Annotated in this window: 51 protein-coding genes (1 of these 51 only partly in view); 33 read left to right on the plus strand and 18 right to left on the minus strand. The window is 71.7% G+C overall.

The genetic code is table 11. The features are described from left to right. Window positions 1-40: 40 nt before the first annotated feature. Both ACFXHB_RS25595 and ACFXHB_RS25600 read right to left on the minus strand, forming a co-directional pair. The gene (locus ACFXHB_RS25595) at window positions 41-694 is read right to left on the minus strand and encodes an MBL fold metallo-hydrolase (RefSeq protein ID WP_380576961.1); all 654 of its coding nucleotides are present in this window, start codon (window positions 692-694) and stop codon (window positions 41-43) included. Window positions 695-826: 132 nt separating this feature from the next. After that, window positions 827-1,606: a maleylpyruvate isomerase family mycothiol-dependent enzyme gene (locus ACFXHB_RS25600; protein ID WP_380576962.1), complete on the minus strand. Its 780-nt coding sequence runs from the start codon at window positions 1,604-1,606 to the stop codon at window positions 827-829. A 295-nt stretch (window positions 1,607-1,901) separates the two neighbouring features. On the opposite strand from ACFXHB_RS25600, the gene uvrA reads away from it, so the two are divergent. From uvrA to ACFXHB_RS25655, 11 genes are all read left to right on the plus strand, one after another. Next, entirely contained in the window at window positions 1,902-4,805 is a 2,904-nt protein-coding gene (gene uvrA / locus ACFXHB_RS25605; protein ID WP_380576963.1) for an excinuclease ABC subunit UvrA, read from the plus strand. A gap of 128 nt (window positions 4,806-4,933) precedes the next feature. Further along, window positions 4,934-5,383, plus strand: a complete 450-nt coding sequence (locus ACFXHB_RS25610) for a Rieske (2Fe-2S) protein (protein WP_380576964.1) — start codon at window positions 4,934-4,936, stop codon at window positions 5,381-5,383. Window positions 5,384-5,449: 66 nt separating this feature from the next. Further along, on the plus strand, window positions 5,450-7,564 hold the full coding sequence (gene uvrC / locus ACFXHB_RS25615; protein WP_380576965.1) for an excinuclease ABC subunit UvrC: 2,115 nt from the start codon (window positions 5,450-5,452) through the stop codon (window positions 7,562-7,564). Between the two features lie 124 nt (window positions 7,565-7,688). After that, on the plus strand, window positions 7,689-8,594 hold the full coding sequence (gene rapZ, locus ACFXHB_RS25620) for an RNase adapter RapZ (RefSeq protein WP_380576966.1): 906 nt from the start codon (window positions 7,689-7,691) through the stop codon (window positions 8,592-8,594). A gap of 76 nt (window positions 8,595-8,670) precedes the next feature. Then, window positions 8,671-9,789 (plus strand): uridine diphosphate-N-acetylglucosamine-binding protein YvcK, encoded by a 1,119-nt coding sequence (gene yvcK, locus ACFXHB_RS25625; protein ID WP_380577012.1) that lies wholly within the window; start codon window positions 8,671-8,673, stop codon window positions 9,787-9,789. Further along, window positions 9,780-10,760 (plus strand): DNA-binding protein WhiA, encoded by a 981-nt coding sequence (gene whiA, locus ACFXHB_RS25630; RefSeq protein ID WP_329490008.1) that lies wholly within the window; start codon window positions 9,780-9,782, stop codon window positions 10,758-10,760. Before yvcK ends, whiA begins: the two co-directional genes overlap by 10 nt. A 298-nt stretch (window positions 10,761-11,058) precedes the next feature. Beyond that, a complete protein-coding gene (gap, locus tag ACFXHB_RS25635; protein WP_380576967.1) occupies window positions 11,059-12,063 on the plus strand; it encodes a type I glyceraldehyde-3-phosphate dehydrogenase in 1,005 nt (334 codons plus the stop codon). 155 nt (window positions 12,064-12,218) lie between these two features. Then, window positions 12,219-13,424 (plus strand): phosphoglycerate kinase, encoded by a 1,206-nt coding sequence (locus ACFXHB_RS25640; RefSeq protein WP_380576968.1) that lies wholly within the window; start codon window positions 12,219-12,221, stop codon window positions 13,422-13,424. A gap of 4 nt (window positions 13,425-13,428) precedes the next feature. Beyond that, window positions 13,429-14,214, plus strand: a complete 786-nt coding sequence (tpiA, locus tag ACFXHB_RS25645; RefSeq protein WP_380576969.1) for a triose-phosphate isomerase — start codon at window positions 13,429-13,431, stop codon at window positions 14,212-14,214. Between the two features lie 88 nt (window positions 14,215-14,302). Beyond that, window positions 14,303-14,539 carry a preprotein translocase subunit SecG gene (secG, locus tag ACFXHB_RS25650; RefSeq protein WP_380576970.1) on the plus strand — a complete coding sequence of 79 codons (237 nt, stop codon included), beginning with the start codon at window positions 14,303-14,305 and terminating at the stop codon, window positions 14,537-14,539. A gap of 205 nt (window positions 14,540-14,744) precedes the next feature. Then, window positions 14,745-15,032: an RNA polymerase-binding protein RbpA gene (locus tag ACFXHB_RS25655; RefSeq protein WP_063349510.1), complete on the plus strand. Its 288-nt coding sequence runs from the start codon at window positions 14,745-14,747 to the stop codon at window positions 15,030-15,032. 60 nt (window positions 15,033-15,092) lie between these two features. Here ACFXHB_RS25655 and pgl read toward each other — a convergent pair whose 3' ends face one another. From pgl to tkt, 5 genes are all read right to left on the minus strand, one after another. Continuing rightward, window positions 15,093-15,881, minus strand: a complete 789-nt coding sequence (pgl, locus tag ACFXHB_RS25660) for a 6-phosphogluconolactonase (RefSeq protein ID WP_380576971.1) — start codon at window positions 15,879-15,881, stop codon at window positions 15,093-15,095. Continuing rightward, complete coding sequence (opcA, locus tag ACFXHB_RS25665; protein ID WP_380576972.1) at window positions 15,878-16,981, minus strand: glucose-6-phosphate dehydrogenase assembly protein OpcA; 1,104 nt, start codon at window positions 16,979-16,981, stop codon at window positions 15,878-15,880. The genes pgl and opcA overlap by 4 nt, the downstream gene beginning before the upstream one ends. After that, the gene (gene zwf, locus ACFXHB_RS25670) at window positions 16,978-18,567 is read right to left on the minus strand and encodes a glucose-6-phosphate dehydrogenase (RefSeq protein ID WP_380577013.1); all 1,590 of its coding nucleotides are present in this window, start codon (window positions 18,565-18,567) and stop codon (window positions 16,978-16,980) included. Before zwf ends, opcA begins: the two co-directional genes overlap by 4 nt. A gap of 61 nt (window positions 18,568-18,628) precedes the next feature. Then, a complete protein-coding gene (gene tal, locus ACFXHB_RS25675) occupies window positions 18,629-19,768 on the minus strand; it encodes a transaldolase (protein ID WP_380576973.1) in 1,140 nt (379 codons plus the stop codon). Between the two features lie 97 nt (window positions 19,769-19,865). Then, complete coding sequence (tkt, locus tag ACFXHB_RS25680; RefSeq protein ID WP_380576974.1) at window positions 19,866-21,965, minus strand: transketolase; 2,100 nt, start codon at window positions 21,963-21,965, stop codon at window positions 19,866-19,868. 467 nt (window positions 21,966-22,432) lie between these two features. Between tkt and ACFXHB_RS25685 the strand changes: the two genes are divergently transcribed. Next, on the plus strand, window positions 22,433-23,374 hold the full coding sequence (locus ACFXHB_RS25685) for a heme o synthase (RefSeq protein ID WP_380576975.1): 942 nt from the start codon (window positions 22,433-22,435) through the stop codon (window positions 23,372-23,374). 71 nt (window positions 23,375-23,445) lie between these two features. Here ACFXHB_RS25685 and ACFXHB_RS25690 read toward each other — a convergent pair whose 3' ends face one another. Further along, a complete protein-coding gene (locus tag ACFXHB_RS25690) occupies window positions 23,446-24,087 on the minus strand; it encodes a DUF2461 domain-containing protein (RefSeq protein ID WP_380576976.1) in 642 nt (213 codons plus the stop codon). A 72-nt stretch (window positions 24,088-24,159) separates the two neighbouring features. Here ACFXHB_RS25690 and ACFXHB_RS25695 point away from each other — a divergent pair, with 72 nt between their 5' ends. Beyond that, complete coding sequence (locus tag ACFXHB_RS25695; protein WP_380576977.1) at window positions 24,160-24,498, plus strand: hypothetical protein; 339 nt, start codon at window positions 24,160-24,162, stop codon at window positions 24,496-24,498. A 100-nt stretch (window positions 24,499-24,598) separates the two neighbouring features. On the opposite strand, the gene ACFXHB_RS25700 is transcribed toward ACFXHB_RS25695, so the two are convergent. Then, window positions 24,599-25,600 carry a heme A synthase gene (locus ACFXHB_RS25700; protein ID WP_380576978.1) on the minus strand — a complete coding sequence of 334 codons (1,002 nt, stop codon included), beginning with the start codon at window positions 25,598-25,600 and terminating at the stop codon, window positions 24,599-24,601. A gap of 298 nt (window positions 25,601-25,898) precedes the next feature. Between ACFXHB_RS25700 and ACFXHB_RS25705 the strand changes: the two genes are divergently transcribed. Continuing rightward, window positions 25,899-27,248: a choice-of-anchor A family protein gene (locus ACFXHB_RS25705; RefSeq protein WP_380576979.1), complete on the plus strand. Its 1,350-nt coding sequence runs from the start codon at window positions 25,899-25,901 to the stop codon at window positions 27,246-27,248. A 301-nt stretch (window positions 27,249-27,549) separates the two neighbouring features. Next, window positions 27,550-28,272 carry an LAETG motif-containing sortase-dependent surface protein gene (locus ACFXHB_RS25710; RefSeq protein WP_380576980.1) on the plus strand — a complete coding sequence of 241 codons (723 nt, stop codon included), beginning with the start codon at window positions 27,550-27,552 and terminating at the stop codon, window positions 28,270-28,272. Window positions 28,273-28,756: 484 nt separating this feature from the next. Here the strand turns inward: ACFXHB_RS25710 and ACFXHB_RS25715 are convergent, their stop codons facing one another. Beyond that, complete coding sequence (locus ACFXHB_RS25715; protein WP_380577014.1) at window positions 28,757-29,374, minus strand: RICIN domain-containing protein; 618 nt, start codon at window positions 29,372-29,374, stop codon at window positions 28,757-28,759. 167 nt (window positions 29,375-29,541) lie between these two features. Between ACFXHB_RS25715 and ACFXHB_RS25720 the strand changes: the two genes are divergently transcribed. The 3 genes from ACFXHB_RS25720 (at window position 29,542) to ACFXHB_RS25730 (ending at window position 31,895) form a co-directional block, all read left to right on the plus strand. Further along, window positions 29,542-30,024 (plus strand): DinB family protein, encoded by a 483-nt coding sequence (locus tag ACFXHB_RS25720; RefSeq protein ID WP_380577015.1) that lies wholly within the window; start codon window positions 29,542-29,544, stop codon window positions 30,022-30,024. 154 nt (window positions 30,025-30,178) lie between these two features. Then, window positions 30,179-30,664: a DUF4231 domain-containing protein gene (locus ACFXHB_RS25725; RefSeq protein WP_380576981.1), complete on the plus strand. Its 486-nt coding sequence runs from the start codon at window positions 30,179-30,181 to the stop codon at window positions 30,662-30,664. Between the two features lie 346 nt (window positions 30,665-31,010). Next, window positions 31,011-31,895 carry a YhjD/YihY/BrkB family envelope integrity protein gene (locus tag ACFXHB_RS25730; RefSeq protein WP_380576982.1) on the plus strand — a complete coding sequence of 295 codons (885 nt, stop codon included), beginning with the start codon at window positions 31,011-31,013 and terminating at the stop codon, window positions 31,893-31,895. Between the two features lie 597 nt (window positions 31,896-32,492). Here the strand turns inward: ACFXHB_RS25730 and ACFXHB_RS25735 are convergent. Then, window positions 32,493-33,212, minus strand: coding sequence for an ABC transporter permease (locus ACFXHB_RS25735; RefSeq protein WP_380577016.1), 720 nt, complete (start codon window positions 33,210-33,212; stop codon window positions 32,493-32,495). Between the two features lie 47 nt (window positions 33,213-33,259). Continuing rightward, entirely contained in the window at window positions 33,260-34,186 is a 927-nt protein-coding gene (locus ACFXHB_RS25740; protein ID WP_380576983.1) for an ABC transporter ATP-binding protein, read from the minus strand. Between the two features lie 278 nt (window positions 34,187-34,464). On the opposite strand from ACFXHB_RS25740, the gene ACFXHB_RS25745 reads away from it, so the two are divergent. The 9 genes from ACFXHB_RS25745 (at window position 34,465) to ACFXHB_RS25785 (ending at window position 42,062) form a co-directional block, all read left to right on the plus strand. Next, on the plus strand, window positions 34,465-35,307 hold the full coding sequence (locus ACFXHB_RS25745) for a helix-turn-helix transcriptional regulator (protein WP_380576984.1): 843 nt from the start codon (window positions 34,465-34,467) through the stop codon (window positions 35,305-35,307). A gap of 9 nt (window positions 35,308-35,316) precedes the next feature. Beyond that, complete coding sequence (gene sufB, locus ACFXHB_RS25750) at window positions 35,317-36,732, plus strand: Fe-S cluster assembly protein SufB (RefSeq protein WP_380576985.1); 1,416 nt, start codon at window positions 35,317-35,319, stop codon at window positions 36,730-36,732. Between the two features lie 56 nt (window positions 36,733-36,788). Continuing rightward, the gene (gene sufD, locus ACFXHB_RS25755) at window positions 36,789-38,021 is read left to right on the plus strand and encodes a Fe-S cluster assembly protein SufD (RefSeq protein WP_380576986.1); all 1,233 of its coding nucleotides are present in this window, start codon (window positions 36,789-36,791) and stop codon (window positions 38,019-38,021) included. Between the two features lie 5 nt (window positions 38,022-38,026). Continuing rightward, window positions 38,027-38,344: a bifunctional 3-phenylpropionate/cinnamic acid dioxygenase ferredoxin subunit gene (locus tag ACFXHB_RS25760; protein WP_380576987.1), complete on the plus strand. Its 318-nt coding sequence runs from the start codon at window positions 38,027-38,029 to the stop codon at window positions 38,342-38,344. Window positions 38,345-38,350: 6 nt separating this feature from the next. After that, window positions 38,351-39,115, plus strand: a complete 765-nt coding sequence (sufC, locus tag ACFXHB_RS25765) for a Fe-S cluster assembly ATPase SufC (protein WP_380576988.1) — start codon at window positions 38,351-38,353, stop codon at window positions 39,113-39,115. After that, on the plus strand, window positions 39,115-40,398 hold the full coding sequence (locus ACFXHB_RS25770) for a cysteine desulfurase (RefSeq protein ID WP_380577017.1): 1,284 nt from the start codon (window positions 39,115-39,117) through the stop codon (window positions 40,396-40,398). Before sufC ends, ACFXHB_RS25770 begins: the two co-directional genes overlap by 1 nt. 16 nt (window positions 40,399-40,414) lie before the next feature. Beyond that, window positions 40,415-40,876, plus strand: coding sequence for a Fe-S cluster assembly sulfur transfer protein SufU (gene sufU, locus ACFXHB_RS25775; protein ID WP_380576989.1), 462 nt, complete (start codon window positions 40,415-40,417; stop codon window positions 40,874-40,876). Window positions 40,877-40,897: 21 nt separating this feature from the next. After that, complete coding sequence (locus ACFXHB_RS25780) at window positions 40,898-41,278, plus strand: metal-sulfur cluster assembly factor (RefSeq protein ID WP_380576990.1); 381 nt, start codon at window positions 40,898-40,900, stop codon at window positions 41,276-41,278. Window positions 41,279-41,453: 175 nt separating this feature from the next. Further along, window positions 41,454-42,062, plus strand: a complete 609-nt coding sequence (locus tag ACFXHB_RS25785) for a Uma2 family endonuclease (protein WP_380577018.1) — start codon at window positions 41,454-41,456, stop codon at window positions 42,060-42,062. A 59-nt stretch (window positions 42,063-42,121) separates the two neighbouring features. Here the strand turns inward: ACFXHB_RS25785 and ACFXHB_RS25790 are convergent, their stop codons facing one another. Then, on the minus strand, window positions 42,122-43,459 hold the full coding sequence (locus tag ACFXHB_RS25790) for an MFS transporter (protein WP_380576991.1): 1,338 nt from the start codon (window positions 43,457-43,459) through the stop codon (window positions 42,122-42,124). A 366-nt stretch (window positions 43,460-43,825) separates the two neighbouring features. On the opposite strand from ACFXHB_RS25790, the gene ACFXHB_RS25795 reads away from it, so the two are divergent. Beyond that, the gene (locus ACFXHB_RS25795; protein ID WP_380576992.1) at window positions 43,826-45,481 is read left to right on the plus strand and encodes a hypothetical protein; all 1,656 of its coding nucleotides are present in this window, start codon (window positions 43,826-43,828) and stop codon (window positions 45,479-45,481) included. Between the two features lie 31 nt (window positions 45,482-45,512). Here ACFXHB_RS25795 and ACFXHB_RS25800 read toward each other — a convergent pair whose 3' ends face one another. After that, entirely contained in the window at window positions 45,513-45,956 is a 444-nt protein-coding gene (locus ACFXHB_RS25800) for a VOC family protein (RefSeq protein WP_380576993.1), read from the minus strand. A 221-nt stretch (window positions 45,957-46,177) separates the two neighbouring features. Here ACFXHB_RS25800 and ACFXHB_RS25805 point away from each other — a divergent pair, with 221 nt between their 5' ends. Together ACFXHB_RS25805 and ACFXHB_RS25810 are read left to right on the plus strand one after the other, a co-directional pair. Beyond that, window positions 46,178-47,314: a hypothetical protein gene (locus ACFXHB_RS25805; RefSeq protein ID WP_380576994.1), complete on the plus strand. Its 1,137-nt coding sequence runs from the start codon at window positions 46,178-46,180 to the stop codon at window positions 47,312-47,314. Window positions 47,315-47,615: 301 nt separating this feature from the next. Continuing rightward, window positions 47,616-49,097, plus strand: a complete 1,482-nt coding sequence (locus ACFXHB_RS25810) for an alkaline phosphatase PhoX (protein WP_380576995.1) — start codon at window positions 47,616-47,618, stop codon at window positions 49,095-49,097. Between the two features lie 150 nt (window positions 49,098-49,247). On the opposite strand, the gene ACFXHB_RS25815 is transcribed toward ACFXHB_RS25810, so the two are convergent. Further along, window positions 49,248-50,849: a PucR family transcriptional regulator gene (locus ACFXHB_RS25815; RefSeq protein WP_380576996.1), complete on the minus strand. Its 1,602-nt coding sequence runs from the start codon at window positions 50,847-50,849 to the stop codon at window positions 49,248-49,250. A gap of 297 nt (window positions 50,850-51,146) precedes the next feature. Here ACFXHB_RS25815 and pruA point away from each other — a divergent pair, with 297 nt between their 5' ends. Beyond that, entirely contained in the window at window positions 51,147-52,775 is a 1,629-nt protein-coding gene (gene pruA / locus ACFXHB_RS25820) for an L-glutamate gamma-semialdehyde dehydrogenase (RefSeq protein WP_380576997.1), read from the plus strand. A 124-nt stretch (window positions 52,776-52,899) separates the two neighbouring features. Then, window positions 52,900-53,829 (plus strand): proline dehydrogenase family protein, encoded by a 930-nt coding sequence (locus ACFXHB_RS25825; protein ID WP_380576998.1) that lies wholly within the window; start codon window positions 52,900-52,902, stop codon window positions 53,827-53,829. Between the two features lie 68 nt (window positions 53,830-53,897). On the opposite strand, the gene ACFXHB_RS25830 is transcribed toward ACFXHB_RS25825, so the two are convergent. Beyond that, complete coding sequence (locus ACFXHB_RS25830; RefSeq protein ID WP_380576999.1) at window positions 53,898-54,491, minus strand: Uma2 family endonuclease; 594 nt, start codon at window positions 54,489-54,491, stop codon at window positions 53,898-53,900. Window positions 54,492-54,651: 160 nt separating this feature from the next. On the opposite strand from ACFXHB_RS25830, the gene ACFXHB_RS25835 reads away from it, so the two are divergent. Beyond that, entirely contained in the window at window positions 54,652-55,344 is a 693-nt protein-coding gene (locus ACFXHB_RS25835; protein WP_380577019.1) for an RraA family protein, read from the plus strand. 19 nt (window positions 55,345-55,363) lie between these two features. Here ACFXHB_RS25835 and ACFXHB_RS25840 read toward each other — a convergent pair whose 3' ends face one another. Next, window positions 55,364-55,852, minus strand: a complete 489-nt coding sequence (locus ACFXHB_RS25840; protein ID WP_380577000.1) for a GNAT family N-acetyltransferase — start codon at window positions 55,850-55,852, stop codon at window positions 55,364-55,366. A gap of 79 nt (window positions 55,853-55,931) precedes the next feature. Then, a protein-coding gene (locus ACFXHB_RS25845; protein WP_380577020.1) for a TerD family protein crosses the window boundary here: on the minus strand, window positions 55,932-56,685 show its 3' portion. It continues 437 nt past the right edge of the window; the window shows 754 of its 1,191 coding nt (coding positions 438-1,191); its start codon lies beyond the right edge, outside the window; it ends in the stop codon at window positions 55,932-55,934.

The following is a 56,685-nucleotide window of genomic DNA, read 5'->3' on the forward strand; positions in this document are numbered from 1 at the left end:
AACACTGCTCGGTCGCGGGCCCGCCGTCCGTCGCGCCGGGCTACCAGCCGCGCTCGCGCCACTCCGGCAGGTGCGGGCGCTCGGCGCCGAGCGTGGTGTCCTTGCCGTGGCCGGGGTAGACCCAGGCCTCGTCCGGGAGGACGTCGAAGACCTTCTCGTTGACGTCCCGGTAGAGGCTCGCGAACGCCGCGTCGTCGCCCCAGGTGTTGCCCACGCCGCCCGGGAAGAGGCAGTCGCCGGTGAAGACGTGCGGGTGGCCCTGCGGGTCGTCGTAGACCAGGACCACGGCGCCGGGGGTGTGGCCGACCAGGTGCCGGACGGTCAGCTCGATCTGCCCGAAGCGCAGCGTCGCGCCGTCCTCCAGCAGCAGATCGGTGGGCACGTCGATGCCCTCGGCGTCGAACCGCCCGGCGGCGGTGCGGGCGCCGGTGGCCGCGACGACCTCGGCGAGCGCGCCCCAGTGGTCGTGGTGGCGGTGCGTGGTGACCACGGTGGCCAGCCGCTCGCCGACCGTCTCCAGCAGGACCGGCGCGTCGGCGGCGGCGTCGATCAGCAGCTGCTCGTCGGTGGCCCGGCAGCGCAGCAGGTAGGCGTTGTTGTCGTACGGGCCGACGGCCGCCTTGGTGATGATCAGGTGGGCCAGCTCGCGTACGTCCGGCGGCCCGCCGACCTTGACCGCTCCGTGGTACGTCATCCGTCCGCTCCTCGTCGTGTCGGGGCTGCCGACGGCATCGCCCCGTCTGACAGCATCGTCGCGCGGCCGGGCCGCGTCTTGTGGATCTTCTCGCGACCGGGCCCCGGCCGGGGCCGCGGCGCCCGGCCGCGCCTAGCCCAGTGGTGGCAGCGCGGGCAGGGCGGCGCGGCCGTCGCGGAGCTGGACGCCGCCGCGGTGGACCTGCAGGCCGTCGCCGTCGGAGCGGCCGGAGAGCCAGGCGGTGAGCGCCCGCACCGGGCCCTCGGCGGTCAGCCCGGGCGCGCCGTCGGCCGTGCCGATCACGGCGCGGTCCTCGGTGTCGTCGGCCACCAGCTCCACCGCCGGCAGGCCCTCGGCGTCGGCCAGCCGGGCGGACAGGCGGCGGAACTCGGCCACCGCGAAGACCTCCGGCCAGTGCGCGGGGGAGTAGCCGGCGTCCAGGTCGACGTGGTGGTACTCGACCTCCATCAGTCGCTTCCACGGGATGTCGAAGGCCGGGAAGACATAGCCGCTGCGGTGGCGCACCTCGGCCGTCCAGGCCTCCTCGGGCAGCAGCGCGGCGGCCGCGGCGAAGCCCCGGTCGGTGGTCACCAGGTCGTCGAGCTGGACGCCCGGCGCGCGGTCGGCGCCGTCCTCGATGCCCTGGTCGCGGGCCTCGTCGCTGGCGTACTGGGGGATGTCGGTCCCGGTCCGGGCGCCGTTCAACAGGTTGACCAGGGAGTCGGCGTTGCGGGCGAGGTGCGCGAGGACGTGGCCCCTGGTCCAGCCCGGGAGGGCGGAGGGCGCGGCGACGGCCTTCTCGTCGAGCGTCCCCGCGGTGTGCAGCAGGTGCCCGGTGGAGACGGCGACCAGGCGCAGCCGCTCGTCCGCGAGCGTGCCGGGGGTGGCGGCGGGGTTCTGCGGGTCGGTCATCGGATGCGGCCTCCGTCGGAGTGGTCGGCAGCGTTGCCCGGGTGGGCCCTCGCTCGTTGACGAGGGTGACGCTATCTCCGATGTCACGGCTGAGCAGGCCTTTTCTCGAACAGTTCGGGCCGGCTCGGCGGGAGCTCTTCACTCGTTCGGGTGGACTCCACTGGACAAGGTCGATAATCGAACGCGTGAGCTATAGGCTGGCTGCCGCATCCTGGAAGAAGCACACGAGACTGCCGCACCGAGCAGCCTCCTCTCACCGCAAGCCATCTCGACCCGGAGAAAGGCGCCAGAAGCAGTGGCCGACCGCCTCATCGTCCGCGGTGCTCGCGAGCACAATCTCAAGAACGTCTCGCTCGACCTGCCCCGCGATTCCCTCATCGTCTTCACGGGCCTCTCCGGGTCCGGCAAGTCCTCGCTGGCCTTCGACACCATCTTCGCGGAGGGGCAGCGCCGCTACGTCGAGTCGCTGTCCTCCTACGCCCGGCAGTTCCTCGGGCAGATGGACAAGCCCGACGTCGACTTCATCGAGGGCCTCTCCCCGGCCGTCTCGATCGACCAGAAGTCCACCAACCGCAACCCGCGGTCCACGGTGGGCACCATCACCGAGGTCTACGACTACCTGCGCCTGCTGTTCGCGCGGATCGGCAAGCCGCACTGCCCGCACTGCGCCCGCCCGATTGCCAAGCAGTCCCCGCAGGCCATCGTGGACAAGGTGCTGGAGCTCACCGAGGGCACCCGGTTCCAGGTGCTCAGCCCGGTGGTGCGCGAGCGCAAGGGCGAGTTCGTCGACCTCTTCGCTGACCTCCAGTCCAAGGGCTACGCCCGGGCCCGGGTGGACGGCGAGACGGTCCAGCTCGCCGAGCCGCCCAAGCTCAAGAAGCAGGAGAAGCACACCGTCGAGGTGGTCATCGACCGCCTGACCGTGAAGAGCAGCGCCAAGCGCCGGCTGACCGACTCGGTGGAGACGGCCCTGCGGCTGGGCGGCGGCATGGTCGTGCTCGACTTCGTCGACCTCCCGGAGGACGACCCGGAGCGCGAGCGGATGTACTCCGAGCACCTCTACTGCCCGTACGACGACGTGTCGTTCGAGGAGTTGGAGCCGCGCTCGTTCTCCTTCAACTCGCCGTTCGGCGCCTGCCCGGACTGCTCCGGTCTGGGCAACCGGATGGAGGTCGACCCGGAGCTGGTCGTCCCCGACGAGGAGAAGTCGCTGGACGAGGGGGCGATCCACCCCTGGTCCGGCGGCCACACCAAGGAGTACTTCCAGCGTCTGATCGACGCGCTCGCCGGCGAGCTGGGCTTCCGGACGGACCTCCCCTGGGCCGGGCTGCCGGCCCGCGCCAAGAAGGCGCTGCTGTACGGCCACAAGCACCAGGTCGAGGTGCGCTACCGCAACCGCTACGGGCGGGACCGCTCGTACACCACGGGCTTCGAGGGCGCGGTGCCGTTCATCCAGCGCCGCCACACCGAGGCCGAGAGCGACAGCAGCCGCGAGCGCTTCGAGGGCTACATGCGGGAGGTGCCCTGCCCGACCTGCCGGGGCACCCGGCTCAAGCCCGTGGTGCTGGCGGTCACCGTCGAGGGCCGGTCCATCGCCGACGTCTCGGCGATGTCGATCAGCGACTGCTCGGACTTCCTCGGCGCGATGAAGCTCAACGCCCGGGACAAGCAGATCGCCGAGCGGGTGCTGAAGGAGGTCAACGAGCGGCTGCGGTTCCTGGTCGACGTCGGCCTGGACTACCTCTCGCTCAACCGCGCGGCCGGCACCCTCTCCGGCGGTGAGGCCCAGCGGATCCGGCTCGCCACCCAGATCGGTTCCGGGCTGGTCGGCGTGCTCTACGTGCTGGACGAGCCCTCGATCGGCCTGCACCAGCGCGACAACCACCGGCTGATCGAGACCCTGGTCCGGCTGCGGGACATCGGCAACACCCTGATCGTCGTCGAGCACGACGAGGACACCATCAAGATGGCCGACTGGGTGGTCGACATCGGCCCGGGCGCCGGCGAGCACGGTGGCAAGGTCGTGCACTCCGGTTCGCTGAAGGAGCTGCTCGCCAACAAGGAGTCGCTGACCGGCCAGTACCTCTCCGGCAAGCGCTCCATCCCGATCCCGGCCACCCGCCGCGAGCGGGACAAGAAGCGCCAGCTGACCGTGCACGGCGCCCGCGAGCACAACCTCAAGGACGTCACGGTCGGCTTCCCGCTCGGCACCTTCACCGCGATCACCGGTGTCTCCGGCTCCGGCAAGTCGACGCTGGTCAACGACATCCTCTACACCCACCTCGCCCGGGAGCTGAACGGCGCCCGCAGCGTGCCGGGCCGGCACACCCGGATCACCGGCACCGACCAGGTGGACAAGGTCGTGCACGTCGACCAGTCGCCGATCGGCCGGACGCCGCGCTCCAACCCCGCCACCTACACCGGGGTGTTCGACCACGTCCGGCGGCTCTTCGCCGAGACGCAGGAGGCCAAGGTCCGCGGCTACCTGCCCGGCCGGTTCTCGTTCAACGTCAAGGGCGGTCGCTGCGAGAACTGCTCCGGCGACGGCACCATCAAGATCGAGATGAACTTCCTGCCGGACGTCTACGTGCCGTGCGAGGTCTGCCACGGCGCCCGGTACAACCGGGAGACGCTGGAGGTCCACTTCAAGGGCAAGTCCATCGCCGAGGTGCTGGACATGCCGATCGAGGAGGCCCTGCACTTCTTCGAGGCCGTTCCGGCGATCGCCCGGCACCTGCGGACGCTCAACGACGTCGGCCTCGGCTACGTCCGGCTCGGACAGTCCGCGCCGACCCTCTCCGGTGGTGAGGCGCAGCGCGTCAAGCTCGCCTCCGAGCTGCAGAAGCGCTCCACCGGGCGGACGGTCTACGTGCTGGACGAGCCCACCACCGGTCTGCACTTCGAGGACATCAGCAAGCTGATCACGGTGCTCTCCGGGCTGGTGGAGAAGGGCAACACGGTCATCGTCATCGAGCACAACCTCGATGTGATCAAGACCGCCGACTGGATCGTCGACATGGGCCCCGAAGGCGGGTCCGGCGGCGGCATGGTGGTGGCCGAGGGCACTCCGGAGCAGATCGCGGCCGTCTCCGAGAGCCACACCGGCAAGTTCCTGCGGGACATCCTGCCGGGCGAGTTCAACGACGCCCCGGCGCCGGTGAAGGCCCCGCGCAAGCGGGCCGTCGCCAAGAAGAAGTAACGCCGCGCCACACCGGTCCGGCCGCCCCCGTACGCGGGGGCGGCCGGATAAGGGACGCATAGACTCTCCGCCGACCCGCACGGCAGCGAAGCCCGCGGCGAACCGCAGCGAGACCAGGAGCGAATCACATGTCCGAGGCCCCCGAGAGCACCTTGGGCGAGAGCCCCGCCACCTCCCGCCGCACCCTGCTCTGCGGTGCCGCGGCCGTTCTCGCGGCCGGTGGCGGCGCCCTGGCGGTCTCCGGCTGCTCCTCCTCCTCGTCCACCTCCTCCGCGGCCAAGGGCCCGGTGGACGTCGGTCCGGCGGCCGGTGTGCCGGTCGGCGGCGGCACCGTCTACCGCGACCAGAAGATCGTGGTGACCCAGCCGACCGCCGGCGAGTACAAGGCGTTCAGTGCCAAGTGCACCCACGCCGGCTGCATCGTCGACCAGGTCAAGAACCAGAAGATCCAATGCCCCTGTCACGGCAGCATGTTCGCGATCACCGACGGCGCGGTCCTGGACGGCCCGGCCCCGACGCCGCTCCCCGCCTACTCCGTGGCGGTCGAGGGCGGCAACCTCAAGGTGACCCCGAGCTGAACCGCTTGATCACCGCCCAGTCGATCTCCCCGCCGCGGCCCCGGCCCGAGTCGGTACGGTGGACCCATGGCTGACCCGTCCACCTACCGCCCCGCGCCGGGAGCGATCCCGACCTCGCCGGGCGTCTACAAGTTCCGCGACGCCCACGGGCGGGTCATCTACGTCGGCAAGGCCAAGAGCCTGCGGCCCCGGCTGTCGTCCTACTTCCAGGACCTCGCCGGGTTGCACCCGCGTACCGCGACGATGGTCACCACGGCCGCCTCGGTGGAGTGGACGGTGGTCGCCACCGAGGTCGAGGCGCTCCAGCTGGAGTACTCCTGGATCAAGGAGTTCGACCCCCGCTTCAACGTCAAGTACCGCGACGACAAGAGCTATCCGGAGCTGGCGGTCACCCTCAACGAGGAGTACCCGCGGGTTCAGGTGATGCGCGGGGCGCACAAGAAGGGCGTGCGCTACTTCGGCCCCTACGGGCACGCCTGGGCGATCCGGGAGACGGTCGACCTGCTGCTGCGCGTGTTCCCGGTCCGCACCTGCTCCAACGGCGTCTTCAAGCGGGCCCGCCAGATCGGCCGGCCCTGCCTGCTCGGCTACATCGGCAAGTGCGCCGCGCCCTGCGTCGGGAAGGTCTCGGCCGACGAACACCGCGCACTGGCCGAGGACTTCTGCGACTTCATGGCCGGCCGCACCGGCAACTACCTGCGCCGGCTGGAAGAGCAGATGCAGGAGGCCGCCGTCGACATGGAGTACGAGAAGGCGGCCCGGCTCCGGGACGACATCGGGGCGCTCAAGCGCGCGATGGAGAAGAACGCCATCGTCCTCGCCGACGCCACCGACGCCGACCTGCTCGCCCTCGCGGAGGACGAGTTGGAGGCCTCCGTGCAGATCTTCCACGTCCGCGGCGGCCGGGTCCGCGGCCAGCGCGGTTGGGTCACCGACAAGGTCGAGGACGTCGACACCGCGGCCCTGGTCGAGCACGCCCTGCAGCAGCTCTACGGCGGCGGCGACGGCACCGTGCCGCGCGAGGTGCTGGTGCCCGCGCTGCCTGAGCCCGCCGGTCCGGTCCGGGAGTGGCTGGCCGGTCTGCGCGGCAGCCAGGTGGACCTGCGGATCCCGCAGCGCGGCGACAAGAAGGACCTGATGGCCACCGTGCAGCGCAACGCCCAGCAGGCGCTGGCGCTGCACAAGACCAAGCGCGCCTCCGACCTCACCACCCGCAGCCGGGCCCTCCAGGAGATCGCCGACGCGCTGGAGCTGGACTCCGTCCCGCTGCGGATCGAGTGCTTCGACATCTCCCACCTCCAGGGCGAGGACGTGGTCGCCTCGATGGTGGTCTTCGAGGACGGCCTGGCCCGCAAGAGCGAGTACCGCCGGTTCCAGATCAAGGGCTTCGAGGGCCAGGACGACGTCCGCTCGATGCACGAGGTGATCGGCCGCCGGTTCCGCCGCTACCTCCAGGAGCGCGAGCAGACCGGGGAGTGGGCCGTTCCCGAGGCCGACGACCCCGGCGCGTCCGACCACACCGGTACACCCGACCACACCGGTACACCCGACGCCGCTGACCCGCAGGTTCCGGCCGGCCCGGTGGACCCCGAGACGGGCCGGCCGCGCCGCTTCGCCTACCCGCCCCAGCTGTTGGTGGTCGACGGCGGCCAGCCGCAGGTCGCCGCCGCCAAGCGCGCCCTGGACGAGCTCGGCATCGACGACGTCGCCCTCTGCGGCCTGGCCAAGCGGCTGGAGGAGGTCTGGTTGCCCGGCGAGGACGACCCGGTGGTCCTGCCGCGCAGCAGCGAGGGCCTCTACCTGCTCCAGCGGGTCCGCGACGAGGCGCACCGGTTCGCGATCACCTACCAGCGCAGCAAGCGTTCCAAGCGACTCACCGCCGGGGAGCTGGACTCCGTCCCCGGCCTCGGCGAGACTCGCCGCCAGGCACTGCTCAAGCACTTCGGCTCGCTGAAGAGGCTCCGCGCGGCCACCGTCGACGAACTCTGTGCCGTACCCGGCATCGGACGGCGGACGGCGGAAACTGTTGCGGCAGCGTTGTCGTCCCGTCCATCCGCGACGCTCGCCGTGAACACCGCCACCGGCGAGATCATCGATGACGGCGCCGACGCCGCCGGCCCGGTGCCCGACACCGCGGCCGACGCAGCGCCCCAGACCGCACCATTCCAGGAGACGCCATGACGGCCGATGCCGCCCGTCAGCCGGCGCACCCCGCGCTCACTCGCCCGAGTGAGCCGGGGAAGCGTACCCGCGCCGCGCGCGTTCTCCACAGCAGAACCACCGAGAGCGGGGAACCGAAGTGACGATGTCCGACGATGGCGGCACCGCCCGGCCGCCGGCCGGGGGAGAGAACACCCCGGAGCTGGTGATCATCTCCGGCATGTCCGGAGCCGGCCGCTCGACGGCGGCCAAATGCCTGGAGGACCTGGGCTGGTTCGTGGTCGACAACCTGCCGCCGGCCCTGATCCCGACCATGGTCGACCTCGGCGCCCGCTCCCAGGGGAACGTGGCCCGGATCGGCGCCGTGGTCGACGTCCGCGGCCGCCAGTTCTTCGACGACCTGCTCACCTCGCTGGACGAGCTGGAGAAGCGCGGTGTCCGGCTGAGCGTGGTCTTCCTGGACTCCTCCGACGACGCCCTGGTCCGTCGCTTCGAGAGCGTGCGCCGTCCGCACCCGCTCCAGGCCGACGGCCGGATCGTGGACGGCATCGCCCAGGAGCGCGACCTGCTGCGCGAGCTGCGCGGCGAGGCCGATCTGGTGATCGACACCTCCAACCTCAACGTGCACCAGCTGCGCGCCAAGCTCGACGCCCAGTTCGCCGACCACGACGAGCCCGAGCTGCGCGCCACCGTGATGTCCTTCGGCTTCAAGTACGGCCTGCCGGTCGACGCGGACCTCGTGGTGGACTGCCGCTTCCTGCCGAACCCGCACTGGGTCCCCGAGCTGCGCGCCCGCACCGGCACCGACGCCGACGTCGCCGACTACGTGTTCCAGCAGCCCGGTGCCAACGAGTTCCTCAACGGCTACGCCGAGCTGCTGCGCATCATCACCGAGGGGTACCGCCGCGAGGGGAAGCGTTATATGACGCTTGCCGTAGGCTGCACCGGTGGCAAGCACCGCAGTGTCGCGATGTCCGAGCGGCTGACGAAGCGTCTCATCGCGGACGGCGTCGAAACGGTGCTCGTCCACCGTGACATGGGACGGGAGTAGTCGCCTCACCCCTGCCGGACCGCCGGTGGAGGCCGGCGGCGGGCAAGAGGAACGCGAGGTAGGTGTGACGGGATACGTGCCCGGGCGGCAGCTTCAGAACAAGACCGCCGACCGGACGGGGGTCCCGCCGCGCGGCGCGACCTCCGGCCGGCCGCGGACCGGCCAGGTCCGCACCAGCCCGGCCCGTACCAACCAGATACCCCGCGGTAATCAGGTGCCCCGGATCGCCGCCCTCGGCGGCGGTCAGGGGCTCTCCGCCTCGCTCTCCGCGCTGCGCCGGCTCACCACCGACCTCACGGCCGTGGTCACCGTCGCCGACGACGGCGGCTCCAGCGGCCGGCTGCGCGAGGAGCTCGGGGTGCTGCCCCCGGGCGACCTCCGCAAGGCGCTGGCCGCGCTCTGCGGTGACGACGACTGGGGCCGCACCTGGTCCGAGGTGATCCAGCAGCGCTTCACCGGCAGTGGTGAGCTGGGCGGCCACGCCGTCGGCAATCTGCTGATCGTCGCCCTCTGGGAGAAGCTGGGTGACCCGGTCGCGGCGCTCGACTGGGTGGGCCGGCTGCTGAACGTCCAGGGCCGGGTGCTGCCGATGTCGGCGGTGCCGCTGGACATCGAGGCCGTCGTGCGCGGCCACGACCCGGCCAGCCCGGGCGAGCTGTCCGCGGTCCGGGGCCAGGCCAGCGTGGCGGTGACGCCCGGCACCGTGCAGTCCATCCGGCTGCTGCCGGACGGGCCGCCGGCCGTCCCGGAGGCCGTCGCGGCCGTCCGGGAGGCGGACTGGGTGGTGCTCGGCCCCGGCTCCTGGTTCACCAGCGTGCTGCCGCACCTGCTGGTCCCCGAGCTCGCCGCGGCGCTCACCGAGACCCGCGCCCGCCGCCTGCTCACCCTGAACCTGGCGCCCCAGCCCGGCGAGACGGAGGGGTTCACCCCGCAGCGTCACCTGGAGGTCATCGCCGACCACGCACCTTCGCTCGCGGTGGATGCGATCCTGGTGGACGAGCGCGCCGTCACCGGCGGCGCCTTCGGCCAGGCGGACCTGGCCGGCCTGGAGAAGGCCGCGGAGCGGATGGGCGCCGCCCTGGTGCTCGGCCTGGTCGCCCGTACCGACGGCACGCCGCGACACGACCCGGAGCTCTTGGCAGCCGCGTACGACCGGATTTTCCGGACACATGGAAGGATCGGGCCATGGCGATGACTCCAGCGGTGAAGGACGAAATCAGCCGGCTCCCGGTCACCCGGGCCTGCTGCCGCAAGGCGGAGGTCTCGGCGATCCTGCGATTCGCGGGCGGGCTGCACATCGTGAGCGGCCGCATCGTGATCGAGGCGGAGCTGGACACCGGGGCGGCGGCGCGGCGTCTGCGCAAGGACCTCCTGGAGATCTTCGGACACTCCTCGGACCTGGTGGTGATGGCGCCCGGCGGTCTGCGGCGCGGCAGCCGCTACGTGGTGCGGGTGGTCAAGGACGGCGAGCTGCTGGCGCGGCAGACCGGCCTGGTGGACGGCCGGGGCCGGCCGATCCGCGGCCTGCCGCCGGCCGTCGTCTCCGGGGCGACCTGCGACGCCGAGGCGGCCTGGCGCGGCGCCTTCCTGGCGCACGGCTCGCTCACCGAGCCCGGCCGCTCGTCCTCGCTGGAGATCACCTGCCCCGGCTCCGAGGCGGCCCTCGCCCTGGTCGGCGCGGCCCGCCGGCTCGGCATCCCCGCCAAGGCGCGCGAGGTGCGCGGCGTCGACCGGGTGGTGATCCGTGACGGTGACGCCATCGGCGCGCTGCTGACCCGCCTGGGCGCCCACGAGTCGGTGCTGGCCTGGGAGGAGCGCCGGATGCGGCGCGAGGTGCGGGCCACCGCCAACCGTCTGGCCAACTTCGACGACGCCAACCTGCGCCGCTCGGCCCGGGCCGCCGTCGCCGCCGGCGCGCGGGTGCAGCGCGCGCTGGAGATCCTCGGCGAGGAGGTGCCCGACCACCTGGCCGCGGCCGGTCAGTTGCGGATGCAGCACAAGCAGGCCTCGCTGGAGGAACTGGGCGCGCTGGCCGACCCGCCGCTCACCAAGGACGCGGTGGCCGGCCGGATCCGCCGCCTGCTGGCGATGGCCGACAAGCGCGCCTCCGAGCTGGGACTGCCCAGCACCGAGGCCAACCTGACCGACGAGATGGCGCTCAACTAGCCATCACACGCAGTGACGGGTGAGACAGCCGGTGTCCGGATTCCGGGCACCGGCTGTCCCGTGTCCGGACACCGGCGCGGGCCGGCTCCGACCCCCCTTCCGCGGGCCGCGACCAACTGCCGCCGACGGCAAGGACGGAAGGCCTGTTCGTGAGCTCTTGACACGCCACGCCAAGGCGTCCGACCCGGCCTGATGTGCCCTCCCAGGCCTGGGAGAGGTAGGGTCATAGGCGGTCGGGGACCTCCCAAATTCCACCCCGTCGGCATAGTTCCGGCGTACCTAACGAGGAGATCGGTTCGTGACGATCCGGGTAGGCATCAACGGATTCGGCCGCATCGGCCGCAACTTCTTCCGTGCGGTTAAGGCCCAGGGCGCGGACATCGAGATCGTCGGTGTCAACGACCTGACCGACACCAAGACCCTGGCGCACCTGCTCAAGTACGACTCCATCCTGGGCACCTTCCCGGGCGAGGTCTCGCACACCGAGAACAGCATCACCGTCGACGGCAAGACCTTCAAGGTCATCGCCGAGCGTGACCCGGCCAGCCTGCCCTGGGGCGAGCTGGGCGTGGACATCGTGATCGAGTCCACCGGCATCTTCACCAAGGCCGAGGCGGCCAAGAAGCACGTCACCGCCGGTGCCAAGAAGGTCATCATCTCGGCGCCCGCCACCGACGAGGACGTCACCATCGTGATGGGCGTCAACGACGAGAAGTACGACGCCGCGAAGCACACCGTCATCTCCAACGCCTCCTGCACCACGAACTGCGTGGCCCCGCTGGCGAAGGTGCTGAACGAGAACTTCGGCATCGTCAAGGGTCTGATGACCACGGTGCACGCGTACACCAACGACCAGGTCACCCTGGACTTCCCGCACAAGGACCTGCGTCGCGCCCGCGCCGCGGCCCTGAACATCATCCCGACCTCCACCGGTGCCGCCAAGGCCACCGCGCTGGTCCTGCCGGAGCTGAAGGGCAAGCTGGACGGCACCTCGCTGCGCGTCCCGGTCCCCACCGGTTCGATCACCGACCTGGTCGTCACCCTTGAGCGCGACGTCACCGTCGAGGAGGTCAACGCGGCCTTCCAGAAGGCCTCCGAGGGCTCCCTCAAGGGCATCCTGCAGTACACCGAGGACCCGATCGTCTCCTCCGACATCGTGAACTCGCCGTTCTCCACGATCTTCGACTCGCTGATGACCATGGTCCAGGGCAACCAGGTCAAGGTCTTCGGCTGGTACGACAACGAGTGGGGCTACTCGAACCGCCTCGTCAACCTGACCACCCTCGTCGGCGGCCAGCTCTGACGCAGCGGGAGCTGACGTGAAGTAGGGGGGAGGGCCCGGACACTGTGCACCACCGTCCGGGCCCTCCGTCTGCGCACCCTCGAACTCAACTCCCAGGCGGCCCGCCGTTGTGCCGCTGCCAACAGCGCAACCATCTCCCCAGGAGACCGAAGACCGTGAAGACCATCGAAGACCTCGACGTCGCCGGCAAGCGCGTGTTCGTCCGCGCCGACCTGAACGTCCCGCTGTCCGACGGCACGATCACCGACGACGGCCGGATCCGTGCCGTCGCCCCGACCATCGCCAAGCTCGTCGAGCGCGGTGCGAAGGTCGTCGTCGCCTCCCACCTCGGCCGCCCGAAGGGCGAGCCCGACCCGCAGTTCTCCCTCGCGCCGGTGGCCGTCCGCCTCGGCGAGATCCTCGGCACGCCGGTCTCGTTCGCGACCGACACCGTGGGCGAGAGCGCGAAGGCCACCGTCGCCGCCCTGGCCGACGGCGAGGTCACGCTGCTCGAGAACCTGCGCTTCAACGCCGGTGAGACCAGCAAGGACGACGCCGAGCGCGGTGCCTTCGCCGACCGGCTGGCCGAGCTGGCCGAGCTGTACGTCGGCGACGGCTTCGGTGCGGTGCACCGCAAGCACGCGTCGGTGTTCGACCTGCCGGCCCGCCTGCCGCACGCCGTCGGCGACCTGATCGCCACCGAGGTGGGCGTGCTCAAGCGCCTCACCGAGGAGGTCGAGCGCCCGTACGTCGTCGTGCTCGGCGGTTCCAAGGTGTCCGACAAGGTCGGCGTGATCGACAACCTGCTCGGCAAGGCCGACCGCATCCTCATCGGCGGCGGCATGGCGTACACCTTCCTCGCGGCCCTGGGCCACGAGGTCGGCATCTCGCTGCTGCAGAAGGACCAGATCCCGGTCGTCCTGGAGTACCTGGAGCGGGCGAAGGCGACGGGCGTGGAGTTCGTGCTGCCGGTGGACATCGCGGTCTCCGGGTCGTTCCCCGACACCAAGACCCACAAGCCGGTCGAGGACTTCGCGGTCGTCGACGCCGACAAGATTCCCGCGGACAAGGAGGGCCTGGACATCGGCCCCGAGACCCGGGAGCTGTTCGCGGCGAAGCTCGCCGACGCCAAGACGGTGTTCTGGAACGGTCCGGTCGGTGTCTTCGAGCACCCGGCCTTCGCCGAGGGCACCAAGGCCGTCGCGCAGGCCCTGCTCGACAGCGACGCGTTCACCGTGGTCGGTGGCGGCGACTCCGCCGCGGCCGTCCGCATCCTGGGCTTCGACGAGACGAAGTTCGGGCACATCTCGACCGGCGGTGGCGCCAGCCTTGAGTACCTGGAGGGCAAGACGCTCCCCGGTCTCGCCGCCCTGGAAGGCTGAGGCAATGACTGAGCGTCTCCCGCTGATGGCGGGCAACTGGAAGATGAACCTCAACCACCTTGAGGCCATCCAGCACACCCAGAAGCTGGCCTTCGCGCTGGCCGACAAGGACTACGAGTCGGTCGAGGTCGCGGTCCTGGTGCCGTTCACCGACCTGCGCTCGGTGCAGACCCTGGTCGACGGCGACAAGCTGAAGATCAAGTACGGCTCGCAGGACATCTCGCGGCACGACTCCGGCGCCTACACCGGCGAGATCTCCGGCCCGATGCTGTCGAAGCTGAAGTGCGCCTACGCGGTGATCGGCCACTCGGAGCGCCGCCAGTACCACGGCGAGAACGAGGAGATCGTCAACGCCAAGGTCAAGGCCGCCTACCGCAACGGGATCACCCCGATCCTCTGCATCGGCGAGCCGCTGGAGATCCGCAAGGCCGGTACCCACGTCGAGTACACTCTGGCCCAGCTCGACGGCGGCCTCCAGGACGTCCCGGCCGACCAGGCCGAGTCCGTCGTGGTCGCCTACGAGCCGGTCTGGGCGATCGGCACCGGCGAGGTGGCGACCCCCGAGGACGCCCAGGAGGTCTGCGCCGCCATCCGCAAGCGGATCGCCGAGCTGTACGACGCCCCGCTGGCCGAGAAGGTCCGGGTGCTGTACGGCGGCTCGGTCAAGTCCTCCAGCGCGGCCGGCCTGATGGCCAAGCCCGACGTCGACGGCGGCCTGATCGGCGGTGCCTCCCTGGACGCCGACGAGTTCGTCAAGATCGTGCGGTACCGTGACCAGGCAGTAGGCTAACGCCGCCGCAGCAACGTAGGCTTTGGGGCCGGACCGCATCATGGCGGCCCGGCCCCTTCGCCGAAGATACGAGAGAGTTGGTCCCGCCGTGGTTCTCGGGTTCTCGATTGCCCTGATCATCTTCAGCCTGCTGATGATCCTCCTGGTGCTGCTGCACAAGGGGAAGGGCGGCGGTCTGTCCGACATGTTCGGTGGCGGCGCGATGTCCACCGGCGGCGGCTCGGCCGTGGCCGAGCGCAACCTGGACCGCATCACGGTCATCGTCGGTTTCGGGTGGTTCGCGTGCATCGTCGTGCTCGGCCTGGTGCTCAAGTACAAGAGCTGACGTATCTCTGACGCCCTGTCGCCCCGCGGCCTATGCTGGAACGGTCCGGGGCGGAGTCGGTGACGGTGCATCCTTAACTCCTGCTTACACTAGGACGACTTTCGCCACCGACGCGCACCGCGGCGGGTCGGCGCACCAGCACGCAGGGAGTCAGACCGTGGCAAGTGGCAACGCCATCCGTGGCAGCAGGGTCGGAGCCGGCCCGATGGGCGAGGCGGAGCGCGGCGAATCCGCCCCCCGCAACCGGATCACCTTCTGGTGTGCCAACAAGCACGAGACCCGTCCCAGCTTCGCCGCCGAGGCGGTCATCCCGGACACCTGGGACTGCCCCCGCTGCGGCTTTCCGGCCGGCCAGGACGAGCACAACCCGCCTGCCCCCTCGCGCAACGAGCCGTACAAGACCCACCTCGCCTACGTGCGCGAGCGGCGCACCGACGCCGACGGCGAGGCGATCCTCGCCGAGGCGCTGGCCAAGCTGCGCGGTGAGATCTGAACACCTGACCAACGCCGAAGGGCGCCACCGTCGACCACGGTGGCGCCCTTCGTCATGCGGTCAGGCCGAGGCCGGTGGGTACAGCTGCGGCGGGAGCTGCGCCGCGGCGGGCCGGTCCAGCAGCCACAAGGTCCGGCTCCGCCCGTACGCGCCCGAGGCGGGCGCCTGGAGCTCGCCCGGCCCGGACAGCGCCAGCGCGACGGCGCCCGCCTTGTCCTCGCCGGCCGCCAGCAGCCAGACCTCGCGGGCCGCCCGGATGGCCGGGAGGGTGAGCGAGACCCGGGTCGGCGGGGGCTTGGGCGCACCGCGCACGCCGACCACCGTCAGCCCGGTCTCCCGGACGCCCGGGTGCTCGGGGAAGAGCGAGGCGACATGGGTGTCCGGGCCGACGCCGAGCAGCAGCACGTCGAAGGCGGGCACCCCGAGTCGGTCGCCCGGCCCGGCGGCCTTCGCCAACTCCTCGGCGTAGCGGGCCGCGGCGGCCTCGACGTCCGAGCCGTCCACCCCGTCCGAGGCGGGCATCTCGTGCACCCGGGCCGGGTCGAGCGGTACGGCGTCGAGCAGCTCCGCGCGGGCCTGGACGGCGTTGCGCTCGGTGCTCCCGGCGGGGACGAAACGCTCGTCGCCCCACCAGAGGTCCAGCCGGGCCCAGTCGACGGCGTCCCGGGCGGGGGAGGCGGCGATGGCGGCCAGTAGCGCGTTGCCGTTGCGCCCGCCCGTGAGCACCACCGAGGCGGTGCCGCGGGCGGCCTGGGCGTCCACGATCCGGGTGATCAGCCGGGCCGCGGCCGCCTGGGCCATCAGCTCCTTGTCCCGGTGGACGACCAGCTGCGGGGTCGACGCCGTCACGAGCCCGCCTTCTTGGTGGCGCGCTTGGCCGGGGCCTTCTTCGCCGGGGCGGACTCCGCGGTCGTCGGAGGCTCGTCCAGGACCTTGGCGGTCACCCGGGCCGGGTTGGCCACCGCGGCCTCGGCGACCACGTCCTGCGCGGCCTTCTCGGCCGCCGCCGTCTCGGCGTTGGCCGGCTCGTGCAGCCGCTCCACGGGGGTGCGGACGGCGGTCGCGTAGATGTCGTCCGGGTCGAGGCGGCGCAGCTCCTCCGCGATCAGCTCGGAGGTCTCGCGACGCTTGAGCGCCACCTGGCGGTCCGGCGAGCCGGGCATCGAGAGCGTGCCCATCAGGCCGTCCGGACGGTCCAGGGTGATGTCCCCGTCCTTGGTGCGCAGGTGCACCGCGGTGATGCCCGGGCCACCGGTGACGACCCGCTCGACCGGGACGTGCAGCCGGTTGTGCAGCCAGAGGCCGAGCAGCTCGACGCTGGGGTTGTACGACTCGCCCTCGACCACCGCGGCGGTGACCTGGGAGGGCCGCTGGTCCAGCGCGGCGGCCAGCATCGAGCGCCAGCCGGTGATCCTGGTCCAGGCCAGGTCGGTGTCGCCCGGGGTGTAGCTCTGGGCCCGCTGGGCGAGCTGGCCCACCGGGGACTCGGCGGTGACGGCGTCGGTGATCCGGCGCTGGGCGATCGAGCCCAGCGGGTCCTGGGCCGGGTGCAGCGGCGCGTTCTCGGGCCACCAGACCACCACCGGGGCGTCCGGCAGGAGCAGCGGCAGGACGACCGACTGGGCGTGCGCGGCGAGCTCGCCGTGCATGCGCAGGACGACCGTCTCGCCGGAGCCGGCGTCGGTGCCGACCAGGATCTCGGCGTCCAGGCGGGTCTCGGCGCGGGCCCGGGGCGAACGCCCGGCGCGCTTGATGACCGCCAGGGTGCGCGAGGGGTGCTCGCGGGAGGCGTCGTTGGCGGCCTTGAGGGCGTCGTAGGCGCTGCCCTCGTCGGTCACGATCACCAGGGTGAGCACCATGCCCGCGGCGGTGGAGCCGCTGGCCCGGCGCGCCTCCATCAGCGCTGCGTTGATCTTGCTGGACGTGGTGTCCGTGAGGTCGATCTTCATGGCCGGCGCCAGCTCCTGCCGTCTCGTGCGAGCATCTCGTCGGCCTCGACCGGGCCCCAGGTCCCTGCCGGGTACTGGGCGGGCTTGCCGTGGGTGTCCCAGTACGTCTCGATCGGGTCGAGGATCTGCCAGGAGAGCTCGACCTCCTGGTGGCGCGGGAACAGGTTGGCGTCGCCGAGCAGCACGTCGAGGATGAGGCGCTCGTAGGCCTCCGGGCTGGACTCGGTGAAGGACTCGCCGTAGGCGAAGTCCATCGTGACGTCCCGGACCTCGAACGAGGTGCCCGGCACCTTGGAGCCGAACCGCACCGTCACGCCCTCGTCCGGCTGGACCCGGATGACCAGGGCGTTCTGCCCCAGCTCCTCGGTCGCGTAGGAGTCGAACGGCAGGTACGGGGCGCGCTGGAAGACCACCGCGATCTCGGTGACCCGGCGGCCGAGCCGCTTGCCGGTGCGCAGGTAGAACGGCACGCCCGCCCAGCGGCGGTTGTTGATCTCCAGCTTGATGGCCGCGTAGGTGTCCGTCTTGGAGTCCGGGTTGATGCCGTCCTCGTCGAGGTAGCCCCGGACCTCCTCGCCGCCCTGCCAGCCGGACGCGTACTGGCCGCGCACGGTGTGCTTGCCGAGGTCGGCCGGGAGCTTGACGGCGCTGAGCACCTTGAGCTTCTCGGCCACCAGCGCCTTGGGGTGGAACGACGCCGGCTCCTCGATGGCGGTGAGCGCCATCAGCTGGAGCAGGTGGTTCTGGATGACGTCCCGGGCGGAGCCGATGCCGTCGTAGTAGCCGGCGCGGCCGCCGATGCCGATGTCCTCCGCCATGGTGATCTGCACGTGGTCGACGTACGACCGGTTCCAGATCGGCTCGAACATCTGGTTGGCGAAGCGCAGGGCCAGGATGTTCTGGACGGTCTCCTTGCCCAGGTAGTGGTCGATCCGGAAGACCTCGTCACGGGGGAAGACCTCGTGGACGATCCGGTTCAACTCCTGGGCGCTCTCCAGGTTGTGCCCGAAGGGCTTCTCGATCACCGCGCGCCGCCAGGACTTCCTGACGGGCCCCTCCTGGCCGTTGGCGGGCGAGGCGGGCGGGTCGGCCAGGCCGTGCTTCTTCAGCTGCTGCACCACGGTCGGGAAGAACTTCGGCGGCACCGAGAGGTAGAACGCGAAGTTGCCGCCGGTGCCCTGAGCCTTGTCGAGCTCCTCGATGGTCTCGCGGAGCTTGTCGAAGGCGTCGTCGTCGCCGAAGTCGCCCTGGACGAAGCGCATGCCCTTGGCGAGCTGCTGCCAGACCTCCTCGCGGAACGGGGTCCGGGCGTGCTCCTTGACCGCGTCGTGGACCTCCTTGGCGAAGTCCTCGTCCTCCCACTCGCGGCGGGCGAAGCCGACGAGCGAGAAGCCCGGCGGCAGCAGGCCGCGGTTGGCCAGGTCGTAGATGGCCGGCATCAGCTTCTTGCGGGACAGGTCGCCGGTGACCCCGAAGATGACCAGGCCGGACGGCCCCGCGATACGCGGGAGCCGCCGGTCGGTGGGGTCACGAAGCGGGTTGACGGGGGCGACGGGGGAGTCGCCCGCGTCCGAGTCCGACGTCAACTCAGGGAAGTCAGTGCTCACTTGATGTGCTCCGCTTTCGTGCGCTGGCTGTGAGCGGGGGTCACTTCTCGTCGGCGAAGGAGGCGAGCGAGGCGGTGACGGTGTCGAGCAGCTCGTTCCAGGACTGCTCGAACTTCTCCACGCCCTCGTCCTCCAGCACCTGGACGACGTCGTCGTAGTCCACGCCGGCGGCGGCGATGGCGTCCATCACGGCCTTGGCGTCGGCGTAGTTGGGGACGATGGTGCCGCCGGTGATCACGCCGTGGTCGCCGGTGGCCTCCAGGGTGGCCTCGGGCATGGTGTTCACGGTGCCCGGGGCGACCAGCTCGGTGACGTACAGGGTGTCCGGCAGGGCCGGGTCCTTGACACCGGTGGAGGCCCAGAGCGGGCGCTGCGGCTTGGCACCGGCGGCCTCCAGGGCCTTCCAGCGGGCGCTGCCGGCGGTCTTGCCGTCGACGCTGCCGAAGACCTCCTCGTACGCCTGGTAGGCCAGCCGGGCGTTGGCCAGCGCGGCCTTGGAGCGCAGCTGCTTGGCGTCGCCGCCGACCTTGTCGAGGCGCTTGTCGATCTCGGTGTCCACGCGGGAGACGAAGAAGGAGGCGACCGACTCGATCTGCGAGAGGTCCAGGCCCTTGGCCTTGGCGGACTCCAGGCCGGTCAGGTAGGCGTCGATCACCGCGCGGTAGCGCTCCAGCGAGAAGATCAGCGTGACGTTGACGCTGATGCCCCTGCCGATGACCTCGGCGATCGCCGGCAGGCCGGCCTTGGTGGCGGGGATCTTGATGAAGACGTTCGGGCGGTCGACCAGCCACCACAGCTGCTTGGCCTCGGCGACGGTCGCGGCCGTCTCGTGGGCCAGGCGCGGGTCGACCTCGATGGAGACCCGGCCGTCGCGGCCGTTGGAGGCGTCGTAGACCGGGCGCAGCACGTCGGCGGCGTCCCGCACGTCCGAGGTGGTGATCATGCGAACGGCTTCGTCGGTGGTGACCTTGCGGACGGCGAGGTCGCGCAGCTGGCCGTCGTAGGAGGAGTCCCCGCCGCCGATGGCCTTCTGGAAGATGGTCGGGTTGGTGGTGACGCCCACCACGTGCTTGTTCTGCACCAGCTCGGCGAGGTTGCCGGTGTTCAGGCGCTTGCGGCTGAGGTCGTCCAGCCAGATCGCCACGCCTTCGTCGCTGAGGCGCTTCAGTGCGTCAGTCATGGTGCTCAGTCCTTCTTCTGTCTTCATCTGTCTGTCTGTGGGGTCGTCAGACGGGCCGCGTACCCGCTGTGCGGGCGGGCACGCGGCCCCGGTGGTGCTAGCGGTTGACGGCTTCGAGCGAGCGCAGCGCGTTGTGGGACTCGGCGACGACGCGCTCGGCGGTCAGGCCGAACTCCTCGAAGAGCACCTGGTAGTCGGCGGAGGCGCCGAAGTGCTCCAGCGAGACGATCCGGCCGTGGTCGCCGACCAGCTCGCGCCAGCCCTGGGCGATGCCGGCCTCGACCGAGACGCGCGCCTTGACCGACGGCGGCAGCACGCTGTCGCGGTAGGCCTGGTCCTGCTCCTGGAACCACTCGAAGGACGGCAGCGAGACCACGCGGGTCGCGACGCCCTCGGCCTCCAGGACCTCGCGGGCCTGGACGGCCAGCTGGACCTCGGAGCCGGTGCCGAGCAGGATCAGCTGCGGGTCGCCGTTGGACGCCTCGGCCAGGATGTAGCCGCCCTTCGCGGTGCCCTCGGCGGAGCCGAAGACCTCGCGGTCGAAGGTCGGGACGTTCTGGCGGGTGAGCGCCAGGCCGACCGGGCCCGGGTGGCTGGTCTGCCGCTCGACGACGGTGCGCCAGGCGACCGCCGTCTCGTTGGCGTCGGCCGGGCGGACCATGGTCAGGCCCGGGATGGCGCGCAGCGAGGCCAGGTGCTCGACCGGCTGGTGGGTCGGGCCGTCCTCGCCGAGGCCGATCGAGTCGTGCGTCCAGACGTAGGTGACCGGCAGCTTCATCAGCGCGGCCAGCCGGACGGCGGGGCGCATGTAGTCGGCGAAGACCAGGAAGGTGCCGCCGAAGACCCGGGTCCGGCCGTGCAGCGCGATGCCGTTCATGGTCGAGCCCATGGCGTGCTCGCGGATGCCGAAGTGGATCGTCCGGCCGTAGGGGCTCGCGCTCTTCAGCGGGTTGCCCTCGGGGAGGAAGGAGCTGTCCTCGTCGATGGTGGTGAGGTTGGACTCCGCGAGGTCGGCCGAGCCGCCCCACAGCTCCGGGATCACCGCGCCGAGCGCCTTGAGGGTCTCGCCGGAGGCCTTGCGGGTGGCGACGTCCTTGCCGGCGGCGAAGACCGGGACGGCCTTCTTCCAGCTCTCGGGGAGCTCGCCGGCCTGGATGCGGTCGAACTCGGCGGCGCGCTGCGGGTGGGCGGCGCGCCAGGCGCCGAGCGACTGCTGCCACTCGTCGCGGGCGGCCTTGCCGCGCTTGATGACCAGGCGGGCGTGCTCGATGACCTTGTCGCTGACCTCGAAGGTCTTCTCCGGGTCGAAGCCCAGGACCTTCTTGGTGGCGGCGATCTCGGCGGCACCGAGCGCGGAGCCGTGCGCCTTGGCGGTGTTCTGCGCGTCCGGGGCCGGCCAGGCGATGATGGTGCGCATCGCGATGATCGACGGGCGGGAGGTCTCGGCCTTGGCCGCGGCCAGCGCCTCGGCCAGGACGGCCACGTCGATGTCGCCGTTGGACTTCGGGGCGACCCGCTGCACGTGCCAGCCGTACGCCTCGTAGCGCTTGAGCACGTCCTCGGAGAAGGCCGTCTCGGTGTCGCCCTCGATCGAGATGTGGTTGTCGTCGTAGAGCGCGACCAGGTTGCCCAGCTTCTGGTGGCCGGCCAGCGACGAGGCCTCGGCGGAGATGCCCTCCTCCAGGTCGCCGTCGGAGACGATGGCCCAGATGGTGTGGTCGAACGGCGACTCGCCGGCCGGGGCGTCCGGGTCGAACAGGCCGCGCTCGAAACGGGCGGCCATCGCCATGCCCACGGCGTTGCCGATGCCCTGGCCGAGCGGGCCGGTGGTGGTCTCGACACCCGCGGTGTGACCGTGCTCGGGGTGGCCGGGGGTGCGACTGCCGGCGACCCGGAAGGCCTTGAGGTCGTCCAGCTCCAGGCCGTAGCCGGAGAAGTAGAGCTGCGTGTAGAGGGTCAGGCTGGTGTGCCCGGGAGAGAGGACGAAACGGTCGCGACCGACCCATGCCGGGTCGGTCGGGTCGTGGCGCAGGAAGCGCTGGAAGATCAGGTACGCCGCCGGGGCCAGCGACATGGCCGTCCCGGGGTGTCCGTTGCCGACCTTCTGGACCGCGTCCATGGCCAGGACGCGGGCGGTGTCGACCGTCCGCTCGTCCAGCTCGGACCACTCGAATGCATTCGTCGGCGTCGTGCTCACCCTGTCTCAGGGCTCCTTCCATTGTGAAGAGTGACCCCGTGAAGGGGACCGGGTCGGCCACGTCGCTGGGGCCGGACATTGGGTGGTGCCGGTCACGGAGGGTAGATCCCGCTTCTCGGTGCGAGCCTACCGCCCGGGTCGTGGCTCACCCTCCGTGCTGAGACAACCGGGATTTCCGTATGGCGATTCCCACGAGGGTTCGAGAGGTGCTTTTGTCCCAGGCTCTCCTGGTTTCGTGTTGTCTGCCCGTCCGATGGTCAGGACGGGGGACCCACGCCCCACCAGGTCCGCTTCGTGTGTTCGGCCAGGGGGTTCACCCGGGGGTGTGCGTTCCGCCCCGCCGGGGGACCCCGGAGCCGGTGGGGAGATATGGAGCGTCTAAGGTGGCGTGGTACGCGCAGAGCGGACGATTCGGGAACTTCGTTCCGGTGGACGCCTGCGAAGATTCATCTTCAGTTGGGGTGTTAGTGACCGCCGTCGAATCCCGTCCCGCCGGGGTCACCGGGGCGACGCCCGCGCGCCGGCCGTTCGGGGCCCGTGTCGGCGCCTTCGTCGCACTGACCAAGCCGCGGATCATCGAGCTGCTGCTGATCACCACCGTGCCGGTGATGTTCCTGGCGCAGCGTGGTGTCCCGGATCCGCTGCTGGTGCTGGAGGTGGTCGTCGGCGGCTACCTGTCGGCCGGTGGCGCCAACGCCCTCAACATGTACATCGACCGGGACATCGACGCGGTGATGTCGCGCACCGAGCGCCGGCCGCTCGTCACCGGCATGGTGTCGCCGCGCGAGGCACTGGTCTTCGGCATCGCGCTGGCGGTCGGCTCCACGCTCTGGCTCGGGTACTTCGTCAACGCGCTCTCCTCCCTGCTCGCGCTGTCGGCTCTCCTCTTCTACGTGTTCGTCTACACGCTGGGGCTGAAGCGGCGTACCGCGCAGAACATCGTCTGGGGCGGGATCGCCGGCTGCATGCCGGTCTTCGTCGGCTGGGCCGCGGTCACCAACTCGGTCTCCTGGTCGGCGCTGGTGCTCTTCCTGGTCATCTTCTTCTGGACGCCGCCGCACTACTGGCCGCTGTCGATGAAGGTGCGCGAGGACTACGAGCGGGCCGGCGTGCCGATGCTGCCGGTGGTCAAGGGCAACCTGGCGGTCGCCAAGCAGATCGTCATCTACTCCTGGGTGATGGTCGCCGTCTCGCTGGCGCTCTGGCCGCTGGCCGAGACCAGCTGGCTGTACCCCGTCTCGGCGGTGCTGCTGGGCGCGGCCTGGCTGAAGGAGGCGCACGGGCTGTACGCCCGGGCCAAGGCCGGGACGGTCGGCGCGAAGCTCAAGGAGATGCGCCTGTTCCACTGGTCCATCACCTATCTGACGCTGCTGTTCGTGGTCATCGCGGTGGACCCGTTCGTGAAGTGAGCCGTCGAACGGCGAAGGTGAGCCGTTGAACGTCGAAGGGCCCCGGTCTGCGGACCGGGGCCCTTCGCGTTTCAGCGCGGCGGCAGCTCGGAGGGCCCGACCCGGTCCTCCAGCCAGTCCCGCAGGGGCTGCGAGGCCCGCAGGAAGCCGGTGATCCGGTCGTAGGCGGTCCGGGTGCCGAGCCACGCCGCGGGCGGCCACTCCTGCCAGGCGATCAGCCCCTTGTGGCGCAGCAACCCGATCCGCGGGTGGTCCCGGGGGTAGCCGCGCGGGGCGGACTTCAGGCTGTCCCGGCCGACCACCTCCGGGCCGGCCCCGCCGACCCGGGCGATCACCCGCTCCAGCTCGGCGCCGCTCACCTCCTCGGCGACGGCCGCCCGGTAGCGCGCCAGCTGGTCCGGGGCGAGCTGGTAGAGCCCGTTGCCGCAGGCCAGGCCGTCGGCGGAGAGCTGGATGTAGCCGCCGGCCGCCAGGTGGGCGCCGATGTGCGTCTTGTACGGGGACTTGTCGGCGCTGAACCGGACGTCCCGGTTGGGCCGGAAGATCTTGCCCGGGCCGAACTCGGGCTCCAGCTCGGCGAGCAGGTGTTCCATCGGCTCCCGCACGGCGTGCTCGTACCGGTCCTTGTGGGTCTGCCAGAAGGGCCTGGAGTTGTCGGTCTCCAGGTGCTCGTAGAACTCAAGGGCCTCGGCCGGCCAGCCTTGGAAGGTCACCGGACCAGTATGTGGTCCGGTGCACAGTCAGGTCCCGTCGCCAGCTCCGCTACCGATGGGTAGCATGCGGGCATGAGCAGCGCAGAGACCGCCACCCCCGCCGCGCCGGACGCCCGCGTCGAACGCCGCGCCAAGCGCATCGCCAAGCACCTGACCGCCTTCGCCCGGCAGCACGGCGGCAGCGCCGACGGCGTCGTCGAGTACGTCGGCACCGTCGCCACCCGGATCGTGGTGGTCGGCGCGGACGGCGCGTGGGGCGACCAGGTCGCCCCGAGCTACGCCGTCGGCCGCCGGGCCGCCGAACTGGCCGGGGTGACCCTGCACGACAGCTTCGAGGGCGAGCTGGGCCTGAAGGTGAAGACGGGTCCGTACGAGTGGAAGCGGATGGCCGGCATCCAGATCGGCGGCTGACGCCGGTCCCGGACACGCGAAGGGGCCCCGGGTGATCCCGGGGCCCCTTCGGGTGGGCGCGCCTTTCGCGTGCGTGCGGCCGGTGTCCGCGCGTCGGGTGTCAGACGGCGGCGGTCTGCGCCGCCCGGGCGGGCAGCGGGACGACGGGCGCGTCCTCGTCCGCCCGGACCCGCAGCGCCGGCGGGATGCGCAGGGCGGCGATCCAGGTGAGCGTGGCGCCCAGCATGTGCACACCGACCAGGAGCTCCGGGACGTCCGTGAAGTACTGGACGAAGCCGAGCACCCCCTGGACCAACAGCACCACGAGCAGCTCGCGGGCCCGCGCGCGGGCGGCCGGCGGAGCCTTCACGGCGGCGAGCACGAAGATCACCGCGATCGCCAGGCCGACCGAGACGAACGCCAGGTCGGCGTGCACCTGGGCGAGCCGGTCGTAGTCGAGGGGAATCCGCGGCACCAGCTTGTTGTCCTTGGGCGTCCCCGGGTGGTGCCCGGCGCCGGTCACCAGCGTCCCGGCCGCCACCAGCAGGCCGATCACGGTGACCAGGACGTAGGACAGTCGGATGATCGGGCGGGCCACCGCGGGCTGCGGCGGGCCGTCACCCTCGCGCGAGCGCTCCCACATCAGCAGCGCGACCCAGACCAGGGCCATCGCGGCGATCAGGTGGGCGGCCACGGTGTACGGGTTGAGGCCGGTCAGCACGGTGATCCCACCGAGCACGGCGTTGCTCATCACCAGCCAGAACTGGGCCCAGCCCAGCCTGGTTAGGCTGCGTCGCCAGGGCCGCGCGGACCCCTCGGCCGACGGCCGGCGGTGGCAGCGGGCGGCCAGGATCGCCCAGCCGATGGCCGCGCTCAGCACATAGGTGAGCATCCGGTTGGCGAACTCGATGATCCCGTGGAGGCCCATTTCGGGCGTCGGCGTGATGCTCTCGCCGGTGCAGCGGGGCCAGGTGGTGCAGCCGAGGCCGGACGCGGTGAGCCGGACGGCTCCGCCGGTGACGACGATCACCACGCTCATCACCAGCGCGGCGAACGCGGCGCGCCGGACCATGGCGGCGGACGGCCGCCAGCGGTCGGCGAGCAGGGAGAAGGGGGTAGGCACGGGGTCAATCGTAGGCGGCCTTACAGCCGATCTTGGGGCGGGGCGGGGTCGCGGTCCGGTCGCGGCGGGCGGGTGGCGGGCCCGCGGGGTGTGCGTGCCGCCGGGGCGGTCGGTGCGACAGGCCCTGCGAAGTGTCCTGCGGCGTGTCGTCCGGCGTGTCGTCCGACCGGAACAGGACTGTTCGGACAAAGCGGATATTGGTCTTGACCAATCGATCGGATGGCCGAAAGAGTGCGGTTTGGTCCATACCTTTTTCCGGACCTCTCCCACCCCCCGCACGTAAGCGGAGATCCTGCACATGCGCATACCCACTCCCGCCGCCGCGCTCGCGCTCGGCGGATCCCTTGCCCTGGCCGGTCTCGTCGCCCCGGCCGCGTACGCGGCCGAGCCCGGTCAGCAGTGCCAGAACCTTGGTGTCGCCAACCTCTACGGTGAGTTCATCGAGGGCGACGACACCCACACGCCGGACGCCGAAGGCGCGGTGGCGGTCGGCGGCAACGCGGACTTCACCGGCGGCTTCTCGGTCGGCCAGGAGCTGACGCCGGAGCAGGTGGCGGCGCTGCCCGGCGGCAACGCGCTGGTCGTGGCCGGCAAGATCACCGGACACAACACCCAGGTGATGAAGGGCAACGGTGTCTACGGCTCGAAGGCCGCCGGCGCCGTCGTCGACGCCCACCAGGGCAAGATCAGCCAGGGCGCGTCCCCGATCGACTTCAAGGCCGAGTTCGCCAAGCTGCGCGCCGCCGCCACCGCGCTCGCCGCCGCGCCGCAGACCGCCGGCGCCACGGTCGAGGCGAAGGGCGCGGGCCTCTACCTGAGTGCCGCCGACGCCAAGCTCAACAGCTTCACCGTCAGCGCCGCGACCCTCCAGGGCGCCACCGACGTCTTCGTGAAGGTGCCGGTCGGCTCGGTCACCGTGATCACCGTGACCGGTGACGCCTACGACATGGCCGCCGCCAGGACCACCGGCTTCCACCTGTGGGACGAGGGCAAGAAGGCCTACGTCCTGGACGACAAGCTGCAGAGCGCGGCGGGCGGGGCGGTCAGGGCCAAGCTGCTCTGGAACTTCCCGACCGCCACCAAGGTGGTCAAGAACAGCGCGGCCGCCTGGGCCGGCACCGTGCTGGCGCCGAACGCCGCCTTCGACCTCGGCAGCGGCGGACCGGTCAACGGCTCGGTGATCGCCAAGTCGCTGACCGGCAAGGGCGGCGCGGAGACGCACCACTACCCGTTCACCGGCTGCCTGCCCACCGAGGTGCCGCCGACCACCGTGCCGACCGTGCCCCCGGTGGTGCCGACCGGTTCGCCGTCGGCGAGCACCACCCCGAGCGCCTCGGGCACGCCGAGCACGCCGGGCACGCCGGGTGCCTCGGTGACCCCGAGCGCCTCGGGCAGCCCGTCCACCCCGGCCGGCAAGCCGAGCCCGAGCGCCTCGGGCAGCCCCTCGGCCGCCGCCTCCCCGTCCTCGTCGGCGGCGGGGGTGCCGAGTGCCTCGGCCAGCCCGTCGGCCGAGGCCAGCACCGGGGGCGGTCTCGCCCACACCGGCTCCGGCCCGGTCGTCCCGCTGGCGATCGGCGGCGCGGTCGTCATCGCCGCGGGTGGCGCGATCGTGGTGGCCACGCGTCGTCGGGCGGCCGGGAAGGCCTGACGGCCCCTCGGCTGACCGTTGTGCTGCCCCCGGTGGTCGGATTCGACCGCCGGGGGCAGCACTCTTTTGGCCACTGTGACGGAATACGTTCAAGTTGGCCGAACCGGTGTTGTGCGAGGTGGCGGGTGTGATGGGCTGCCTCCTGCACAACCGGGGCCGGACGGACAGTCGAAATCCGGTCGTACGGCGGGGTGTGGGGAGGTACGGGGGTGCCGGTAGAGTCCCCCGGACAGTCGTGGCGGGCCACCGCGCAACCACTCAACAAGCCTGCTGCACAAGACCGTTCGGAGGGGACAACGAAATGGCGCGACAGCGGCGGCAGATCGGTATCAGGAGCGCGGCACTGGCGGGGACGGCGGCGGTCGCCGTCCTGCTGCCCGTGGCGCTGGCGACCAGCGCCTCGGCACATGTGCCGAAGTGGCAGGTGACCTGCGACAAGATCGTGATCGATCTGACCAACTACAGCGACGCGAGCGGTGTGAAGAACGTCGTCAGCCTGACCGTCGACGGCGAGAAGGTGCTCGACCAGAAGGAGTTCGGCAAGGAGTTCCACGGGACGTACCCGGTGAAGGACCACGCCAAGCCGGTCAGCGCCACCTTCGTGGTCACCACCACCGAGGACCCGAAGAACGGCGACTGGAACAAGACGGAGACCAAGACGATCGAGGTCTGCCAGACCCCGACGCCCACCCCGACGCCCACACCGACTCCGACTCCGACCCCCACGCCCACGCCCACGCCCACGGCGACTCCCACGCCCACGGCGACTCCCACGCCCACCAAGACCCCGACCCCCACGCCGACCCCGTCGCGCACCGCCACCCCCACGGCGACCCCGACCCCCACCCCGACCCGGACGCCCAGCCCGGCTCCCAGCACCGCCACCCCCGGCCCGGTGCTCGCCCAGACCGGTAGCAGCGACGCCACCCCCGCCATCGCGGCGGCCGGCGGCGGCGTCCTGCTCCTCGGCGGCGCGATCGTGCTGCTCGCCCGCAGGCGCCGCAACGGCGACAGCGAGAGCTGACGCCCGCGAGTAGTCCCGGTGGCCCCCCGCTCGCACCGTCGAGCGGGGGGCCACCGTGCTGGGTGGTGGAGTCGTGGCGCCGGCTCTTGATCTTTAGTCCAGCACGGGAATGTCGGCCGGTCGGCGTGGACAGGTCCTCCGGCGATCCCTGGCGTCGATGTCCGACGGCCATGACGGCCGGTTCGAAGGGAGCGATTTCCATGCTCGGTGATCCGAAGTTGACCAGGCTGACCGGTCGGGTCAACGGTCCCAACTGCGATGACGACGACTGCCCGAACGTCTACGCCACCGACCGCGATACGTTCGTCTCCGGCGCCCCGCCCCGGTCGCGCCGCAGGACGCCGTCGTCACCCTCACCGTGCCGGAGGCCGCCCGCGCCGCGGCCGCCGCGGGGACGACCGTCCGGCTGGGCCGAGGACGGTCACAGGCCCGGCGGGCGGCTGCGTTCAGTGGACGACTGTCGGCCGGAGCCAGCAGGAATTCGTCAGCCGGCGGGCTGCGTGGTCCACTGCTGGTTTGCGCCGCTGTTCCTCCACCAGAGCTGCGCGGGCGCACCCTGAGCGTTGCTGAATCCGCCGATTTCCATATTCATGTTCTCGACGCTGAACATACGGGACGCGGACCCGCCGTAACTCGCCATTGACCACCGCTGCGTGTTGTCACACGTGAACTGCTTCAGCAGCTCGCCGCCGACCGGCTGACCGCCTCCGTCGAAGTAGACGCACTTTCCGCTGTACACATTGATCAGCGACACCTGGCCGACGTAGCCACCCGGTGCGTCCGCCAGGCGCCACTGCTGGTTGTCGCCCGAGCTGCAGTCCCACTGCCGGACCGGGGCGCCGTCGTCCGTCCGCCAGTCCGCCACCTCAAGACACTTGAGACTGCTGTTGTTGATGAAGCGGAACGGGCCCTCGCCGCCCCAGACGGCCGACGCCGACTGGCCACCCATCAGCAGCCCGGCGCCAACAGCCACCACACCCGCGCGAAGCGCGTTCTTCTTCAGACTGGACCGCATTTCCCAACCCCCTGTAATCGCGCGAGGACACAGCGGGACATTCCCCCGCATGGCGTTCTCCCCTGATGCCATAAACGGTCCGATCATGGCAGCCACGCCCCACCGCCACAAGTTTATTCGCGCGCGATGGAACCGGGCGGTCGGCGCCAACACCTGAAATCCCGGGACGAATCGCCGTCGGATTCCGATGATCTCCACCGCCGAGCCCCGGAAGTCCGCCACGTTGCGCTCGCGGCGCCGTCGGCGGAGCGCCCCTGAACGCCGACGAGCGCACGACGCTGGAGGGTTGGCTCGACTTCCATCGCGCCACGCTGGCCATGAAGTGCGAGGGCCTGGACGACGAGCAGGCCGCCGCGGCGTCGGTGCCGCCGTCCGGCGTCACGCTCACCGGCCTGGTCCAGCACATGGCGGAGGTGGAGCGGAACTGGTTCCGCCGCGTGTTCGCCGGGGAACAGGCTCCGCCCATCTACGACCCGCAGGCCGATCCGAGCGGCCCCGACGGTGGGTTCGACCTGGCGGCGGGCACCGCTCTGAGCGACGCCCTCGACACGTGGCGCGCGGAGATCGCCCGCGCCCGTGAGCACTGCGCCGCGCACGCTCTGACCGATACGGGTCGCTTCATGGAGCAGGACGTCAACCTTCGCTGGATCTACGTCCACATGATTGAGGAGTACGCCCGCCACAACGGCCACGCCGACCTGGTCCGGGAGCGCATCGACGGCACCACCGGGGTGTAGCACCGGACCGGTCGGCGTCGGCCCGGTGGCCGGCTTCCCGTCCCGGGCCCGGTGCCCAGCCGGACCGGTAGCGGCGACGCTCCCCGTGGTCGCGGTGTGAGACCCTTCGGTCGCGATCGGCGGGGGCGTCGCGCACGGCAACGATGGGGGCGAGATGGAATCAGACGGATCCGGGCACGTGGGGCCGACACCGGTGGAGACCGCCGGTCACCTCCTGGCGCGGATCCGGGAGGGCGGTCTCCACGTCCGGAGGAAGAAGAAGACCTTCCGCCTGGCCTCCTCGGCCCTGAAGGTGCTGACGCTCCTGCTGTCCGCCGCCTCGACGATCATCCTCGGCCTGCAGGACCTGGACTTCTGGGCCGGCCTGGGCTTCGCCCTCGTGGCCGTGGTGACCCTGCTGGGAGCCGTCGAGTCGTTCTTCAACTGGCGATCGCGCTGGGTGTTGATGGAGGAGTCGCAGCACCGGTTCGAGCGCCTCGCCGCCGAGTTGGAGTACCTCGTCGCCTCGACGCCCGCCGACGAGCTCACCCAGGACCGGCTCCGGCCGATCTTCGACGAGTACCAGGGCGTGTGGGCGCGGCAGAGCGAGCGCTGGCTCCAGGACCGCCGCACGCAGGCCGCCCAACCGGGCGGCCACTGAGCCGTCGGTGGGTCCGACTTTCCACGCCGGGTGGAGGGTCCTCGCTCGGGCCGGTCCCTCGCTCGGTCCGAGCGAGGGACCGTCGGACAGCTGAGCGCGACCACCAAGGCCCTCACGTCCGGGGGAGGGCCGCTCCGCTTCCCGGGGCCCTCCCGGGCCGGGGGCGCGGCCGCGTCACAGGCTTCCGCCGAAGGCCGGGCAGGCTACGCTCGCAGCGAGTACGGGACCGAGGAGATCCGAGGAGGGCACCACGGCCCTGACCAGCCGCGAACGCGTCATCAGAACGCTGACGTTCTGGCTGCGCCCGGCCTTCGCCCTGCGCTGCGTCAGCCGTTTCCAGAAGCTCGTGGGCTTCGACCGCTCGATGGCCCTGGCGGCCGGCGCGCTGGCGGCCACCGTTCCGCTCTCGATCCTCACCAGCACCATCCTGGCGCGCGCGGGGCACACGGACACGGCGGAGCGGATCATCGGCCGCTACCAGCTGACCGGCGAGGGCGCCGATGCCATCCGGCAGGTGTTCGCGCTGTCGTCCGGCACGACCGCGACCGTCGGCGTCTTCGGGGCGGCGTTCCTCGTGATCTCGGTGCTGAGTTTCGCGCGGGCGGTCCAGCGCCTGTTCGAGCAGACCTGGGACCTGAGGCCGCTCAGTGTCCGCAACACGCTGAACGACCTGTGGTGGGTGGCCGGGCTCACCGGCTACCTGACGGTCACCGGTCTGGTCTACGGCCTCCTCGGCCGCGGGCGCCTGCAACTGGGGGCTGCCGCTGTCGAGGCGCCGGTGACCGCGGCCTTCTTCGTCTGGAGCGGCTGGATCCTCACCGCGCGGCGGAGCACCTGGCGGGCCCTGCTCCCGTTCGGCGTCGTCGGGGGCGCGCTGACGTCGGTGTACTCGGTGGGCGCGACGGTCTACCTGCCGCACCTGTTCAACTCCTCGGCCACCCGCTACGGCGCGGTGGGCGCCGTCTTCGCGACGCTCTCGGCGCTCTTCGGCGCCATGCTGGTCACCGTGGGGTCGGCCGCGCTCGGGCGGGAGGTGCGCGACGAGCTCGTCGGCATCGCCAGGGGCGAGCGCCCGCCCGACGACGAGGTCCGCCGCGAATGGCACACCGTGATCGAGCAGGCGCGATCGCGGTGGCACACCACCCGGCAGCTGATCGCCCGCCACCGCCGGTCCAAGCAGCCGGGCGACCCGGATGGACCGGCCGAACCGGATGGACCGGAGGCACCCTGACCGTCAGGACGCGCGTCGGCCGGCCGGGCCCCGCAGCCCACCGGCGCACCACCACCGACCCCAGAGGCCGCCACCGCCTACCCGCCCGAGCGGGACCGGCGAGGCCCCGGCCCGTCGTGTCGCCTATGCTCCGGGGGCTATGGAGACCGCCGTTCTGGTGTTCGGTGCCGTCCTCGGCTCCCTCTCGTGCTTCACGGCGCGGGAGACGTACAGGGTGCACCAGGTCCGCGGCCGCGGCGTTCGCGCCGACGGCCGGGTGGAGCACATCCGGACCGACACCGACGGGGACGGCGTCCTCCAGCAATCCCGGTGGTCCGCTTCGACCTCCCCGACGGCACGACCGTCGAGGCGCAGAGCGCCACCGGCGAGCCCCACGCCTGCCGGCTCGGCCCGGGCGACCGGGTCGACGTCGCCTACCACCCGAGCCGGCCGAAGCAGATCGTCGTCATCGGGTTCGACGGCATCGCCAACCCGTGGCTCTACGGCGGGATCACCCTGTTCCTGGCCGGCCTCGCGACGGTCATGCTGCGGGCCGTATTCGTGGCCCCCCGACGACGGGTGGCCTCCCTGCCGGAGAGGAGGGGCCGACCGCCCGGGCTACTCCCAGCGGAAGAACCGGGCCGCGGCGGCCAGCCCGAGGACCGCCCAGCCGGCCAGGATGCCGAGGTCCGCCCACGGCACGCCGGCGCCGGTCTGCAGTACCGAGCGGAGGCCGTCGGACAGGGCGGCGATCGGCGTCAGTTCCAGAACCGACTGGACGGCGGACGGGAACTTCGACAGCGGGACGATCACCCCGCCGGCCAGCAGCAGCAGGATGAAGACCAGGTTGGCGGCGGCCAGCGTGGCCTCCGCCCTCAGCGTGCCGGCCATCAGCAGGCCGAGGCCCGAGAAGGCGGCGGTGCCGAGCACGAGCAGTGCCGCGACGGTGAGCGGATCGCCGTGCGGGGACCAGCCGAGCGCCAGGGCGATCACGCTCAGCAGCGCGACCTGCAACGCCTCGGTGACCAGGACGCAGCCGGTCTTCGCCGTGAGCAGCGCCCAGCGCGGCAGCGGGCTGGCGCCGAGCCGCTTGAGCACGCCGTACCGTCGCTCGAAGCCGGTGGCGATGGCCTGGCCGGTGAAGGCGGTGGACATCACGGCCAGCGCGAGCAGGCCGGGGGCCAGGAAGTCGACGCGCTTGCCGGGGCCCTCCACGGCGACGATGTCGACGGCGGAGAAGAGGACGAGCAGCACCGTCGGGATGATCACGGTCAGCAGCAGCTGTTCGCCGTTGCGCAGCAGCATCTTCGTCTCGAAGGCGGTCTGCGCGAGCAGCATCCGGCCGACGGGGGCGGCGCCGGGCTTGGGCGAGTAGTCCACGGAGGTCACGAGCGGAGGTCCCGTCCGGTCAGGTCGAGGAAGACGTCTTCGAGGCTGCGGCGCTGCACGGCGAGCCGCTCGGGGAGGATGCCGGAGGCCGCGCACCAGCCGGTGACGGTGGCCAGCAGCCGCGGGTCGACGGTCGTCTCGATGCGGTAGCCGCCGGGGGAGGCCTCGGTGGCGGTGGCGCCCTCGGGCAGCTCCTTGAGCAGCGGGGCGAGGTCCAGGCCGGGCGGGCCGTCGAAGCGCAGCGTGGACTCGGCGCCGTCGCGGCAGAGTTCCTCGGGGGTGCCTTCGGCGATCACCCTGCCGCGGTCGACGATCACGACGTGGTCGGCGAGCTGCTCGGCCTCGTCCATGTGGTGGGTGGTGACGACCACCGTGACGCCGTCCCGGCGCAGGTCGCGGACCAGCTCCCAGGTGGCGCGGCGGGCCTGCGGGTCGAGGCCGGCGGTGGGCTCGTCCAGGAAGACCAGCTCGGGCCGGCCGACCACGGCCATCGCCAGGGCGAGCCGCTGCTGCTGGCCGCCGGAGAGCCGGCGGTAGGTGGTGCGGCCGCAGGAGCCGAGGCCGAGGCGCTCGACCAGGGCGTCCACGTCGAGCGGGTCGGCGTGCAGTTTGGCGGTGTGCCGGAGCATTTCGACGGCGCGCGCTCCCGCGTACACGCCGCCGGATTGCAGCATCACGCCGATCCGCGGCCGCAGCTCGGCGCCCTGGGTGACCGGGTCCAGGCCGAGGACCCGGACGGTGCCGGCGTCGGGGTGGCGGTAGCCCTCGCAGGTCTCGATGGTGGTGGTCTTGCCGGCGCCGTTGGGGCCGAGCACGGCGGTGACGGCGCCGCGCGCGAGGGTGAGGTCGAGACCGTCCACCGCCGTCTTGGTGCCGTAGCGCTTGACCAGCCCGGTGACCCGGACCGCGGGTTCGGAGTGCATACCGGCGAGTCTAAGAGGAGCGAACACGCGGGCCGGCCGGGAGGCCGGGCCCGGGCCGGTGGACGCGGTGGGCGGGGCGTGGCGGAGGATGGGATTCCGGATCGGCGGGCCCCGGGGAGCCGGGCCCGGAACGGCCCCGTCGACCGGCCGAACGGCGCCCCCGTGATCGTTTCCGCAGGTCAGGTAAGGCTTACCTGCGTGACAGATGACACGAGTGAGGCCTGCATCACGGCTTGTCCCTTCGGAAGGAATTACGCAACAATCGTGTTGTGAAAAACATGCGCGAGCACCCCACGCAGCAGGAGGCCGAGTCGGCCCCCGGCTGCGCCGTGCCCGCGACGGCGACCGAGGTGCTGCTCGACGGTCACCGGGCGACCCGGGACCGGGTCGCGCGATCGATCCTCGACCACGGCCCCTCCTCCGCCGCCGACCTGGCGAGCCGGCTCGGTCTGTCGACCGCCGCCGTCCGCCGTCACCTGGACGGCCTCGCCGCCGCCGGGCTGGTCGACGCCCGCGAGCAGCGGGTCTACGGCAGTCGCGGCCGGGGGCGCCCGGCCAAGGTCTTCGCCCTCACCGAATCCGGTCGGGACGCCTTCTACCAGGCGTACGACCAGCTCGCGGCCGACGCGCTGCGCTGGATCTCCGACGCGGTGGGCGGCGGCGCCGCGGGCGAGGAGGCGGTCGCCGCCTTCGCCCGCGCCCGGTTCGGCAAGCAGGGCGAGAAGTACCTGGACACCCTGCGCGAGGCCGCCGCCGGTGAGCGCACCGAGGCACTGGCCCGGGCGCTGAGCGCCGACGGGTACGCTGCCACGGTGCGGCGGGTTCCGTCGGCCGCGGCGAAAGCCCCGGCGGGCGCCCAGCTCTGCCAGCACCACTGCCCGGTCGCGCACATCGCCGAGCAGTTCCCGCAGCTCTGCGAGGCGGAGACCGAGGTCTTCTCCCAACTGCTGGGCACCCATGTGCAACGGCTGGCCACCATCGCCCACGGCGACGGGGTCTGCACCACCTATGTACCGGCACCCGGTGCCGCATCGTCGCCCTCCCTGCGCACCGCGGGGCCGGGTTCCGGTGCAGTGCCGACTGCCGGTACGTCCACCGAAGATTCAGCGTCCGCGCGTTAGGAAGCTCGCATGACTGACACCGTTTCGCACCCTGAGCTCGAAGGCCTGGGCACCTACGAGTACGGCTGGGCGGACCCGGATGCCGCCGGTGCCGTCGCCAAGCGCGGGCTCAGCGAGGACGTCGTCCGCGACATCTCGGCGAAGAAGAGCGAGTCCGAGTGGATGCTGAACCTCCGCCTCAAGGGCCTCAAGCTGTTCGGCAAGAAGCCCATGCCCACCTGGGGCTCGGACCTCACCGGCATCGACTTCGACAACATCAAGTACTTCGTCCGTTCGACCGAGAAGCAGGCCGAGTCCTGGGAGGACCTGCCCGCCGACATCAAGGCGACGTACGACCGGCTCGGCATCCCGGAGGCGGAGAAGCAGCGCCTGGTCGCCGGTGTCGCCGCGCAGTACGAGTCCGAGGTCGTCTACCACCAGATCCGCGAGGACCTGGAGGAGCAGGGTGTCATCTTCCTTGACACCGACACCGCGCTCCGGGAGCACCCGGAGATCTTCAAGGAGTACTTCGGCACCGTCATCCCGGCCGGTGACAACAAGTTCGCCGCGCTGAACACGGCCGTGTGGTCGGGCGGGTCCTTCATCTACGTGCCGAAGGGTGTCCACGTCGACATCCCGCTGCAGGCCTACTTCCGGATCAACACCGAGAACATGGGCCAGTTCGAGCGGACGCTGATCATCGTCGACGAGGACGCCTACGTCCACTACGTCGAGGGCTGCACCGCGCCGATCTACTCCTCGGACTCGCTGCACTCCGCGGTCGTGGAGATCATCGTCAAGAAGGGCGGCCGCTGCCGCTACACGACCATCCAGAACTGGTCGAACAACGTCTACAACCTGGTCACCAAGCGCGCCGTGGCGTACGAGGGCGCGACCATGGAGTGGGTCGACGGCAACATCGGCTCCAAGGTCACCATGAAGTACCCGGCCGTCTACCTGATGGGCGAGCACGCCAAGGGCGAGACCCTGTCGATCGCCTTCGCCGGTGAGGGCCAGCACCAGGACGCCGGCGCCAAGATGGTCCACATGGCGCCGAACACCTCCTCCAACATCGTCTCCAAGTCGGTGGCGCGGGGCGGCGGCCGCACCTCCTACCGCGGTCTGATCGAGATCGGCGAGGGCTCCAAGGGCGCCAAGTCCAACGTGCTCTGTGACGCCCTGCTGGTCGACACCATCTCCCGCTCGGACACCTACCCGTACGTGGACGTCCGCGAGGACGACGTGTCGATGGGCCACGAGGCGACCGTCTCCAAGGTCAGCGAGGACCAGCTCTTCTACCTGATGAGCCGGGGCATGACCGAGTTCGAGGCGATGGCGATGATCGTCCGCGGCTTCGTCGAGCCGATCGCGCGCGAGCTGCCGATGGAGTACGCGCTGGAGCTGAACCGGCTGATCGAGCTGCAGATGGAGGGCTCCGTCGGCTGACGCACGGCCGCACGCAGTCCAGTCCGCAATCTTAGGAAGAGAGCACCACGACAGCCATGGCTGACGTCAACACCCCCACCGGCTCCACGACCGCCGGTTCGATCGAGGTCGGCACCGCGGGCGCGGGCGCGCAGCTCGCCGGCCCCGGTACCGGCCGTGCCACCGTCCAGCAGCCGATCGACGCGCGCGTCGCGGTCAAGCCCTCCTTCGAGGTCGGCGACTTCCCGGTGCCGACCGGCCGCGAGGAGGACTGGCGGTTCACCCCGCTGCACCGACTCAACGGCCTGCACGACGGCAGCGCCGCCGAGGCGGAGAAGGGCGCCGACAAGGTCGAGCTGAGCCTTCCGGACGGCGTCACCGCCGAGACCGTCGGCCGCGACGACGCCCGGCTGGGCAAGGCCGGCAAGCCGGTCGACCGGGTCGCCGCCCAGGCGTTCAGCGCCTTCGAGCAGGCGCTCGTGGTCACCGTCCCCAAGGAGACGGTGCTCACCGAGCCGGTGAAGATCGACGTGCACGGCGAGGGCGGCACCCGCTTCGCCCACGTGGTGATCGACGTGAAGCCGTTCGCCGAGGCCGTCGTGGTGATCAACCACACCGGCACGGGCACCCGCGCGGCCAACGTCGAGCTGCTGCTCGGTGACGGCGCCAAGCTGACCTTCGTCTCCGTCCAGGACTGGGACCGCGACGCGGTGCACACCGCGCAGCAGACCGCCCTGGTCGGCCGGGACGCCTCGCTGAAGTCCGTCGTGGTCACCTTCGGCGGCGACGTGGTCCGCATCCACCCGCGGGTCTCCTACGCGGCGCCCGGTGGCGAGGCCGAGCTGTTCGGCCTCTACTTCGCCGACGCCGGCCAGCACCTGGAGCACCGTCTGGTCATCGACCACGACACCCCGCACTGCCGCTCCAACGTCGTCTACAAGGGCGCGCTGCAGGGCCAGGACGCGCACGCCGTCTGGGTCGGCGACGTGCTGATCCGCGCGGCCGCGGAGGGCACCGACACCTACGAGCTCAACCGCAACCTGGTGCTGACCGACGGCGCCCGGGTCGACTCGATCCCCAACCTGGAGATCGAGACCGGCGAGATCGTCGGCGCCGGCCACGCCTCCGCGACCGGCCGCTTCGACGACGAGCAGCTCTTCTACCTGCAGGCCCGCGGCATCCCGGCCGACGAGGCCCGCCGTCTGGTGGTGCGCGGCTTCTTCGCCGAACTGGTCCAGCAGATCGGCGTCGCCGAGATCCAGGAGCAGCTCATGGAGAAGATCGAGGCCGAGCTGGAAGCGGCGGTCTGAGGCCGATGAGTTTTCTCCGTGCCTGCGCGCTGAGCGAGCTCCAGGAGGACGTGCCCCGGCGCGTCGACCTCAACGGTGTGCCCGTCTCCGTCGTCCGCACCGACGAGGGGGTGTTCGCGATCAACGACACCTGCTCGCACGCGAACGTCTCGCTCTCCGAGGGCGAGGTCGAGGACTGCATGATCGAGTGCTGGCTGCACGGCTCCAGCTTCGACCTGCGCACCGGCAAGCCCTCCGGACTGCCCGCCACCAAGCCGGTCCCTGTCTACCCCGTAAAGATCGAAGGGGACGATGTGCTCGTCTCCGTCAACCAGGAGTCCTGAGTACATATGGCAACCCTTGAAATCCGCGACCTGCACGTCTCCGTCGAGGCGGAGAACGGCCCCCGGGAGATCCTGAAGGGCGTCGACCTGACCGTGAAGCAGGGCGAGACCCACGCGATCATGGGTCCGAACGGCTCCGGCAAGTCCACCCTGGCGTACTCGCTGGCGGGTCACCCGAAGTACACCGTCACCGGCGGCTCGGTGCTGCTGGACGGCGAGGACGTCCTGGAGATGTCCGTCGACGAGCGCGCCCGCGCCGGCGTCTTCCTGGCCATGCAGTACCCGGTCGAGGTTCCGGGCGTGTCGGTGTCCAACTTCCTGCGCACCGCCGCCACCGCCACCCGTGGCGAGGCCCCGAAGCTGCGGCTCTGGGTCAAGGAGGTCAAGGAGGCGATGGCGGCCCTCCAGATGGACCCGGCCTTCGCCGAGCGCAACGTCAACGAGGGCTTCTCCGGCGGTGAGAAGAAGCGCCACGAGATCCTGCAGCTGGAGCTCCTCAAGCCGAAGATCGCGATCCTCGACGAGACCGACTCCGGTCTGGACGTCGACGCGCTGCGGGTCGTCTCCGAGGGCATCAACCGGGTCCGTTCGACCGGCGAGGTCGGCACCCTGCTGGTGACCCACTACACCCGCATCCTGCGGTACATCAAGCCCGACCACGTCCACGTCTTCGCGGCCGGCCGCATCGTCGAGTCCGGCGGCGCCGAGCTGGCCGACAAGCTGGAGGAAGAGGGCTACGAGTCCTACGTGAAGGGTGGCGCTTCCGAGTGATCCATACTCCCGAGACGAGTGGCCCGACGACGGGTCTGCCGGGTCTGCTCGACACCGACGCGATCCGCAAGGACTTCCCCGTCCTGCAGCGCCTGCTGCACGAGGACAAGCCCCTGGTGTACCTGGACAACGCCGCGACCTCGCAGAAGCCGCGCCAGGTGCTGGAGGCGCTGAACGCCTACTACGAGCGGCACAACGCCAACGTGCACCGCGGCGTGCACGTGCTGGCCGAGGAGGCCACGGCGCTGTACGAGGGGGCCCGGGACAAGGTCGCGGCCTTCGTCAACGCGCCGAGCCGCAACGAGGTGGTCTTCACCAAGAACGCCTCGGAGTCGCTCAACCTGGTCGCCAACATGCTGACCTGGGCGGACGAGCCGTACCGGGTGGACGCCGACTCCGAGATCGTCATCACGGAGATGGAGCACCACTCCAACATCGTCCCGTGGCAGCTGCTCTCGCAGCGCACCGGCGCGAAGCTGAAGTGGTTCGGGCTGACCGACGAGGGCCGGCTCGACCTGTCGAACATCGACGAGCTGATCACCGAGAAGACCAAGGTGGTCTCGTTCACCCTGGTCTCCAACCTGCTCGGCACCGTGAACCCGGTCGAGGCCATCGTCCGCCGGGCCCAGGCCGTCGGCGCGCTGGTCGTCATCGACGCCTCGCAGGCCGCCCCGCACATGGTGCTGGACGTGCAGGCGCTGGAGGCCGACTTCGTCGCCTTCACCGGTCACAAGATGCTGGCCCCCACCGGCATCGGCGTGCTCTGGGGCCGCCAGGAGCTGCTGGAGGACCTCCCGCCGTTCCTCGGCGGCGGCGAGATGATCGAGACCGTCACCATGGGCTCGTCCACCTACGCCCCGGCACCGCACAAGTTCGAGGCCGGCACCCCGCCGATCGCCCAGGCGGTCGGGCTCGGCGCGGCCATCGACTACCTGTCGAACATCGGCATGGACCGGATCGCCGCGCACGAGCACGCCATCACCGCCTACGCGGTCGAGCGGCTGCTGGAGGTCCCGGACCTGCGGATCATCGGTCCGCGCACGGCCGTGGACCGCGGCGCCGCGATCTCGTTCACGCTGGGTGACATCCACCCGCACGACGTGGGTCAGGTGCTGGACGAGCAGGGCATCGCCGTGCGCGTCGGCCACCACTGCGCGCGGCCGGTCTGCCTGCGGTACGGAATTCCGGCGACCACGCGGGCGTCGTTCTACCTGTACTCGACGCCCGGCGAGGTCGACGCCCTGATCGACGGCCTGCACCACGTCCGGAACTTCTTCGGCTGACGGGACGGCCCACGACATGAAGCTCGACTCGATGTACCAGGACATCATCCTGGACCACTACCGCAACCCGCACGGCAAGGGGCTGCGGGACGGCGACGCCGAGGTGCACCACGTCAACCCGACCTGCGGGGACGAGATCACCCTGCGGGTGCGGCTCGACGGTGCCACGGTCGTGGACGTCTCGTACGAGTCGCAGGGCTGTTCCATCAGCCAGGCCAGCGCCTCGGTGCTGAACGACCTGGTGGTCGGCAAGACCGTCGGTGAGGCGCAGGCCGTCCAGGAGGCCTTCCTGGAGCTGATGCAGAGCAAGGGTCAGGGCGAGGGCGACGAGGAGGTGCTGGAGGACGCGGTGGCGTTCGCCGGCGTCTCCAAGTACCCGGCCCGGGTCAAGTGCGCGCTGCTCAGCTGGATGGCCTGGAAGGACGCCACCGCCAAGGCGCTGGCCGAGCAGCCCGCCGTCAACGACCTGAACGACTGAAGCAGAAGAGGAGGACAGACCATGAGTGACACCGCGACGCCCGCCCCTTCCGCAGAGGAGGGTCCGACCGTCATCGTCGGCACCACCGCCGGAACCGTCTCCGTCGAGGACCTGACCGAGGCCCTGATGGACGTCGTCGACCCCGAGCTGGGCATCGACGTCGTCAACCTGGGCCTGATCTACGGCATCCACATCGACGAGTCCGACGTGGCCACCATCGACATGACGCTCACCTCGGCGGCCTGCCCGCTGACCGACGTCATCGAGGACCAGGCCAGGACGGCCACCGACGGCCTCGTCCAGGACCTGCGGATCAACTGGGTCTGGATGCCGCCGTGGGGCCCGGACAAGATCACCGACGACGGTCGCGACCAGCTCCGCGCCCTCGGCTTCAACGTCTGACCGACGGGCCTTCGTCAACCCACTGCCGCGCGAGTCTCTCCTTCGGGGGAAGCATTCGCGCGGCAGTGGTATATCTGCGAACGGGCGGCCACGCTGGTGCCGCGACCGCGAAGGGAGCGACGGGATGGCTGTGGAAGCAATCGGGCACTGGACGTTGCCCGCCTCCCCGTATGCCATGTGGGTCCGGGGTGAGCTGGGTGAGTTCCTGCGCATTCCGGACGACGGCACACGGGTCGAGGTGATCGGAGGGGAGTTCGTCGTGTCACCGGCGCCTGTGTTCGTCCATGCGGTGATTCTCTCGGACATTCAGCGGGGCATCGAACATGCCCGCTTCAATGATCCGGGCTGCCCTTGGCGGGTGGTTCAAACGATCAACCTCGACCTCGTGGAGATCGGGGACGGCTACATCCCGGACCTCGTCGTGGTGGACGCCGAGGTGGAGCGGCGCGGTGTGGCGGACAACGTGCTGAATCTGGGAGCGCACGAGGTCAGCCTCCTCGTCGAGGTGACATCCTCCTCCAACGCGCACAACGACCGCCGGCCCGTGCTCGGCCGCCGGCTCAAGCCCACCAAGTGGAGCGGGTACGCGCGGACCGGGGTGCCCTACTACCTGCTGGTGGAGCGTGACCCGCGGCAGCCCGGCATCACGCTGTTCGGTGAGCCGGACCGCGGTGAGGGGAGCTACCGGGTGCTCGGCGAGTGGAAGTTCGGTGAGCCGGTGCGGCTGCCGGCGCCCTTCGGGTTCGAGATCGTCACGGACACCTGGAAGCCCTGGGCGGTGTAGCCCGTGAGAACGCCGCCGCCCGGAACGGTATCCGTCCCGGGCGGCGGCGTGCCTGCCGGTCAGGCGGCGGCGGTGCGGGGCCTGCGGGCCACGGCGAGGGCCAGGCCGACGCAGAGCAGGGCGGCGAGGCCGACGAAGCCGCTGGTGGCCGGGAGCAGGCCGTAGGCCTGGACGAGCGCGCCGACGGCGACGATCGGCAGCGAACTGCCGAGGTACACGATGACCCAGAGCGAGCTGAGTTCGGAGCCCCGGCGCTCCGGGTTCATCGCGGCCACCGCGGTGGTGAACAGCGAGCGGAAGGCGACGCCCTGACAGGCGCCCCCGAGGACGCTGCCGATGAACAGCAGCGCCGGTGTGCCGGTGTACTGGGCGGTGACGACCAGGCCGAGGCCGGCCGCGAGACCGGTCATGCCGAGGGCGATGACCAGACGGTCGGCGGTCGGCGGGACGAGCAGCTGGGCGACGGCGGAGGAGCCGAGCAGCAGCGCGGCCACCACGGCGCCGGTCAGCCGGGAGTCGGTGTGCAGCAGCTTGGCGGAGAAGGCCGGGGCCAGGCTGAGGTAGACGCCGAAGACCGCGTAGGAGATGAAGCCGGCGGCCGAGGCGTGCAGGAACTCGCGACGGCCGGTGGTCGGCAGGGCGAGGCGCTGCGGGCGCAGGTGCGCCGGGGTGGTGATGCGCGGCGGGGAGGCCGGCGGGCGGTCGCGGCCGGGCATCCGGGGGTGGACCAGGGCGAGCGGCACACAGAGCGCGAGCAGGGCGACGGCGTGCAGCAGGAAGGGCGTCAGCAGCGGGTCGGATCCGCCGGCCAGCAGGGCGCCGACCACCGGGCCGAGCGCCACGCCGCCCGCCGAACACGCCAGGGTGAGCTTGGCGGCCAGCGTGGGGCGGTCGGGCAGCAGGTCGCCGAGGGCGGCCCCGGCGGCTCCGGTGGACAGGCCCACCGCGATGCCCTGGACGGCGCGGCCGAGGGCGAGCTGCCAGAAGCTGTCCGAGGTGGCGAAGACGGCGTCGCCGGCGGCGGCCAGGGTCACGGCGGGCAGGATCAGCGCGCGGCGGCCGAGGTGGTCCGACCAGTGGCCGACCACGGCGAGCACCGGCACCAGCGCGAACACGTACACCGTGAAGAGGATCGTGGTGTCGAGCGCGGTCAGCGAGAGCCGCTGTTGGAGCAGCGGGTAGATCGGCGTGGCCAGGTTGGCACCGATCAGCATGAGGAGGAGGGCGCCGGCGACGAGGCCGACACGGACACCGCGCAGCGCGTTCCAGCGGCTTATCGCGGCGAGCTGGAGCTGGGCGCGTGGCGCGAGCTCCAGGGGAAGCAGGGCCTCCGACAGTCGGCGTCCGTCGAACTGCGCGGTGCGCAGGCCGGAGCCGGCAGGGGAGAGGTCCGCCATGGCAGGGGTCTCCTGTGGCCGGGCACCACCAAGGTCGGCGGGGTGTGCCGGCACGCCCGTCCGGGGGCGCTGTGGTGGTGGCCTCGGTGCGGGGCTCCCTGGTGGAGCGGGTGAGCATGGGACCCTCCCACCCGGTAGCGGGCGAGGAGGGCGGAGGGGGCTTCGTTGCCCGGTGGCCCGTGCGGGGTGTGCGCGGTACCGATTCGAAGGATAAGGGGTGGGCGCATGGTTGCGGCGCGCGCCCCGGGAGGCCGGGCATCGGGGGTGCCCGGCCTATACGCTGAGGTAGCGGACCGGCACAGGGAGCTGGTCCACGGCGGCCGGAACGGATCGGCCGACCGCTGGCGGTAGGGAGAGCGCGCAACCATGGCCGGACGACGTCGTAAGAACGCTGGGGCTTCGTCGGCGGGTGCGCCGGACGAGGGGGCGGTCGGCGCGGTGCTGCCCGCCGACCTGGAGCTGCAGGACCTGTACGGGGCGTTCGCCGCGCACGGGCTGGACGACGAGGACCTGGACGACGCGGCCGTGCTGGTGCCGCCGGTGCGGCTGCCGGCCGAGTCCGAGCTGGTCGAACAGGCGAAGGCCGTGCCGATGTTCGGGTTCGCGCTGAAGCTGGCCCGCTGGGCGGCCCCGCACCGGGAGGTGGACGAGTTCGGCGACCTCACCGGTCCGGACCGCGAGCCGGCCGCCCGGCTGCTCGGCCTCGCGCCCGAGGAGGGCGAGGTGCCGGAGGAGGCCGTGGTCGAGGCGATGCGGGCCTGGTCGCTGGCCTGTGACCTCGACCTCGTCGAGATCGGCACCACCGCCGCCGGCGCGCACGTGGCCGTGCCCGGTCCGGATCTGGAGCCGGCCGAGGAGGGGGACGCGGAGACCGTCCTGGAGCTCTGGCTGACCGCCGCCGGGATCGTCCGGGAGCTGGCCGTGGAGGCCGACTCGCTGCCGGAGGAGGAGGCCGCCGAGGAGGCGGCCGAGCGGGCGGGGGCCGCCGAGGAGCCGGACGAGGAGGACGAGGAGCGGCTGGCGCGGGTCGAGGAGGCCCGGGAGGAGGCCGCCGAGCTGCTCGACGAGGCGCTCCAGGTGCTCTACGAGACCACCGCCTTCGCCGATCCCGGCGCGGAGACCGTGCCGCTGGGGGTGCTGGCCGCCCTGCTGGTCGTCCCGGAGGGGGAGGAGCCGAGCGAGGAGCTGCTCGGCGACATCACCGATGTGATGGTCGCGCTCGACCCGATGCTGGGTGACCTCGCCGAACTCGGTGTGCTGGACTACCGGCCGATCGACCCGGAGCTGTTCGACGAGGAGGAGGGGCAGGAGCCCGTCGGCGTCGCGGTCGGCGAGGAGCCGCTGGACGAGGAGGAGTCGGCCCGCTTCGGCCTGGTCCGGCTCACCCCGCTCGGTCAGTACGGCATCCGCCAGTGGCTGCTGGAGGACGGCTACGACGCGCCGCTGGTCGGTGAGTTGGCCCAGGGCGACGCCGCCGAGCTGCTCCGCGGGATCTGCGAGGCCGCCAATGTGCTGCCCGACGAGGAACTGCAGGTCTGGGTGACCGGCCGGGAGCCGGTGGCGGCGGCGCGCGAGCTGCTGGCGGCCTCGCGCGGCAATGACGCGTACGCCCCGATGCGCCGGATGCTCAGCGGGCTGGCACTGGGCATGATCGGCCGGCCCGCCGAGCCCGCCGCCCGGGAGGTGCTGGACGACCCGGAGCTGGGCGGGGCCGCGCGGGCCTGGCTGACCGGTGTCGGCGTCACCGACGTGCCCGCCCCGGAGCGCGGGATGGCGCTGTGGACGGTGGTCGACACCTTCGCCGCCCAGCTGCTCGACACCGGCGGCGACGCCGAACTGCTGCGCGAGCTGATCGCCGACCTGCCGGTGACCGGCAATCCGGCGAGCTACTTCGGCGAGCTGTGGCGGGTCGACCACCCGTACACGGCGGACGTGCTGGAGGCGGTCGGCGAGTTGCACCTGGACCGGACGGTGGCCAAGGAGGCGCGCAAGGCGGCCTTCAAGGCGCGTTCGAAGAGCTGAGGCGGCGGCGGGGGCCGGTGCGCCCGGCCGGTCACGGGAGGTCCAGCGAGCCGTCCTCGGTGAAGGGGAAGAACGGGTTGTGGGCCAGCTCCCACAGGTGGCCGTCCGGGTCCTCGAAGTAGCCGGAGTAGCCGCCCCAGCTGGTCGCGGCCGGGGGCTTGACCACCGTGGCGCCGGCGTCGACGGCCGCCCTCAGGGCGGCGTCGACCCGCTCGGGCGACTCCAGGTTCACCGCGAGGGTGACACCCCGGAACGACGGCTCGCCGAGCGCGGGGACGCCCGCGTCGGCGGCCAGCTCGTCGCTCGGGAAGAGGCCGAGCACCGAGTCGGCGGTGCGGAACCAGACGATCTCCGGGCTGGAGACCGTGGAACGGCGCCACCCGAGGCCTTCGTAGAAGCGGGCGCTGCGGTCGAGGTCCGTCACCCCGAGGGTGACGATGCTGATGCGGGCGGGAAAGTCCTGGGTCGCTGTCATGCCCGACAGCGTAGGAAGCGGGACTGACAAACAGGTGCCCTGACACGGTGACCCGGGTATCGATCCACCTGGCGGGGCAAAGGAGCTGATGACCCGGCAGGTCGGGCCACGTAGGGTGTCCCGCAGGCTGCGAGGGCGACGAGGACACGGGGGTGCGGCGCGGGATGACGCGGGAGAGCGGTGGCAGGCAGGACGGACTCCGGGGGGACGGCGCGCGGTGGATGGACCCGTGCGGACGGGAGGACCGCTTCGCGGACCAGGAGGAGTTCTCCCGTCACACCCTGGCCGCGGCCGACTTCCCGGTGTACGGCGTCGTCCGGGGGGTGGACCCGGACGGTGACGCGCTGGCCGCGTTCGAGACCTGTGACGGCCGGCTGTCCTGGGTCGAGGTCTGCTCCGGCGACTGGACCTGTGCCGACGGCCCGTACGTCACCGTGCGCACCTACCGGCCCGGCGCCGACCGGCCCGGTGCGCTGCCCGAGCTGGAGGACGTGGTCGAGGACGAGCGTGACCGGGTCTACGAGCAGCTCGGCGTCGACGAGGGGGACGGCCCGGGCCGGGTCCGGGCGCTGCGCGAGTGGATCACCGTCGGCGGCGAGCCGTGCGCGGTGGAGGTCCACGAGGACCTGCGTGACCTCTGGGGTCGACCGGACGCCCCGGTGCCCGGTCTCGGTGCCACCCCCGGCGCCGGCCCGGTCTGGGCGGGCCGGTTCCGGGTGGCCGGGCTGACCGTCACCGTCTGCGGGCGCGGGGTGGCGCCGGGCAGTCTCGAACTGGCACCGATCGGGGACGTCGAGCGGCAGTTGCGCGGCCGGACGGCGCTGCTGCGCGGCCTGGCCGCCCGCCGGGCCCGGTACGTCCCGGTCGAGGAGCGCGAACTCGCGCCGTCGACCGGGCTGGAGGCGCACCGGACGTTGATCGAGCACTGCGTCGCCGAGTCCGCCGCGATCGAGGCGCAGGTCCGGGCCGGCCGGACGCCCCGGTTGCCGCGCGGGCTGCGCGGCGAGACCGGCGCGCTGCGCTGGGAGGCCGCGGTGCGCCGGCAGATGCGGCTCGGCTCGGAGAGCCGCGAGGAGGCGGTCGCGTCGGTGACGGCGATGGTCAACCACCTCAACCGGCTCTCCCAGCAGACCCAGTGGGTGGTCGGTACGGCGGAGGGGGTGGCCGCGGTCGAGGAGGTCATCCGCTACACCGTGTTCGCCAGCGAGGTGGCCAGCCTGCCCGCGCAGCGCGCCTGGGAGCAGCTCTGGCGGGACCGGGCGGCCGGGGCGGGCGACGACTGGGAGGGACAGCGGCTCGGCGAGCAGCTCTGGCTCGCGGCCTGGGAGCAGTGGCGGGCGGCCCGCGCGGGGCGGTGATCGGGGCCGTCCGGCGGCGCGGCGCAGCGGCGCGCGGTGGGGTGCCGTTCGGAGTGGCACGCGGGTGCCGCGCGGGTCGGTGGCGAGGTGTCGCGGCGCTGTGACCTGTGGTGCGCATGGCAAAGGGCTGGTCATGCATTCGAATACAGTCGGCAAATGAACACTTTGACGAGGTATCCGCTTCATCGGGCGTTCATCGCACCGGCGGAGTCTGCTGGCGTCGACGACCTGCCTCGACACCTCGCACGCCACGCACCGGGCTCCGTCCCGGTCGGCGGCCCACCTCTCAGGAGTGACTCACATGTCGCTGTCCCGCCGGGACTTCGTCAACCGTTCCACCCTCGTCGGGGCCGGCGTCCTGATCGCCGGTAGCGCCGAGGCGCTGGCCAGCGCCCCGGGCGCGATCGCCGCTCCGGTCGGCGGTGAGGTGCAGGACGCCGCGACGGCCGACGCCGAGCGCGCCGCCGTCGGCTACGGCCCGCTGGCCGCCGACCCGGAGAAGCTGCTCGCCCTGCCCAAGGGCTTCAGCTACAAGGTGGTGAACCGGGCCGGCGTCACCAAGCTGCGCACCGGCGAGTTCACCCCCAGCAACCACGACGGCACCTCCGCCTTCGAGGACGAGCGCGGCGGCAACCTGCTGGTCGTCAACCACGAGCTGGGCGGCGCCCGCGCCAACTGGCCCCACCCGGTGCCGCTGACCGAGGGTCACGTCTACGACCCGGGCGCGGCCGGTGGCTGCACCATCGTGCACGCCAAGCGCAACGGCACGGTCGAGCAGTGGGTCGGCATCGCCGGTACCGCCACCAACTGCGCCGGTGGCGTGAGCCCCTGGGGCACCTGGCTGTCCGGCGAGGAGACCGAGGACAAGGCCGGCAAGAACGGCTTCACCAAGGACCACGGCTACATCTTCGAGGTCGACCCGTTCGACGACGACTACAACCGCGACCCGCAGCCCGTGAAGGCCTTCGGCCGTTACGCGCACGAGGCCGTCGTGGTGGACCCGAAGCGCGGTCACGTCTACCTGACCGAGGACGCCTCGAACCCCAACGGACTGCTCTTCCGCTGGACCCCGCCGGCCGGCTTCAAGCACGGCCGCTACCAGCTCCGCAAGCTGGCCGCCGACGCCGGCACGCTGGAGGCCTTCAAGGTCTTCGACGCGCAGGGCAAGTTCATCGACGACCTGTCGCGCGCCACCAAGGTCGGCACCACCTACGGCGTGGACTGGGTCAAGGTCCAGGACCGCGACGCCCGGACCGTCTCGGTCCGCAAGCAGTTCAAGGACGGCGAGGTCACCCGCGCCCGCAAGCTGGAGGGCATGTGGTGGGGTGACGGCGGCTTCTACTTCGTCTCCAGCTTCGCCCGCTCGGAGAGCCCGCTCCAGCACGACGGCCAGGTCTGGTTCTTCAACCCGGTCCGCCGCACCATCACCCTGAAGGTGCTGCTCGGCGTGAACACCGACGTCTGGGGCGACCACGACAACTTCGACGGCCCGGACAACATCACCGTCTCGCCGTACGGCGGCATCGTGATCGCCGAGGACGGCGAGGGTGTCTCGCACCTGTTCGGCGCCACCGAGGACGGGCTGACCTACCCGATCGCCCGCAACGAGCTGAACATCGGCACCGCCGAGAAGCCGGAGTTCAGCGAGTTCACCGGGGTGACCTTCTCGGACGACGGCAAGACGCTCTTCGCCAACATCCAGACCCCGGGCATCCAGCTGGCCATCACCGGCCCCTGGCACCGCCTGAACGAGCACAAGCGCGGTCAGGGCTACGGCGCCTGATCCGGTAGCACCGCGGTGAGGGGAGGGGTTCGCTTCGGCGGGCCCCTCCCCTGCTCGGCGGGCCCCTCCCCGGTTTGGCGGGCCCCTCCCGGCGTCCGGCCACCGGCGCGCGGGCACGTCACTCCGAGCCCGGCCGGCCGGGCCGCGGGCCTACTCCGGCGGCAGTCGCAGCTGGAGCATGGCCAGCAGCCGCTGCTGCGGCTGCGCGAGGTCGACGCCGGTGAGCTGCTCGGCCCGGCGCACCCGGTACCGCAGCGTGTTGGGGTGGATGTGCAGCGCGTCCGCCGCGACCCGGACCTCGCCGAGCGCGTCCAGCCAGGCCAGCACCGACTCCGCGAGCCGGGTGCCGTGCCGGCGGTCGTACGCGGTCAGCGCGGTCAGCCGGGGGTCCCGCAGGCCCGAGCGCTCCTGCAGCAGCGCGAGCATCTCGCTGACCAGGACCTCCGCCTGGACGTCGATCAGGGCCGCGACCTCCAGGTCCACCCCGCCGCGCCCCATGGCGTCCAGGATCCGGTCCGCCTGGGCCCGGGAGGCGGGCACCTGGGCCAGACCGTCCACCGTCGAGCCGATCGCCGCCCGCAACGGGACACCCAGGTGGTCCCGGGCCGCCTCGACCACCTCGCGCGCCCAGTCGCGGACCGTCGTCATCGGCAGACCGGCCGGCAGCTCCGGCAGCAGCACGTAGACCCGGGACTCGATCGGGGCGAGCAGCGCACCGCGATGGCGGGCGGCGGTGTGCACCGAGATCAGGCCGGTCACCTCGGCGCGGGTGAGCGCCTCGGTGGTCGGGGCGCTGTACGCCAGCACGGTGGCCGGGCGGCGCAGGTCCAGGCCCAGGTGGGTGGCGAGCGACTGCGGTCCGGTCGAGCCCTCCAGCAGACCGGTGAGCAGCGTGCGGGTCAGCCGGACGTCCGCCGACAGCTCCCGCCGCCGCCGGACCAGCTGGGCCGCCGCGACCCGGGCCGCGCCGACCAGCGCCTGCTCGGCGAGCGGCGCCAGCGGCTGGGCGCCTTCCTGCACCCAGATCGTCCCGAGCGGCTGGGCCCCGGTCCGGATGCCGATCGCCAGGCGCCGGCGCAGGCCGAGCTCCGGGTGCGGGTCGACCGCGATCGCCGAGTCCGAGGTGCGCAGGTGCTGGAAGATGCCCCACTCGCGGAGCTTCGAGAGATAGGGCTCGGGGCCCTGCCAGCCGAGGATGGAGAGCCGGCGGAGGTCGTCCACCTCGTCGGAGTCGGAGGACCGGGAGTAGGCCAGCACCCGGCTGGAGGTGTCCTCGATCGAGACGATGCCGTGGGTGAGCACGGCGACGGTCTGGGCGAGCGAGAAGAGGTCGCCCGCGTTGTGCTCGGGCGCGCCCGGGGCGTCCGGGGTGTTCGGTCCGGCGATGATCGCGCGGGCGAGCGAGTCCAGGTGCTCCCAGCGGGTCTCCCGGCGGACGGAGAGCAGGGCGACGCCCGCCTCGGTGGCCGCCTCCCGCAGCGCGTCGGCCTGGCCCGGGCCGTCCAGCTTGACGGCGACGGCGGCGGCGCCGGCCCGGCCGGCCGCGCGCAGGGCCGGGAGCGCGGCCCGGCCCCGCGCGCCGATGGCGAGCACGAGTTCGCCGGGAGCGGCGGTGGGAGGGTCCTCGGGGTCGAGGATCGCGACGTCGCGGACCGGGACGTCCAGCCCCTGGGGGGCGGCCTGGAGCTCGACCAGCGGTTCGCCGAGGGACATCAGCAGTTGACGGAGCGGGAGGCCGGCGGGCTGGGACACCGGCGGCTCCTTCATGCGGACGGACAACGGCGTACCGCCGATTTTAGCCGGGCGGACAGCACGCGGGGCGGTGAGCGGCCGGTCCCCGACCGGTGGACCGGCACCGCCCGCGCCACCGCTCGCGCGCCGGCGGCCGTGACCGCCCTGTGACCCCTTCGTCGGGCTGGACAACGCCGTACGGGGGACTTTAGCCGCCCGGCCAAACAAGTGGGGCCCGGTGCAGGAATAGCGTTCGTCCTGTGGCCGACGTGCGACCCGCGTCGGCATCCCGCATGAACCGAAGGAGAGCGTGCGCTCATGGATGCTGTGACCCAGGTCCCCGCGCCGGTGAACGAGCCGGTCCACAGCTACGCCCCCGGGAGCCCGGAACGGGCTCGCCTGGAGGCCAAGCTGAAGGAGCTGGGCGGCCAGGAGCCGGTCCAGCTGACCATGACGATCAACGGTGAGCGTCGCCTCGGCGGCGGCACCGAGATCCACGTCGTCCAGCCGCACAACCACGCGGCGAGGCTCGGCACTCTGCGCAACGCCACCCAGGCCGACGCGCAGGACGCCATCGACACTGCCCTGGCCGCGGCCCCGGCCTGGCAGGCGCTCTCCTTCGACTCCCGCGCCGCGATCTTCCTGCGCGCCGCCGACCTGCTGGCCGGCCCCTGGCGCGAGACGCTGGCCGCCGCCACCATGCTCGGCCAGTCCAAGACCGCCCAGCAGGCCGAGATCGACACCCCCTGCGAGCTGGTCGACTTCCTGCGCTTCAACGTGCACTTCGCCCGGCAGATCCTGGCCGAGCAGCCGATCTCCTCGGACGGCGTCTGGAACCGCAGCGACCACCGCCCGCTGGAGGGCTTCGTCTACGCGATCACGCCGTTCAACTTCACCGCCATCGCCGGCAACCTGCCGACCGCGCCGGCGCTGATGGGCAACGTGGTGCTCTGGAAGCCGTCCCCGACCCAGCAGTTCTCCGCGCACCTGCTGATGCAACTGCTGGAGGAGGCCGGGCTGCCCAAGGGCGTCATCAACATGGTGACCGGCGACGGCCTGGACGTCTCCGCCGTCGCGCTGAAGCACCCGGCGCTGGCGGGCATCCACTTCACCGGCTCCACCGCGACCTTCCAGCACCTGTGGCGCACGGTCGGCGAGAACATCGCCGGCTACCGCACCTACCCGCGGATCGTCGGCGAGACCGGCGGCAAGGACTTCCTGGTCGCCCACCCGTCCGCCGACCCGGCCGTGCTGAAGACCGCGATGACCCGCGGCGCCTTCGAGTTCCAGGGCCAGAAGTGTTCGGCGCTCTCCCGGGCGTACGTCCCCGCCTCGCTGTGGGCCGGCCTCAAGGACGCCTTCCGCGACGAGGTCGAGGGCCTCACCATGGGCGACGTCAGCGACCTGTCGAACTTCATGTCGGCCGTCATCGACGAGCGCTCCTTCGCCAAGAACAAGGCCGCGATCGACCGGGCCCAGGCGGACTCGTCGGTCGAGGTGCTGGCCGGCGGCACGTACGACGACTCGGTGGGCTACTTCGTCCGCCCGACCGTGCTGGTCTGCCAGGACCCGGCCGCCGAGTACTTCAAGGACGAGTACTTCGGCCCGATCCTCGCCGTGCACGTCTACGAGGACGAGAACTACGAGCAGATGCTGGCCCAGATGGAGTCGGTGTCGCCGTACGGCCTGACCGGCTCGATCATCTCCCAGGACCGCGCGGCGGCCCAGGACGCGATGCACAAGCTGCGGTTCGCGGCCGGCAACTTCTACATCAACGACAAGCCGACCGGCGCGGTCGTCGGCCAGCAGCCCTTCGGCGGCGGCCGGGCGTCCGGGACCAACGACAAGGCCGGCGCCAAGCAGAACCTGGCGCGCTGGACCTCGACCCGTTCGGTCAAGGAGACCTTCGTCCCGCCGACGGACTACCGCTACCCGCACATGGGCTGACCTGCCCCGCCGACGCCCGGTCCCGCAGCCGGGCGTCCCCGGGGGCGGGCGGCCCCACCCCCCCGGCCGCCCGCCCCCGCCCTCTCTTCTGCCACCCTTAGAAGCACCAGCTCCAGGAGTCACGATGCTCCGTTCCGCCCTTCTCGCGGCCTCCCGCTCCCCGCAGGTCCGCACCGTTGTCGAGAAGTTCCCGCCGACCCACGCGATAGTCGAGCGGTTCGTCGCCGGCGAGGCCCTCGACGACGCCGTCACCGCCTGCGACGACCTGGTCGCCACCGGCCGCAAGGTCACCCTGGACCACCTCGGTGAGGACACCAAGGACGCCGCCCAGGCCGCCGGGACCGCCGAGGCGTACGAGCACCTGCTCGCCGCGCTCAAGGACACCGGCCTGGCGGCCGGCGCCGAGGTCTCGGTGAAGCTGTCGGCCGTCGGCCAGTTCCTCCCGGTGGACGGCGAGAAGATCGCGCTGGAGAACGCCCGCCGGATCTGTGAGGCGGCCGCCGACGCGGGCACCACGGTGACCCTCGACATGGAGGACCACACCACCACCGACTCCACCCTCGCCATCGCGCGCGAGCTGCGGGTCGACTTCCCCTGGCTGGGCGTCGTGCTCCAGGCCTACCTGCGCCGCACCGAGGCCGACTGCCGCGAGTTCGCCGGCGCCGGCTCCCGGGTGCGGCTGTGCAAGGGCGCCTACAAGGAGCCCGAATCGGTCGCCTTCCAGGGCAAGCACGAGGTGGACCTGGCGTACGTCCGCGCGCTGAAGGTCCTGATGGCCGGCGAGGGCTACCCGATGATCGCCTCGCACGACCCCAACATGATCAAGATCGCCGGCCAGCTCGCCCAGTGGAACGGCCGCAAGCGCGACTCCTTCGAGTACCAGATGCTGTTCGGCATCCGCCCCGAGGAGCAGCTGCGCCTGGCCGGCGAGGGCAACACCATGCGGGTGTACCTGCCCTACGGCGAGGAGTGGTACGGCTACTTCATGCGCCGGCTGGCCGAGCGCCCGGCCAACCTGACCTTCTTCCTGCGCGCCATGGCGACGCGGGGCTGAGGCACCGGACCGCGAACGGCCCGCACCCCTTGTGGAAGGGGGGTGCGGGCCGTTCGTCGTCTCCGGGCCTACAGGAAGGGCTTGGTGTCGAGCTCGAAGCCGAAGGGGGCGGGCAGGTCGAGCGGCTGCCCGAAGGGCGCCAGGTGGACCTCGGTGTACTCGTCGCGGAGCGGCTTGCCGAAGATGCTGACCTGGGACTTGTCGCGGTCGATGAGCAGGTAGAGCGGGATCGCGGCGCGGGCGTAGCAGTGCCGCTTGGCGATCCGGTCCTGGTCGGGCTTGGTGGACGTCACCTCGGCGACCATGGCGACGCCCTTCGGGTCCATCCAGGAGGGGGCGCCGCGGAACAGGCGGAGCTCCTCCGGAGCGAAGGTCGCATCGGGGACGACGTGGTTCTTGGGGCAGAGTCCGCCGCTCGCCAGACGGAGGCCCTTGCCACCGGAGACGCTCATGTCCGTAGCGGACTTTCGGATGACCTGCTTGACCAGATGGCTGATGTAATCCTCGTGATCGCCGTCCGGCGGTGGTGTCACGATGATCTCTCCCTCGATGAGCTCGGCCCGGAAGCCTTCGGGGGAGTGCAGGCTCAGGAACCCCTCCAGGAGGATGTCTTCCTCCGACGGGGACTCCGAGATCGGTTGCTCATGCGCCACAGCACTCATGATGCCCCTCCTTCAGGTGCCCGTCACGCTAGTCGAGGATTCGGCGAAGTATGCCGTGTACGGCGCTCTTTCACTCGATGGTGTGAGCGTGTCGGTCGCCCTAGGATCGCCGTGCTGGTGAACCGTGGTCGGGTCAGGTCGAGTTGGGCAGGTGACTGTGGTGCTGAAGGCCTTCGCGGAACTGTCGACGCCGTTGGTGGCGGACGCGTGCGTGCGGCTGGGGGTGGAGTTGCGGGCGGCGCCGGCGGGGATCGCCCCGGTGGTGGCGGGGGCCCGGGTCGCGGGGCGGGTGCTGCCGGTGCGGCACTACGGGAGCGTGGATGTGTTCCTGGAGGCGTTCTGTGCGGCCGAGCCCGGGGACGTGCTGGTGGTCGACAACGGTGGGCGGGTCGACGAGGCCTGCCTCGGCGACCTCGCGGTGCTGGAGGCGCGGTCCGCCGGGGTGGCCGGGGTGGCGGTGTGGGGTCTGCACCGGGACACGTCGGAGCTGGTGGAGATCGGGCTGCCGCTGTTCAGCTACGGCGCCCTGCCGCTCGGACCGGTGCGGCTCGACCCGCGCGAGCCGGAGGCGCTGGTCACCGCGCGGTTCGGGGCGCACCTGGTGAGCGCCGGGGACGTGGTGTTCGGGGACGCCGACGGCCTGCTGTTCGTACCGGCCGCGCGGGTGGCCGAGGTGCTGGAGGCAGCCGCCGGGATCGCGCGGACCGAGCGCGCGCAGGCGGAGCGGATCCGCTCCGGCGACACGCTGCGCCGGCAGACCGCGTTCGACGACTACCTGGCGCGCCGGGCGGTGGACCCGTCGTACAGCTTCCGGCAGCATCTGCGCCGGGTCGGCGGCGCGATCGAGGAGTAGCGCGGCGGCGGGCCGGGGTTCAGAGCGCGCGGTGCATGACGTGCAGGCCGACGTAGCCGTGGACGGGGTGGCGGAAGCCCTCCGGGAGGGTGCCCAGGATCTCGAAGCCGAGTGACCGGTAGAGCCCTACCGCGCGCTCGTTGGAGGCCACCACCGCGTTGAACTGCATGGCCCGGTAGCCCGCCGCCCGTGCCCAGTCCAGGGTGTACTCGGTGAGGGCGCGCCCGACGCCCCGGCCGGAGTGCGCCGGGTCGACCATGTAGCTGGCGCTCGCGATGTGCGAGCCGTTGCCCTGGTGGTTGCGGTTCATCTTGGCGCTGCCGAGGACGGTGCCGTCCTCGGCGACGGCCACCACGGTGCGGTGCGGCGCGGGAAGGAGCCACCAGTCACGCCCCTGCTCGAAGGTCAGGTCGAGCGGGTAGGTGAACGTCTCGCCGGCGGCGGCGATGGTGTGGAAGAACGGCCAGACGGACGGCCAGTCCTCGGGGGTGGCTTCCCTGATCAGCACCCGGACAGGATGTCAGGTCGTCCGGACGGTGACCAGCCGTTTTCGGGTGCCCGGGCGGCGGGCCCGGGCACCCGGGGGGTCAGAGCATCGAGGCGGCGGGCTTGACCATGGCGCGGGCGGTCTTGGCGTCCACGTACTCGCCGATCGCGGTCATCACCCACTCGCCGGAGTACTGCCGGACCAGCTTGCACATCACCACGCCGGTGTGCGGCTCGGACGAGGTGAGGTCGAAGCGGACCAGTTCCTGGCCGGAGCCCGCGTCGGTGAGGCGGCAGTAGGCGTTCTTGACCTCGGTGAACTTCTGGCCGGAGAAGGAGTTGACCACGAAGACCAGGCCGCAGACCTCGGGCGGCAGGCCGTCGAGGTGGACGGTGATCGACTCGTCGTCACCGCCGCCCTCGCCGGTGAGGTTGTCGCCGGAGTGGACCACGGAGCCGTTGAAGATGCCCAGCTTCATGAACCAGGCGGTGTCCATCTTCTCGCGCTTGGCGTCGAAGGCGATGCAGGAGGCGTCCAGGTCGATGTTGCGGCCGCGACCGGCGGGCTCCCAGCCGAGGCCCATCCGGACGGAGGAGAGGAAGGGCTTGCCGTTCTTCTCCAGCGAGACCGAGCCGCCCTTGGTGAGGCTCACCCGGCCCTTGTCCAGGGTGACCTTGGTGAGGCTCGGCGCCGCGGCGGCGGGCGGTGCCGGCGGGGCCGGCGGCATCGGGGGAGCGCTCTGCGGCATCGGCGGGGCGACCGGGGCGGCCACGGGGGTGGCGGCCGCGGGGGCGGGCTCGTCCTCCACCGTGACACCGAAGTCGGTGGCGATGCCGGCCAGGCCGTCGGCGTAG

This window comes from Kitasatospora sp. NPDC059327 (genome assembly GCF_042752535.1).
In the GTDB taxonomy this organism is placed as follows: Bacteria; Actinomycetota; Actinomycetes; order Streptomycetales; family Streptomycetaceae; genus Kitasatospora.

What these genes read in the sequence shown, in the direction of transcription:
- ACFXHB_RS25595 (WP_380576961.1), bottom strand. Translation starts at nt 694, where the DNA reads ATGACGTACCACGGAGCGGTCAAGGTCGGCGGGCCGCCGGACGTACGC.
- ACFXHB_RS25600 (WP_380576962.1), bottom strand. Translation starts at nt 1,606, where the DNA reads ATGACCGACCCGCAGAACCCCGCCGCCACCCCCGGCACGCTCGCGGAC.
- ACFXHB_RS25610 (WP_380576964.1), top strand. Translation starts at nt 4,934, where the DNA reads ATGTCCGAGGCCCCCGAGAGCACCTTGGGCGAGAGCCCCGCCACCTCC.
- uvrC (WP_380576965.1), top strand. Translation starts at nt 5,450, where the DNA reads ATGGCTGACCCGTCCACCTACCGCCCCGCGCCGGGAGCGATCCCGACC.
- rapZ (WP_380576966.1), top strand. Translation starts at nt 7,689, where the DNA reads ATGTCCGACGATGGCGGCACCGCCCGGCCGCCGGCCGGGGGAGAGAAC.
- whiA (WP_329490008.1), top strand. Translation starts at nt 9,780, where the DNA reads ATGGCGATGACTCCAGCGGTGAAGGACGAAATCAGCCGGCTCCCGGTC.
- tpiA (WP_380576969.1), top strand. Translation starts at nt 13,429, where the DNA reads ATGACTGAGCGTCTCCCGCTGATGGCGGGCAACTGGAAGATGAACCTC.
- ACFXHB_RS25655 (WP_063349510.1), top strand. Translation starts at nt 14,745, where the DNA reads ATGGGCGAGGCGGAGCGCGGCGAATCCGCCCCCCGCAACCGGATCACC.
- opcA (WP_380576972.1), bottom strand. Translation starts at nt 16,981, where the DNA reads ATGAAGATCGACCTCACGGACACCACGTCCAGCAAGATCAACGCAGCG.
- tal (WP_380576973.1), bottom strand. Translation starts at nt 19,768, where the DNA reads ATGACTGACGCACTGAAGCGCCTCAGCGACGAAGGCGTGGCGATCTGG.
- ACFXHB_RS25695 (WP_380576977.1), top strand. Translation starts at nt 24,160, where the DNA reads ATGAGCAGCGCAGAGACCGCCACCCCCGCCGCGCCGGACGCCCGCGTC.
- ACFXHB_RS25705 (WP_380576979.1), top strand. Translation starts at nt 25,899, where the DNA reads ATGCGCATACCCACTCCCGCCGCCGCGCTCGCGCTCGGCGGATCCCTT.
- ACFXHB_RS25710 (WP_380576980.1), top strand. Translation starts at nt 27,550, where the DNA reads ATGGCGCGACAGCGGCGGCAGATCGGTATCAGGAGCGCGGCACTGGCG.
- ACFXHB_RS25715 (WP_380577014.1), bottom strand. Translation starts at nt 29,374, where the DNA reads ATGATCGGACCGTTTATGGCATCAGGGGAGAACGCCATGCGGGGGAAT.
- ACFXHB_RS25725 (WP_380576981.1), top strand. Translation starts at nt 30,179, where the DNA reads ATGGAATCAGACGGATCCGGGCACGTGGGGCCGACACCGGTGGAGACC.
- ACFXHB_RS25735 (WP_380577016.1), bottom strand. Translation starts at nt 33,212, where the DNA reads ATGCTGCTCGCGCAGACCGCCTTCGAGACGAAGATGCTGCTGCGCAAC.
- ACFXHB_RS25740 (WP_380576983.1), bottom strand. Translation starts at nt 34,186, where the DNA reads ATGCACTCCGAACCCGCGGTCCGGGTCACCGGGCTGGTCAAGCGCTAC.
- ACFXHB_RS25745 (WP_380576984.1), top strand. Translation starts at nt 34,465, where the DNA reads ATGCGCGAGCACCCCACGCAGCAGGAGGCCGAGTCGGCCCCCGGCTGC.
- sufB (WP_380576985.1), top strand. Translation starts at nt 35,317, where the DNA reads ATGACTGACACCGTTTCGCACCCTGAGCTCGAAGGCCTGGGCACCTAC.
- sufD (WP_380576986.1), top strand. Translation starts at nt 36,789, where the DNA reads ATGGCTGACGTCAACACCCCCACCGGCTCCACGACCGCCGGTTCGATC.
- ACFXHB_RS25760 (WP_380576987.1), top strand. Translation starts at nt 38,027, where the DNA reads ATGAGTTTTCTCCGTGCCTGCGCGCTGAGCGAGCTCCAGGAGGACGTG.
- sufC (WP_380576988.1), top strand. Translation starts at nt 38,351, where the DNA reads ATGGCAACCCTTGAAATCCGCGACCTGCACGTCTCCGTCGAGGCGGAG.
- sufU (WP_380576989.1), top strand. Translation starts at nt 40,415, where the DNA reads ATGAAGCTCGACTCGATGTACCAGGACATCATCCTGGACCACTACCGC.
- ACFXHB_RS25780 (WP_380576990.1), top strand. Translation starts at nt 40,898, where the DNA reads ATGAGTGACACCGCGACGCCCGCCCCTTCCGCAGAGGAGGGTCCGACC.
- ACFXHB_RS25785 (WP_380577018.1), top strand. Translation starts at nt 41,454, where the DNA reads ATGTGGGTCCGGGGTGAGCTGGGTGAGTTCCTGCGCATTCCGGACGAC.
- ACFXHB_RS25790 (WP_380576991.1), bottom strand. Translation starts at nt 43,459, where the DNA reads ATGGCGGACCTCTCCCCTGCCGGCTCCGGCCTGCGCACCGCGCAGTTC.
- ACFXHB_RS25795 (WP_380576992.1), top strand. Translation starts at nt 43,826, where the DNA reads ATGGCCGGACGACGTCGTAAGAACGCTGGGGCTTCGTCGGCGGGTGCG.
- ACFXHB_RS25800 (WP_380576993.1), bottom strand. Translation starts at nt 45,956, where the DNA reads ATGACAGCGACCCAGGACTTTCCCGCCCGCATCAGCATCGTCACCCTC.
- ACFXHB_RS25805 (WP_380576994.1), top strand. Translation starts at nt 46,178, where the DNA reads ATGGACCCGTGCGGACGGGAGGACCGCTTCGCGGACCAGGAGGAGTTC.
- ACFXHB_RS25810 (WP_380576995.1), top strand. Translation starts at nt 47,616, where the DNA reads ATGTCGCTGTCCCGCCGGGACTTCGTCAACCGTTCCACCCTCGTCGGG.
- pruA (WP_380576997.1), top strand. Translation starts at nt 51,147, where the DNA reads ATGGATGCTGTGACCCAGGTCCCCGCGCCGGTGAACGAGCCGGTCCAC.
- ACFXHB_RS25825 (WP_380576998.1), top strand. Translation starts at nt 52,900, where the DNA reads ATGCTCCGTTCCGCCCTTCTCGCGGCCTCCCGCTCCCCGCAGGTCCGC.
- ACFXHB_RS25830 (WP_380576999.1), bottom strand. Translation starts at nt 54,491, where the DNA reads ATGAGTGCTGTGGCGCATGAGCAACCGATCTCGGAGTCCCCGTCGGAG.